The 50045-nt window shown below is 56.3% G+C and carries 45 protein-coding genes, 2 tRNA genes and 1 riboswitch; of the genes, 16 read left to right on the top strand and 31 right to left on the bottom strand.

Annotated elements, in window-relative coordinates:
• The first annotated feature begins 168 nt into the window (after nucleotides 1-168).
• The 4 genes from ligD to WEB54_RS17590 all read left to right on the top strand — a co-directional run bounded on the left by ligD (nucleotide 169) and on the right by WEB54_RS17590 (nucleotide 5352).
• Nucleotides 169-2712, top strand: a complete 2544-nt coding sequence (ligD, locus tag WEB54_RS17605; RefSeq protein ID WP_368056857.1) for a DNA ligase D — start codon at nucleotides 169-171, stop codon at nucleotides 2710-2712.
• Nucleotides 2713-2926: 214 nt separating this feature from the next.
• A complete protein-coding gene (locus WEB54_RS17600; RefSeq protein WP_368056856.1) occupies nucleotides 2927-3706 on the top strand; it encodes a Ku protein in 780 nt (259 codons plus the stop codon).
• A gap of 9 nt (nucleotides 3707-3715) precedes the next feature.
• Nucleotides 3716-4711, top strand: a complete 996-nt coding sequence (locus tag WEB54_RS17595) for a Ku protein (protein ID WP_368056855.1) — start codon at nucleotides 3716-3718, stop codon at nucleotides 4709-4711.
• 77 nt (nucleotides 4712-4788) lie between these two features.
• Nucleotides 4789-5352 (top strand): ATP-dependent Clp protease proteolytic subunit, encoded by a 564-nt coding sequence (locus WEB54_RS17590; RefSeq protein WP_368056854.1) that lies wholly within the window; start codon nucleotides 4789-4791, stop codon nucleotides 5350-5352.
• Nucleotides 5353-5456: 104 nt separating this feature from the next.
• Here the strand turns inward: WEB54_RS17590 and WEB54_RS17585 are convergent, their stop codons facing one another.
• The 8 genes from WEB54_RS17585 to WEB54_RS17550 form a co-directional block, all read right to left on the bottom strand.
• Nucleotides 5457-6263 carry an electron transfer flavoprotein subunit beta gene (locus WEB54_RS17585; RefSeq protein ID WP_368056853.1) on the bottom strand — a complete coding sequence of 269 codons (807 nt, stop codon included), beginning with the start codon at nucleotides 6261-6263 and terminating at the stop codon, nucleotides 5457-5459.
• Nucleotides 6253-7530, bottom strand: a complete 1278-nt coding sequence (locus tag WEB54_RS17580) for an electron transfer flavoprotein subunit alpha/FixB family protein (RefSeq protein ID WP_368056852.1) — start codon at nucleotides 7528-7530, stop codon at nucleotides 6253-6255. Before WEB54_RS17580 ends, WEB54_RS17585 begins: the two co-directional genes overlap by 11 nt.
• Nucleotides 7527-9428 (bottom strand): (Fe-S)-binding protein, encoded by a 1902-nt coding sequence (locus WEB54_RS17575; protein ID WP_368056851.1) that lies wholly within the window; start codon nucleotides 9426-9428, stop codon nucleotides 7527-7529. Before WEB54_RS17575 ends, WEB54_RS17580 begins: the two co-directional genes overlap by 4 nt.
• Nucleotides 9429-9455: 27 nt before the next feature.
• On the bottom strand, nucleotides 9456-11519 hold the full coding sequence (locus WEB54_RS17570) for an FAD-dependent oxidoreductase (protein ID WP_368056850.1): 2064 nt from the start codon (nucleotides 11517-11519) through the stop codon (nucleotides 9456-9458).
• A 67-nt stretch (nucleotides 11520-11586) separates the two neighbouring features.
• Nucleotides 11587-12120 carry a DUF5943 domain-containing protein gene (locus WEB54_RS17565; RefSeq protein WP_368056858.1) on the bottom strand — a complete coding sequence of 178 codons (534 nt, stop codon included), beginning with the start codon at nucleotides 12118-12120 and terminating at the stop codon, nucleotides 11587-11589.
• The gene (locus WEB54_RS17560) at nucleotides 12120-13097 is read right to left on the bottom strand and encodes a dipeptidase (RefSeq protein ID WP_368056849.1); all 978 of its coding nucleotides are present in this window, start codon (nucleotides 13095-13097) and stop codon (nucleotides 12120-12122) included. Before WEB54_RS17560 ends, WEB54_RS17565 begins: the two co-directional genes overlap by 1 nt.
• Before the next feature lie 179 nt (nucleotides 13098-13276).
• Entirely contained in the window at nucleotides 13277-14422 is a 1146-nt protein-coding gene (locus tag WEB54_RS17555) for a GlxA family transcriptional regulator (protein ID WP_368056848.1), read from the bottom strand.
• A gap of 268 nt (nucleotides 14423-14690) precedes the next feature.
• Entirely contained in the window at nucleotides 14691-15818 is a 1128-nt protein-coding gene (locus WEB54_RS17550) for an FAD-binding oxidoreductase (RefSeq protein ID WP_368056847.1), read from the bottom strand.
• Between the two features lie 289 nt (nucleotides 15819-16107).
• Here WEB54_RS17550 and WEB54_RS17545 point away from each other — a divergent pair, with 289 nt between their 5' ends.
• Nucleotides 16108-17409: an aromatic ring-hydroxylating dioxygenase subunit alpha gene (locus WEB54_RS17545; protein ID WP_368056846.1), complete on the top strand. Its 1302-nt coding sequence runs from the start codon at nucleotides 16108-16110 to the stop codon at nucleotides 17407-17409.
• 58 nt (nucleotides 17410-17467) lie between these two features.
• On the opposite strand, the gene WEB54_RS17540 is transcribed toward WEB54_RS17545, so the two are convergent.
• Nucleotides 17468-19177 (bottom strand): PHB depolymerase family esterase, encoded by a 1710-nt coding sequence (locus WEB54_RS17540; protein ID WP_368056845.1) that lies wholly within the window; start codon nucleotides 19175-19177, stop codon nucleotides 17468-17470.
• Between the two features lie 436 nt (nucleotides 19178-19613).
• Here WEB54_RS17540 and WEB54_RS17535 point away from each other — a divergent pair, with 436 nt between their 5' ends.
• Nucleotides 19614-20588, top strand: a complete 975-nt coding sequence (locus WEB54_RS17535) for a quinone oxidoreductase (RefSeq protein WP_368056844.1) — start codon at nucleotides 19614-19616, stop codon at nucleotides 20586-20588.
• A 9-nt stretch (nucleotides 20589-20597) separates the two neighbouring features.
• Here the strand turns inward: WEB54_RS17535 and WEB54_RS17530 are convergent, their stop codons facing one another.
• The 4 genes from WEB54_RS17530 to hutI form a co-directional block, all read right to left on the bottom strand.
• Nucleotides 20598-20921, bottom strand: coding sequence for a hypothetical protein (locus tag WEB54_RS17530; RefSeq protein ID WP_368056843.1), 324 nt, complete (start codon nucleotides 20919-20921; stop codon nucleotides 20598-20600).
• A gap of 125 nt (nucleotides 20922-21046) precedes the next feature.
• Nucleotides 21047-22570, bottom strand: coding sequence for a histidine ammonia-lyase (gene hutH, locus WEB54_RS17525; protein WP_368056842.1), 1524 nt, complete (start codon nucleotides 22568-22570; stop codon nucleotides 21047-21049).
• A complete protein-coding gene (hutU, locus tag WEB54_RS17520; protein ID WP_368056841.1) occupies nucleotides 22567-24255 on the bottom strand; it encodes a urocanate hydratase in 1689 nt (562 codons plus the stop codon). The genes hutH and hutU overlap by 4 nt, the downstream gene beginning before the upstream one ends.
• A gap of 237 nt (nucleotides 24256-24492) precedes the next feature.
• Nucleotides 24493-25716, bottom strand: a complete 1224-nt coding sequence (hutI, locus tag WEB54_RS17515; RefSeq protein ID WP_368054951.1) for an imidazolonepropionase — start codon at nucleotides 25714-25716, stop codon at nucleotides 24493-24495.
• A gap of 240 nt (nucleotides 25717-25956) precedes the next feature.
• Here hutI and WEB54_RS17510 point away from each other — a divergent pair, with 240 nt between their 5' ends.
• A complete protein-coding gene (locus tag WEB54_RS17510; protein WP_368056840.1) occupies nucleotides 25957-27276 on the top strand; it encodes a YjiH family protein in 1320 nt (439 codons plus the stop codon).
• Nucleotides 27277-27280: 4 nt separating this feature from the next.
• On the opposite strand, the gene hutC is transcribed toward WEB54_RS17510, so the two are convergent.
• Entirely contained in the window at nucleotides 27281-27997 is a 717-nt protein-coding gene (gene hutC, locus WEB54_RS17505) for a histidine utilization repressor (protein ID WP_368054947.1), read from the bottom strand.
• Nucleotides 27998-28134: 137 nt separating this feature from the next.
• On the opposite strand from hutC, the gene hutG reads away from it, so the two are divergent.
• A complete protein-coding gene (gene hutG / locus WEB54_RS17500; protein ID WP_368054945.1) occupies nucleotides 28135-29106 on the top strand; it encodes a formimidoylglutamase in 972 nt (323 codons plus the stop codon).
• A gap of 73 nt (nucleotides 29107-29179) precedes the next feature.
• Here the strand turns inward: hutG and WEB54_RS17495 are convergent, their stop codons facing one another.
• The gene (locus WEB54_RS17495; protein ID WP_368054943.1) at nucleotides 29180-29806 is read right to left on the bottom strand and encodes a GDSL-type esterase/lipase family protein; all 627 of its coding nucleotides are present in this window, start codon (nucleotides 29804-29806) and stop codon (nucleotides 29180-29182) included.
• A gap of 114 nt (nucleotides 29807-29920) precedes the next feature.
• On the opposite strand from WEB54_RS17495, the gene WEB54_RS17490 reads away from it, so the two are divergent.
• A complete protein-coding gene (locus WEB54_RS17490; protein ID WP_368054941.1) occupies nucleotides 29921-30604 on the top strand; it encodes a glutathione S-transferase N-terminal domain-containing protein in 684 nt (227 codons plus the stop codon).
• 92 nt (nucleotides 30605-30696) lie between these two features.
• Here the strand turns inward: WEB54_RS17490 and WEB54_RS17485 are convergent, their stop codons facing one another.
• Both WEB54_RS17485 and WEB54_RS17480 read right to left on the bottom strand, forming a co-directional pair.
• On the bottom strand, nucleotides 30697-30927 hold the full coding sequence (locus tag WEB54_RS17485) for a hypothetical protein (RefSeq protein WP_368054939.1): 231 nt from the start codon (nucleotides 30925-30927) through the stop codon (nucleotides 30697-30699).
• Nucleotides 30924-31511, bottom strand: a complete 588-nt coding sequence (locus tag WEB54_RS17480; RefSeq protein ID WP_368056839.1) for a phosphoribosyltransferase — start codon at nucleotides 31509-31511, stop codon at nucleotides 30924-30926. The genes WEB54_RS17485 and WEB54_RS17480 overlap by 4 nt, the downstream gene beginning before the upstream one ends.
• A 62-nt stretch (nucleotides 31512-31573) precedes the next feature.
• Here WEB54_RS17480 and WEB54_RS17475 point away from each other — a divergent pair, with 62 nt between their 5' ends.
• Nucleotides 31574-32176 (top strand): phosphoribosyltransferase, encoded by a 603-nt coding sequence (locus tag WEB54_RS17475; protein WP_368056838.1) that lies wholly within the window; start codon nucleotides 31574-31576, stop codon nucleotides 32174-32176.
• Here the strand turns inward: WEB54_RS17475 and WEB54_RS17470 are convergent.
• The 4 genes from WEB54_RS17470 to thiB form a co-directional block, all read right to left on the bottom strand.
• On the bottom strand, nucleotides 32173-32703 hold the full coding sequence (locus WEB54_RS17470; protein WP_368056837.1) for a thioesterase family protein: 531 nt from the start codon (nucleotides 32701-32703) through the stop codon (nucleotides 32173-32175). The genes WEB54_RS17475 and WEB54_RS17470 overlap by 4 nt on opposite strands.
• Before the next feature lie 98 nt (nucleotides 32704-32801).
• The gene (locus WEB54_RS17465) at nucleotides 32802-33512 is read right to left on the bottom strand and encodes an ATP-binding cassette domain-containing protein (RefSeq protein WP_368056836.1); all 711 of its coding nucleotides are present in this window, start codon (nucleotides 33510-33512) and stop codon (nucleotides 32802-32804) included.
• Nucleotides 33505-35013 carry an ABC transporter permease subunit gene (locus tag WEB54_RS17460; RefSeq protein ID WP_368056835.1) on the bottom strand — a complete coding sequence of 503 codons (1509 nt, stop codon included), beginning with the start codon at nucleotides 35011-35013 and terminating at the stop codon, nucleotides 33505-33507. Before WEB54_RS17460 ends, WEB54_RS17465 begins: the two co-directional genes overlap by 8 nt.
• Before the next feature lie 13 nt (nucleotides 35014-35026).
• Nucleotides 35027-36013 carry a thiamine ABC transporter substrate binding subunit gene (gene thiB, locus WEB54_RS17455; RefSeq protein WP_368054927.1) on the bottom strand — a complete coding sequence of 329 codons (987 nt, stop codon included), beginning with the start codon at nucleotides 36011-36013 and terminating at the stop codon, nucleotides 35027-35029.
• A 124-nt stretch (nucleotides 36014-36137) separates the two neighbouring features.
• Nucleotides 36138-36258: riboswitch (TPP riboswitch) on the bottom strand.
• A 144-nt stretch (nucleotides 36259-36402) separates the two neighbouring features.
• Here thiB and WEB54_RS17450 point away from each other — a divergent pair.
• Nucleotides 36403-37200, top strand: coding sequence for a phosphotransferase (locus tag WEB54_RS17450; protein WP_368054925.1), 798 nt, complete (start codon nucleotides 36403-36405; stop codon nucleotides 37198-37200).
• A 4-nt stretch (nucleotides 37201-37204) separates the two neighbouring features.
• On the opposite strand, the gene ltaE is transcribed toward WEB54_RS17450, so the two are convergent.
• The gene (gene ltaE, locus WEB54_RS17445) at nucleotides 37205-38233 is read right to left on the bottom strand and encodes a low-specificity L-threonine aldolase (RefSeq protein WP_368056834.1); all 1029 of its coding nucleotides are present in this window, start codon (nucleotides 38231-38233) and stop codon (nucleotides 37205-37207) included.
• A 168-nt stretch (nucleotides 38234-38401) separates the two neighbouring features.
• Between ltaE and tpx the strand changes: the two genes are divergently transcribed.
• Complete coding sequence (gene tpx / locus WEB54_RS17440; RefSeq protein WP_368054921.1) at nucleotides 38402-38899, top strand: thiol peroxidase; 498 nt, start codon at nucleotides 38402-38404, stop codon at nucleotides 38897-38899.
• A 71-nt stretch (nucleotides 38900-38970) separates the two neighbouring features.
• Here the strand turns inward: tpx and WEB54_RS17435 are convergent, their stop codons facing one another.
• The 8 genes from WEB54_RS17435 to WEB54_RS17400 form a co-directional block, all read right to left on the bottom strand.
• Nucleotides 38971-39453: a peptidylprolyl isomerase gene (locus WEB54_RS17435; protein ID WP_368054919.1), complete on the bottom strand. Its 483-nt coding sequence runs from the start codon at nucleotides 39451-39453 to the stop codon at nucleotides 38971-38973.
• 100 nt (nucleotides 39454-39553) lie between these two features.
• On the bottom strand, nucleotides 39554-40432 hold the full coding sequence (locus WEB54_RS17430; protein WP_368054917.1) for a DMT family transporter: 879 nt from the start codon (nucleotides 40430-40432) through the stop codon (nucleotides 39554-39556).
• 194 nt (nucleotides 40433-40626) lie between these two features.
• A complete protein-coding gene (locus tag WEB54_RS17425) occupies nucleotides 40627-42234 on the bottom strand; it encodes an ABC transporter ATP-binding protein (protein ID WP_368056833.1) in 1608 nt (535 codons plus the stop codon).
• A gap of 3 nt (nucleotides 42235-42237) precedes the next feature.
• Nucleotides 42238-43278, bottom strand: coding sequence for an ABC transporter permease (locus WEB54_RS17420; RefSeq protein WP_368054915.1), 1041 nt, complete (start codon nucleotides 43276-43278; stop codon nucleotides 42238-42240).
• A complete protein-coding gene (locus tag WEB54_RS17415; RefSeq protein ID WP_368054913.1) occupies nucleotides 43278-44396 on the bottom strand; it encodes a microcin C ABC transporter permease YejB in 1119 nt (372 codons plus the stop codon). Before WEB54_RS17415 ends, WEB54_RS17420 begins: the two co-directional genes overlap by 1 nt.
• 9 nt (nucleotides 44397-44405) lie before the next feature.
• The gene (locus tag WEB54_RS17410; protein WP_368054911.1) at nucleotides 44406-46217 is read right to left on the bottom strand and encodes an extracellular solute-binding protein; all 1812 of its coding nucleotides are present in this window, start codon (nucleotides 46215-46217) and stop codon (nucleotides 44406-44408) included.
• Nucleotides 46218-46345: 128 nt separating this feature from the next.
• The gene (locus tag WEB54_RS17405; protein ID WP_368056832.1) at nucleotides 46346-46771 is read right to left on the bottom strand and encodes a YbaN family protein; all 426 of its coding nucleotides are present in this window, start codon (nucleotides 46769-46771) and stop codon (nucleotides 46346-46348) included.
• Nucleotides 46771-46920 carry a hypothetical protein gene (locus tag WEB54_RS17400; RefSeq protein ID WP_368056831.1) on the bottom strand — a complete coding sequence of 50 codons (150 nt, stop codon included), beginning with the start codon at nucleotides 46918-46920 and terminating at the stop codon, nucleotides 46771-46773. The genes WEB54_RS17405 and WEB54_RS17400 overlap by 1 nt, the downstream gene beginning before the upstream one ends.
• 247 nt (nucleotides 46921-47167) lie before the next feature.
• Between WEB54_RS17400 and WEB54_RS17395 the strand changes: the two genes are divergently transcribed.
• The 4 genes from WEB54_RS17395 to WEB54_RS17380 all read left to right on the top strand — a co-directional run bounded on the left by WEB54_RS17395 (nucleotide 47168) and on the right by WEB54_RS17380 (nucleotide 48589).
• A tRNA-Glu gene (locus WEB54_RS17395) sits at nucleotides 47168-47243 on the top strand.
• 11 nt (nucleotides 47244-47254) lie between these two features.
• Nucleotides 47255-47329: transfer RNA gene (locus WEB54_RS17390), tRNA-Gly, on the top strand.
• 224 nt (nucleotides 47330-47553) lie between these two features.
• Nucleotides 47554-47913 carry a hypothetical protein gene (locus tag WEB54_RS17385; RefSeq protein WP_368056830.1) on the top strand — a complete coding sequence of 120 codons (360 nt, stop codon included), beginning with the start codon at nucleotides 47554-47556 and terminating at the stop codon, nucleotides 47911-47913.
• An 88-nt stretch (nucleotides 47914-48001) separates the two neighbouring features.
• Entirely contained in the window at nucleotides 48002-48589 is a 588-nt protein-coding gene (locus tag WEB54_RS17380) for a hypothetical protein (protein WP_368056829.1), read from the top strand.
• 861 nt (nucleotides 48590-49450) lie between these two features.
• Here the strand turns inward: WEB54_RS17380 and WEB54_RS17375 are convergent.
• Nucleotides 49451-50045, bottom strand: a 595-nt coding sequence (locus tag WEB54_RS17375) for a hypothetical protein (protein ID WP_368056828.1), incomplete at its 5' end; no start/stop codon positions are given.

Raw genomic sequence — 50045 nt, 5'->3', positions numbered from 1 at the left:
AAAAAATCGGGTAAGTGGGGTATCGAACGGTGTCTGCGGTTCGCAAGACGTAAGCTTCATTCCTGGCATCATTTGTCGTACATATTCACTTACGTAACGTCACTTTTGGCTGGATACTGGCATCGTATCGCTGTTCGGCTGAGATTAACGATAGCGGGATCACCCTATATGACTAACGCCACAAAGCGGTCCCTGTCCACCTACCGTCGCAAGCGAGACTTTGAGCACACGGCGGAACCCCGGGGCGATTCGTCGCCTTCACCGGGCCAGCGTTATGTCATGCACAAGCACAAGGCGAGCCACCTTCATTATGATTTGCGCCTCGAGGAGCAAGGTGTTCTGCGCAGTTGGGCGTTGCCCAAAGGCCCGAGCCTGAAGCGTGGCGAAAAGCGGTTGGCGGTGGAGGTCGAGGATCACCCCATTGACTACGGCGAGTTCGAAGGCACCATCCCAAAGGGCCACTATGGCGGCGGCACCATTATGCTTTGGGATGAAGGCAGTTGGGTGGTAACCGGCAAGCACGATGCCGACCGCATTGACTTTACGCTCGACGGGAGCAAGTTGAAGGGCGCGTGGACACTGGTGCGCAGCGGCACCAATTCCGGCAGGCCAGCAAACAATTGGCTACTGATCAAACGTGGTACCAACGACATCAGCGCTGCAGAAGCGCACGACCGCAGTATCCACAGCGGAAGAAGCATGGCAGAGATCACCAGTGAAGCCGCCTTCGATCAGTCCGCACTGGCGAAGACAGACAGTGCGCCGTTATCGCCTGCCACTATTGCCGGTGCTCGCCGTCAGACGTTGCCGGCAAGCTTCGCGCCTCAACTCGCCACGGTGGCAAAAGCCGCGCCAGATGGCGATGACTGGGTCCATGAAATAAAGTTCGACGGTTATCGAATAATCGTTCACGTCGCCGCAGGGAACGTCCGTTTATTGTCACGCAACGGACTCAATTGGACGAGCCGCTTTAAGGCACAGGCACAGCAGCTTGGGGGCCTCAGCGCGAGGGACGCGATTCTCGACGGCGAGATGATCGCCATGGGTAAAGAAGGCGCATCCAACTTCGCTGAGTTGCAAGATTTAATCAGTGCGAAAAATACCGGCTCGCTGGTCTTGCAGTTGTTCGATCTAATGTATCTCGATGGTTACGATTTAACAAAGGCAACACTGCTTGATCGCAAGGCTGCGTTACGGAGTCTTCTGCAGCAAAGTGGCTTTGCGGTTGCGGGGTCGTTAATACAGTACTCCGATCACGTTACCGGACATGGACGGGAATTCTTCGCACACGCATGCGAACTCGGCCTGGAGGGCACCGTAGCAAAGCGTGCCGATGCCCATTACAACAACCGACGCAGCAAAGCCTGGTTGAAAATAAAAGACGCCAAAGACAGTGAATTTGTCGTCGGCGGATTTACCCCGCCGTCAGGTTCGCGTAAAGGGTTCGGTGCCTTGTTGCTTGGCAGTTGGGATGGTTCTGCTTTGTGTTACCGGGGGCGTGTCGGTACCGGCTTCAGTGCTAAACAACTGGTGCACCTGCACGCTGTTCTGAGTAAAGCCAGCAAACAATCATCTCCTTTCGCAGACGCCGTGCCCGATGCAAGCGGCGTCACCTGGGTCACGCCCCAGGTCGTTGTTGACGTTGCGTTCAGTGACCAGACGCGCGAGGGACGTTTGCGTCACTCAACCTTTCGCGGTGTACGCGAAGACCGTAATCCCAAAGAGGTTGTTATGGCTTCAGCAACTACCCAGCATGCCAATAAAGTGTCGCCCACTGGTAAAGCTTCTGGCAAGCGCCACACCCCAACCTCTGCGCGCGGTGACGATGTGGTTGAGGGAGTCCGCATTACGCATCCGGATCGCGTCGTCTACCCGGATATCGGGCTCACTAAACTCGAGGTAGCCCAATTTTATGCGGACATTCAGGACTGGTTGCTACCGCTGCTCGCCAATCGTCTGCTTTCACTGGTTCGTTGCCCGGATGGCAGCCAGGAAAAATGTTTCTTCCAGAAACATCTGCTCGCCAGTCAGGCCCGCCATGTTCCGCGGCAAGACTTTCGACAAAGCAAGGGTGCTAAACCCTATGCTTATGTTCAGTCAATCGCGCAAGTTATTGCTCTGGTGCAAGCGGGCGTACTCGAATTCCATCCGTTCGGCAGCCTGATTACGGATACGGAGCATCCGGACCTGATGGTGTTCGATCTCGACCCCTCGCCCGGTGTGCAGTGGCCGGACATTCTCAAGGTGACCAGAGAGCTGCGCGAGCGGCTCGAACAGCTCGGCTTCAATGCATTCTTGCGCACCACCGGCGGCAAGGGCCTGCATGTGGTCGTGCCACTGCGTCCGACAACAGACTGGGACGGTGTTAAGGCGTTCGCAAAAGCGGTTTCCGAGCAGCATGCTGCCGACGCGCCGTCGCGGCTGACCACCAAACTTCCCAAAGCTCAGCGCCACAAGAAGATTTTTATCGACTATCTGCGCAATGGGCGCGGGGCTACCGCCGTCGGCTGTTATTCAACACGGGCCAGGCCTGGAGCGCCGGTGGCTGTGCCGGTGCGGTGGGAAGACCTGAAACCTTCGCTGCGCCCGGACCAATACTCGGTCGCAAACCTGCGGCGGCGCCTCGCACACCTCAAAGAAGACCCCTGGGGTGATTTCTATGATGCCCAGGTCGCAATCACACCTCGCATGCGCAAGGCGATAGGGTTATGAAGAAGTATCTCGATTATGACGAGCCGGGCACAACAGCCGGTTGGTGGAAGGCGCCAGGACCAGCGCTCTGTACCTGGTGCAAGCAGCCGCATCATGTAGAAGCAATGCTCTACTGCAGCGGCTGCGATGCCCCGGTTTGCGCGGTATGTGTCGTGGTCGCCGTGGACAGCGAACCCCACTGCCCGCTGTGCCACGAAACTACAGGAGACCTGTGATGGCCGCTCGCGCGATGTGGAAAGCGGTTGTCCAATGTGGCAAGCATCAGGTGCCGGTAAAGCTGTATTCAGCGATCGAGGATCGAAATATTCATTTTCGTATCCTTAGCCGCAAGGACAAACAACCGGTTCACGGGGCCATGGTCAACCCGGAAACGGGCAAGATAGTACCGCATGATGAAACGCGCCGAGCCTACGTAGCGGACAACGGCGACCGTGTCATCCTTGAGACATCCGAGCTCGATGCGCTGGAACCGGAAGCTTCGCGCGACATCGAGATTATCGCCTTTCTGCCCACCGGGCAAATTGACCGCCGCTGGTACGACAGGCCCTACTACCTGGGGCCCGATGGCGACAGTAAAGCCTACTTCGCGTTCACGGAAGCCATCGAGAGCAGCAAGTTGCAGGGCTTCGTGCGTTGGGTAATGCGTGGCAAACAGTATAGGGGCGCGCTGCGTCTGCATCAGGGGTATCCGGTGCTGATGTCGCTGAAGCACGCCGACGAAGTCGTCGCTGTAGAAGAGCTCGATGCACCCGGCGGCCCGGCGCTGAACCCGAAGGAAATAGAAATGGCGCAGCAGTTGGTTGGCATGCTGGCAGCGGAACTGAATTTATCTGACTTTCACGATGCCTATCGCGAGCGAGTACTGAAACTGGTAGAGGCAAAAGCGAAAGGTGGGCCGCGCCTGAAACTGGCCAAAGCCAGGCCAAAGAAACCCGACGACGACGTGAAGCGCGCCTTGCAAGCGAGCCTGAAGTCTGTACGCAAGAGCGCATGAGGAAGCTTTATGGCAGAAGAACCTGGCGAAGACACCGAAAACCTGAAGCCGTTTTGGTCGGGTGTTGTCACCTTTGGGCTGGTGAGCGTCCCTGTCAGTCTGTTTCCGGCGACCCGCGGCACAACGCTGCGCCTGCGCATGGTCGATGCACAGGGTAACTTCCTCCAGCGTCGTTTTTTTGGTTCAGACGACAGCAAACCGCTCGATGCCGAAGACCTCGTGCGTGGCTACGAATATGAAAAAGATCAATTCATTATCGTCGAGGACGATGAACTTGAGGCACTCGACCCTGAGAAGTCCCGCGAAATTGATCTCAAGCAATTTGTTGAGTTGCATGAGCTGAGTCCACTGCATTTCGAGCGGGCATACTTTCTGGTACCCAATGGTAGTACCACAAAAGCCTATCGACTTCTCGCCAAGACATTGGAGCAGGAAGATCGTGCCGGCATTGCAACCTTTGTAATGCGAGGAAAGGAATATTTGTGCGCGATCATTGCCGAGCGTGGGATTCTGCGCGCGGAGACGCTGCGTTTTTCTGAGGAAGTTCGTAGCCCGGACGCCATAGGATTACCAGCCAGGGATTCGCACGATGCCGCCACCGTTAAGCAATTCACCAAAGCCATCAAGGCGTTGAAAGCGAAAACACTGGATCACGGTGAACTGGAGGATAAACGCAGTGCCGGCATCGTCAAACTCGCCGACAAGAAATTGCTTTCCGGTACCAACGTTGTACAGGCCAGTGACGACACCGAAGAGGTCGAAGAAAGTTCATCGAACGTGGTCGATCTGATGGAAGTCTTGAAAGAGCGTCTGCAAGGCAAGCTTCGAGCACGAGCAGCCCCCCAGCGTAAAACCGGAAAGTCAGCAACGGGACGTGGGGGAGAGCTCAAGTCGAAAAGCAAGGCTGAGCTTTATGAAATGGCACAAACCAGAGACGTACCCGGTCGCAGCACAATGTCCAAGGAAAAACTGATCGTCGCGTTAACGAGCGAGCGCCGTCAATGACATATCGCGTGGTAACACGTTAGCCAAATCACATTGGCTCAACATTACTTACTTTTATTATACACTGGAGTCACACGATGCCCGATTCTAACCGTCACGCCCTACTTGCCAATCCACATATACGCCTGTCGGGCACTGTCGATCAGGACATGTACGACAGCTTTCGACAGCAGCTCGAAGCCTGCCCGGCCACCGGCCCAATTATTATCACCATCACCACGCTTGGCGGGGATCCCGAGGTGGCGCGGATGATGGGCGACGATGTCCGTTTGCTGCGCGAGCAGAGCGGACTCGAGATGATGCTCCTTGGCAAGATCGCCGTCTATTCGGCTGGCGCCACCTTCATGTCGTTCTTCCCGGTCGATTGCCGCTTCCTGACCGAGACGACGCGGCTGATGATCCACGAACGCCAGATACAAAAGACGGTGGATGTCAATGGTCCGCTGCGTACCTGTGTCGCGGCGCTCAAGGCCACGCTCCACGAGATCGAACATTCGATCGATATCGAGGAAGAGGGTTTCCGGGCGATTATCAAGGGTTCCAAGGTCGATTTCGAAACGATTCGCAACCGGGCGCCCGAAAACTGGTATATCGATTGTCACGAGGCGCTGAAGCTCGGGCTGATCCACGACGTGATTTGAGCCGCGCCGTGCTGGCAAGTGCTGATCAACCTTGCCAGCACGCCTGTCATTATTCGGTCCCGTTCAAGTGGGCCGATTGCGCCAATGAATTGTAAGAAGGCTCGCTAACGTACCACCCCTTCGGCCACCAGCCGAACCAGAATCGCTTCGGCTTTCTCCCTATCCGTCCCTTCGCTAATAACCTGCCCGCCCTGCCCCTGGGGTTTGGCGGTGGCGGCTTTCATACGTTCTGCGGCAGTACCGCCTTTGGCGACGGCCAGGCGTTTGGGTCGGGGTTTGGCGGGGTGTTGTTGCCAGTGGGCACGGGCCTGGTCCGGTTCGGCAACGCAAGGCCAGGCATCGATGTTACCCCGCTGAGCCGGGCCAAAGGCCGACTGGCGGGCAGGCTCTGCCGCCGGGTCGACGCTGGCCACAAAGGGCAGCGGCACGCGCAGGGCACGCCGTTGCCCCCGGGGTAAAGCTTGCCAGACTTCGGCATAGCCGTCTGCAATGGATACCACCGATACGATGCGAGGCACCATGGGCCACCCCAGCCGATCGGCCAGCGCATAGGGCAGCAAGCCTGAACCCTCGCCGCACTCGGCACGCACACCGGTCAATACAATGTCTAAAGACTGGTCACGCAGATGGTCAATCAGTGCCGGTAAGGCATCGGCATCGGGGCCTGCATTCAGAACTGTCATTTCGGTAAGGCCCATCCCCAGATAGGACCGCAGGGCATCGCTTTGGGCTGAGCCCACGTGGATCAGACCGGGCAATTCCGATGACAACGAGAGCGCCAGCTCCAGAGCGCGGGCGTCCTGTTCGGCCCGGCGTTCACGGCGTGACAACGGATGCTGGCCAACAGAGACCAGGGCGGCGACCTTAAGAGGATGACCCGACCGGGCCCTGGAAAGCGATTCAGGCAACATGGCGAGCCTCTCCTTCGTGAGCGGTGCCGTCTTGATCGGCGGTGCCCGTCTGACGTTCAGCCATCAGGTTCAGCAATTCGGCAAACACCGCTTCGCTGTCGGCGATCACCGTTAAATCGGCCCGGCGTACCATGTCGCAACCGGCATCCAGGTTAATGGCGATCACCGTTTCGCACTGGCCAATGCCCTGCAAATGCTGAATGGCGCCAGAAATACCGACGGCCAGATAAACCCGCGCGGATACCCAGGTACCACTCGCACCAACCTGCCGATGGCGCGGCATATAACCATCGTCAACCGCAACCCGGCTGGCGCCTTCGGTTGCACCCAATACCGTCGCCACCTGGTGGAACTGCTCCCAATTGCGAACGCCGTTACCGGCGGCAAGAATAAACTCGGCTTCACTCAGAGCGATCTGACTGGGGTCAACGCTGACCGGGCCAAGGTCTTCAATGGTCACTGAAACTGGATCGGGTAAGCTGAACTCTAGCGGCAAGGCTTCGTGGCGATGTTCTTCAACCGGGGCTGCGCATTCCGCAGTTAGCAGCAAGACACGCGGCGTCGGCCGGTGCCAGTCGGTTAGCAGACTGCCACCCCGGCACACGCTGTTTTCCTCACTGACTTGCCAGGCTTGCACTGCTGCTCGTTCACCCAATTGCACGGCCCAGCGCGAGCCCAGGTCCGCACCGCCGGCAATGCTGTCCGGAAACAGCCAGAAGGCGGGTTGGTATTGCTGTTCGATGGCGTTAAGTAACGCCAGTTTCAGCTCGGGGCAATAACCGGCTAATGCCTCATTGTGCAGCTGGTTCAACTGAATCACCCGGTCGGCACCGGCACCGCCAAGGTCGGTTTCCCGCACGTCGCCCAGCGCAATGGCCAATACGGCATGAGGTTCGTCTTTTGCCTGTGCCAGTTGCTGCGCCAGCCCGAGCACATCCCGGTCATGACTGCTGAGCCGTCCGCCGGGCAGATCCAGTACGGCCGCTACATAGCCGACTGGATCGGTAACGCTGTGTAACGGTTTTTCTTTGGTTTGCACTCTGCCGGGCTGACTCGATGTCGCGAATCCAACCCCGCCCGGGTTCAGGCGGTTAAGGCGCTTGCGTCCCTGAACCATCACAAAGCCGGTTTGATGCGGGTTGATGCGTCGCAGCCCGGTCGGGCCAATCACCGGCACCGTTACGGCCATTAATGCGTCGTGCTCCGGGTGCAGGCGGTTGCGACGAATGCGCTCCTGGCGCGGGTTGCGTCTGATTCGAAGGCTCATGCTCGCTGCTCCGTCGCCAGTGCTTCGCTAACCAGTTCGGCCAGATCTTTGATTTGCGGCCTCGGTTCCACCACCCCTTCGAGCATGGCCGTACACTGCTGGCAGGCGACCGCTATGGTCTCGGCCTCAACGGCCCGCGCATCGTCCACGCGCATGTCGGCTATGCGATGTTCGCCGGGAATATCGGTAATGGGTGCCCCACCGCCGCCACCGCAGCAACGCGACCGATAACCGGAACGCGTCATTTCCTGAACTTCAATACCGAGCGTATTCAGCACGGCACGCGGTGACTCATATTCGCCATTATATCGGCCCAGGTAGCAGGGGTCGTGATAGGTCACGCGCCCCAAGGCCCTGGGTTGTAAATTCAGTTGGCCCTGCTCCATCAGTTCATTGATGAACATGCTGTGGTGTTGAACCCGATAGTGGCCGCCGAAGTCACCGTACTCATTGGCCAACACATGGAAAGCATGGGGGTCGGTGGTCACAATGCGGTTAAACGAGTAGCGGCTGAGCAGTTCGATATTGTGCCGTGCCAGCCGCTGAAAGGTGGCGTCGTCACCCAGCCGGCGGGCAACATCACCGGAATCACATTCGTCGTTACCGAGCACGGCAAAGTCGACCCCGGCGGCCCGCATGACCGCAACAAAGGCGCGCAGAATGCGCTGGCTACGCTGGTCAAAGGCGCCATCGCTGATCCAGAACAAGACGTCGGCACGACCGACATCAGCGATCAGTGGCAGCTCAAGATCGGCCGCCCAGTCGAACCGCCGGGCCGGGTCCTGCCCGCCCGGGTTATCGGTTGCGATCAGATTATCCAGTACCTGTACACCGGCACCCGGCGTTTCACCGCGTTCCTGCGTTAAAAAGCGCCGCATGTCGACAATGGCGTCGACGTGCTCGATCATCATCGGGCATTCTTCCACGCAGGCACGGCAGGTGGTGCAGGACCAGAGCGTCTCGGCACTGACCAGACCGTCTACGATGACCTGACCGGGCTGCCCCTTCGCCTCACCAACCGGTTTACCGGGGTAGGCGCTGCCGTGGTAACCGGCGTCGGTTCCACCGCTCAACCCGACCACCATATCCTGAATCAGTTTCTTCGGATTCAGCGGCTGGCCGGCGGCAAAGGCCGGGCAAACCGCTTCGCAGCGGCCGCATTGCACACAGGCATCGAAGCCGAGCAACTGGTTCCAGGCAAAATCGCTCGGCTTGGCGACACCGAGCGCATCATCGGTCAGATTCAGCGGTTTCAACCCAGTCGAGCGACCACCGCCAAACCGTTCCGGGCGCCGGTGAAAGGCCAGATGCAGGGCGCCGGCAAAGGCGTGTTTCATCGGGCCGCCCCAGCCCATACCCACCAGCATTTCCGCCAACCCCAGGGTCAGGCCAATCAACAACAGGCCACTGAACACCCAGCCGACCAGCCCAGACGGAAACCAGTCGGCGGTCATCAAGGTGATTAAAAACAGCGAGGTAGAAAACACCAGCAGGCTTTTCGGCAGCCGCATCCAGGGCCCGCGAGACAGACGACTGGGCGGATTCCGCCGACGCCAGGCAACGCAGCAGGCGCCGACAAACATGCCGGCTGCGCTGAGCAGAATCAGCCCATTCAAAATGGTCGAATCAACACCAATACCATGCACCAGCAACGCCAGAGCCAGGGCAGCAACAAAACCACCGGCCGTTGCCACATGGGTGTTGGCCATAAAGCGGTCGCGCTGAACCACATGATGCAGGTCGACCAGATAGCGGCGTGGCATGGCCATTAAACCAGCCAATACCGCCACCGGTTCATCCCGCCCTGCACGCCACGCAAGGACCCGCCGTGTTGCACCAATCAGCATCAGCGCCAGGGCGCCGAACAACAATATGGGCAGTAACCAGTCAGTCAGCATCCAACACCTCTCGCGTCCGTTTACCGGTTACAGATCCTTGCACAAGCGCAAGGCGTCGTAGATGGCGGCGTGGATATTACGTTGCGATACCGCATCACCCAGACGCCAGAGAATCATGCCATTCTGCGCTTCGCTCAATACCGGTTGGGCGGCATTGGCATACAAGCATTCAACATCAATCTGGCCTTTATTAACGGAGTCCGGTTTGAGTTCGTAGTACAGGGATTCGTTCGGCTGGGTGCCGTTTTCGATGACCACCTGGTCGACCACCCGCTCTTCCTGCTGGCCGGTATATTCGTTCTCAAGCACGGCGATTTTCTGGTCACCCTCGGTGTAGACCTGCACCAGATTGAGATCTGAAGTCATCACCACTTCTTTCTCATAGAGGCTGCGGTAATAGGTCGGGAAGGTAGTGCCGCCAATGCCTACACCGGGTTTGGTATCATCGGTCACCAGCTCTACCAGAGCGCCTTTGGCCGACAGATAATCGGCCACCGACATACCACTGAATTCACAGATGCTGTCAAACACCAGTACGTTTTTACCCGGTGCTACGGCACCGCTGAGAATATCCCAGGAGGACACAACCAACCCTTCGGCTGCACCCCATTCCGGTTCCTGCTCAATAAACGGATGACCGCCGGTCGCAAGAATACACACCTCGGGCTGTTCATCACGAATCAGGGCGGCATCGGCGCTGGTGCCGAGGCGCACGTCCACACCCAGGCGAGCCAGCTCCAGCGCATACCAGCGGGTAATACCGGCAATCTGGTCCCGTTGCGGAGCCTGGGCGGCCAGCGTAATTTGCCCGCCCAAGGCATCCGCCCGCTCAACCAGCGTAACCTTATGGCCGCGCTCGGCCGCAACCCGTGCCGCTTCCATACCGCCGGGGCCACCACCGATCACCAGCACTGAACGAATCGACCCTTCCGTTTTTTCAATGATATGCGGCAAGCCCTGGTACTCGCGCGAGGTCGCTGCGTTCTGCACGCAGAGCACATCCAAACCCTGGTATTGCCGGTCGATGCAATAGTTGGCACCAACACACTGGCGAATTTGGTCAATCTGGTTCATCTTGATTTTGGCGATGATGTGCGGGTCGGCAATGTGCGCACGGGTCATGCCCACGAAGTCGACATAGCCCGCATCCAGAATGCGTTCGGCCTGGTTTGGGTCTTTGATGTTCTGGGCGTGAATTACCGGCACATCAACAACGGTTTTGATGCCTGCGGCCAGATGCAAGAACGGCTCGGGCGGGTACGCCATATTGGGAATGACATTGGCCAGGGTGTTATGCGTATCGCAACCGGAGCCGACGACGCCGAAAAAATCGACCAGGCCGGTCTCATTGTAATAGGCGGCTATCTCTTTCATGTCTTCATGGTTCAGGCCATCGGGATGAAATTCATCCCCGCAGATGCGCATGCCGACGGCAAAGTCGGGGCCCACGGCTTCGCGCACGGCTTTCAAAACTTCCATGCCGAAGCGCATGCGGTTTTCGAAGGTACCGCCCCACTCATCGGTCCGTTTGTTCACCCGGGGCGACCAGAACTGATCGATCATGTGCTGGTGAACAGCCGACAGTTCAACGCCGTCGAGACCGCCATCCTGCGCACGTTTTGCAGCGCGGGCAAAGTCACCGATTATCCGCCAGATTTCTTCTTCTTCAATGGTTTTACAGGTCGCCCGATGCACCGGTTCACGAATGCCTGACGGTGACATCAGGTTGGGCCAGTTCTCACCATCCCAACGCGAACGACGCCCCATGTGGGTGATCTGAATCATGATTTTTCCGCCATGACGGTGCACAGCGTCAGCCAGGTTTTGAAAGTGCGGAATGATCTTATCGGTCGCCAGATTCACCGATTTCCACCAGCTTTGCGGGCTGTCGATCGACACCACACTGGAGCCACCACAGATGCACAATCCGCACCCGCCCTTGGCTTTTTCTTCGTAGTAACGAACGTAACGGTCCGTCGTCATGCCACCATCGGTCGCATAGACCTCGGCATGGGCGGTACTAACCACCCGGTTACGGATAGTCAGCTTGTTAATGGCCAGAGGCCGGAACAGGGATTCAAAATTGGCCATGGTCAAACTCCCGGTAACGCAACCGTTCTGATGAACCGTTGCGCGACGATGACGGCGCTGACGTCGATTACGTCAGCGGTGTAACTTCAAACAGTCCGTACTCAATGCCCGCTTCAGCGGCACATTGAACCTGACGGGCTACGGTTTTAAGGTCATTTCCCAGCGCACCATTGATTTGGTCAATGGCGCCGGCGAACCAGCCTGTGAACATGTAGTCGACCTTGCGACCCACCTTGCCGTAGTGATACACAAAGGCCGAATAGTCGAGCCGAACCCGGGCTTCGCCAGCTTCCAGGTTCAGTGATTCAATGCCAAACAGGCCCCAGCCACGCTGCGACAGCCGGTTCATGTAGTGCTCGAACACCGCTGCCCCGCTGATGCCATGCAATTCGGCTTCTTTTTCACACCAGTGCCAGGCTGACTTGTAGCCGGCCTGGTACAACAGTTCGGCGTAGCGTTCCGCACCGATTTCATCTTCGATCGCCTGGTGGTTGTTAATAAAAAAGTGACGCGGCACATACAGCATCGGCAACGCATCGGTCGTCCAGACGCCGGTCTCGTCGTCCACTTCTATTGGCATTTCAGGTGCATGTTTCGACATCATTCGCCCCATACATCCGCCAGAACCCGTACCCAGTTCTCACCCATAATTTTCTTAACCAATTCAGGCGAATACCCGTGGCGCAACAGAGCTTCGGTTAAATTGGGAAACTCACCGACGGTGCGAATGCCCTCGGGGTTTATGATCTTGCCAAAGCGTGTCAGCTCCCGGGCATAGCCCTTGTCATGCGTCAGCATGTCGAAGAAGCCGGGGCCATGGCCCTGGGTAAAATCGGTACCGATACCGACCTGGTCTTCACCGACGATGTCGACGATGTAGCTGATCGCCTCGACGTAATCGTCTATGGTGGAATCGATGCCGTTTTTCAGGAAGGGGGCAAACATGGTGACGCCGACAAAGCCGCCCCGCTCGGCAATAAACCGCAATTCGTCGTCGGATTTGTTACGCGGGTGCTCTTTAAGACCCGATGGCAAACAATGGGAATAGCACACCGGTTTTTCCGAGGCGAGAATGACTTCTTCGGAGGTTTTGGCACCCACATGAGAGAGGTCGCACATAATGCCGACCCGGTTCATCTCGGCCACGACTTCGCGGCCAAAGCCAGACAAACCACCATCCCGTTCATAGCAACCGGTACCGATCAGGTTCTGGGTGTTGTAGCACATCTGCACAACGCCAACACCGAGGTCCTTAAAGACCTGAACGTAACCGAGCTTGTCTTCAAAGGCGTGGGCGTTCTGGAAGCCCATCAGAATGCCGGTGCGGCCCTCAGCTTTAGCGCGATAGATATCAGCTGTGGTATAGACCTTGGTTACCAGATCCGAATTCGCTTCAATCAGTTGGTTCATGGCGACAATGTTGTCGACGGTATCCTGAAAATTCTCCCAGACTGACACCGTGCAGTTCGCCGTTGTGATCCCGCCCTTACGCATGTCTTCGAACAGTTCACGGTTCCATTTGGCGATGATCAGACCATCGATGATGATCGATTCCTGATGCAAGTCGGCTGCGTTCATGTCGTTCTCCCGGGAGTCAGTGAAATAACCACAAACTCAGTGTATCCGGGCGCCCCTTACCCGGTGTCACTGGAAGCGACACGGGCAGTCTTAAAATCGGCATGGGGGTAAGGTAAAAGGGAGGTGGTTGAGCCATCGGGTACACTCAATCTGGATTCATCGCGGAGACTAAATGCCTCTCAGCCGCTCGTAGCCACCGTCTCAGCTACCTCAACCGCAGGGGCAAACTTAACCGCGCCGTAGGTCGGTTCTGACTGGGCTTTGCGCAGGGCCGTGAGTGAGGTGGTGGGCAGGATCGGGGCCAGGGTATGGTCGACAGTCCCGTCGAACTGGGTCAGCGACCAGACAGCGGCACGCTCTTCTTTGGGCGAGACACCGATGTATTTGCGGTAACAGCGGCTAAAATGCGGCGCGGAAACAAAGCCGCACATGGAGGCGACTTCTATGATGGAGCAGGTGGTTTGTTTGAGCAACTGACGAGCCCGGTCGAGACGCAGCTTCAGGTAATAGCGCGACGGGGTGCAGTCGAGGTGTTTCAGAAACAGCCGCTCCAGCTGACGCCGGGAAATACCAACGAAGGCGGCCAGCTCTTCAAGTTCAATCGGTTCTTCCAGATTGGCTTCCATCAGCTCGGTGACTTCGGCGAGCTTGGGTTGAGCCGTGGTCAATTGCCGGCGCAGCGGAGTTCGCTGCTGTTCACTGTCGAGCCGCACCCGGTCGCACAGAAACATGTCGCAAATAGCGCTGAGCAGAGCTTTGCCATGCTGACGCCCGACCAGGCTGATCATCATATCCATGGGCACCCCACCGCCGGTGCAGGTAAAGCGGTCGCGGTCGAGGGTATAGAGGTTGTTGGTGACGTTAACGCGCGGAAAACGCTCCTGCAGCGCAGCAAGACACTCCCAGTGGGCACTGCATTTGTACCCGTCGAGCAAGCCGGCACTGGCCAGCACATAGGCACCGGTGCACACCGCTCCAATCAGCACCTTTTTATGGGCCTGACTGACCAGCCAGCTGACTTCTTTCTGAGTAAAGCTGCGGGTGATGTCGACGCCACCGACAACGATGACGATGTCGAACGAGTGGCCTGCGGTAATCGCCGCGTCGGGTGCGATACAGATACCATCACTGGCCGAGACGGTGTTACCGTCCTGAGAGACCAGTTGCCAGGTATAGAGTTCATGGCCCGATAACTGATTGGCCATGCGCAGTGGTTCAATGGCCGTTGCCAGCGAGACCAGGGTGAAATTGTTGATCAGCAGAAACCCGACACGATAAGGAAGAGGCGCCTCACCATTGCCGTATTTTCCAGTGGTTTCAAACATGGACTGGCCCTCCGCCTATGCCCGCTTGCTGTAAGACAGCCCAACACTCAACCCGCATCATGCGCCAGTTTCTGTGAATCGGTCGCAATGGCACAGTACAGGGGCCGAATGACACCTGAACATCACGCCATCGGGTCTCGAATCAGCATCATACGACTGAACCGGAGGTGCAAACAGTCCAAAAACGTCTTTTTAAGTCTCATTTCGTATCCAAAAACGACACCCTCGCAGACGCTTCGACTTTCTTGCTGCCAAATAGACGACCAGCTTACCCCTCTATGGTCAGGTCAGACCGGGGGGTGCTGCAACAGGAGAGGATGTAGCCATCGGCCAAATCCTCGTCGGTGATACCGCCGTTGTGCTGGATATCAACCTCTCCACTGAGCTTAAGCACCTTGCAGGTGCCGCAGATTCCAACGCCACAGGCTTTGGGTATGCTCAACCCCAAACGGCTTGCGGCGGCGTGAACGGTTTCATCGGGAGACATCTGAACACTCATGCCGGAACCGGTGAACTCGACGGTGTAGGTCGCCTCGTCTTTCTTGTCTTCGGCTTCGCGGACAGCCACCTCGGCCTGTTCCAGCGCATCCTGTGTAACCTGCTCGGGCGTTTCCCCAAACGACTCTTCGTGGTAGTAATCCATATCGAACCCGGCTTCCAAAAGCAGGTGGCGAATGGCTTTCATGTAGGGCGTGGGCCCGCAACAGAAAATACGGCGCTGCATGAAATCGGGCACCACCATGTCCATTTTAGCCTTGTCCAAATAGCCACGGTAGCCGTTCCAGGCTTGGCCCAGCTCAATACGCTCGCAAATGACACTGAGGTTGAAGTTGGTAACACGGGAGCACATGTGCTCCAGTTCACGATGAAAAATAATATCGTTTGGCGTGCGGGCACTGTGCACAAAGGCCATGTCGACATCGGCATTGGTGTCGAAATACCAGCGTGCCATCGACATCAGTGGTGTAATACCGACTCCACCGGACAAAAACAGCATTTTCTCGGCGGTATGGTCGATGCAATTGAAATTACCAACCGGGCCGTGTACCGCCAGCTCGTCGTGTTGTTTCAGGTTATCGTGCAGCCAGTTCGACACCCGTCCACCGGGCACCCGCTTGACGGTAATCGAAAAACTATAGGGCACCGAGGGAGAACTGGAAATGGTGTAAGAACGCAATACCTGCTCACCTTCAATCTCCAGTTCCAGCGTTACAAACTGGCCCGGCTTGAAGAAAAACATGATCGACTGTTCAGCATTGAAGCAGAAGGTTCTTACATCCCAGGTTTCCTGAATCACCCGGACACAGCGCACCTGATGCCGGCCATTGGCCCACACCCGGGTATTGAGCGGGTTAAACGCGGGGGCTGGCTCACTGGCTTGAACATTTCGGGTCATAGGGCGACATCCTCATCCGGGCTACTTTCATTTAACGCCATTGTTACCAAAAGGCCCAACTCCCGGTTAACCAAATGCGACATGCTATTGATCAACTCCTCCACTGGCTTTAAAAAATCACCTGGCAGGCTCTGCGGGAATTATCAGGAACCCGCTGACGTCGAATTAACAGCGAAAAGTGTCGTAATCGGGCAAATGAGTCATGGCTGCGGTGTCGAAAATAGTCATTCCAACGATTGTTCGAAGGTTCGCCCGACGAACCCGCCCCCGCTGCCCCAGGAGCCGCGCCATGACCGAAACCGACCTGCTCAATCTGACCTATGCCTCAATGCCCGAGGCCCGACAGGCGATGCGCACCCTGCTGCAACAGCGCTCTGGAGTTGAGTCGCTGCCACAGGCGTTTTACAACGACCCGATGATGTTCCGGCTCGATATGGAAAACATCTTCATGACACAGTGGTTGTTTGTCGGCATGACATGCGAAGTGCCGGGAAAAGGCGACTACATCACCGTGGATATTGGCCAGAACCCGGTGTTGGTGGTTCGCGACCGGGACGGCGAGGTTCGTGCCTTTCACAACGTCTGCCGCCATCGCGGTTCCCGTTTGTGCACCACCGCCAAAGGCAAGGTCGCCAACCTGACCTGCCCCTACCATCAGTGGACATACGACCTGAAAGGCAACCTGATCTACACCGGTGATGCCATGGGCGTTACCTTCGATAAAAGCCAGTTTGGACTGAAACCCGCGCACTGCAAAACCGCCGGTGGCTTTATCTATATTTGCCTGGCCGAAGGCGAGGCACCCGAGATCGACCCCTACCTGGAAACCCTGTCGACCTACATGGAACCGTACGACATGGAAAACGTTAAAGTTGCCGCCGAATCGCATCTCGATGAAGACGCCAACTGGAAGCTGGTGATTGAAAACAACCGCGAGTGTTACCACTGCGCCGGCTCCCATCCGGAACTGTTGCGCTCCCTGCTCGAATGGGACGACACCAGCGACCCAAGAGCAACACCAGAATTTAAGGCACTGTGTGAACGTCAGGCCAAAGCCTGGGACGCCGAAGGCATTCCTCACGAGCAGGTCAAACATGGCCTGCAAAACCGCCTGGTCCGAATGCCTCTGAAAGAAGGCACCCAGGTGATGACAATGGACGGCAAAGCCTGCAGCCAGAAAACCATGGGTCGGATCCAGAACCGGGAACTGGGATCACTGCGCATTCTGCATTTGCCCAACTCCTGGAACCATATGCAAAGTGATCACGCTGTCGTCTTTCAGGTGCTGCCCATCAGTGCACAAAAAACCCGCGTCATCACCAAATGGCTGGTCCACAAAGACGCCGTCGAGGGCAAAGACTACGACCCCGAACGGCTGCGCCAGGTCTGGGATGCAACCAACCGCCAGGACAGAACCCTGGCCGAAAACAACCAGTATGGTATCAACTCCATCGCTTACCAGCCCGGCCCCTACTCCGAAACCTATGAGTTCGGGGTGATCAACTTTGTAAACTGGTACAGCCAGGCGGTGCTGGCACAGTCGGCTGACAGTGTTGATGACACAGAGGTTTCTGAGCTTCGGGTAGGCTGACAAAGGTTGGTGGTCAACCGGGGCATCGCCCGGTTGACTGGTTCCGTTTAACCAGGGTTTAAGGACAAACGCCCGCCACGAAATAGCCCTCATCCACTTCACTGACCCAGGCATAGGTACCGGACAGGCCACCCAGCGAATCGTTTCCGCCTTCGGTGTAGTACCCCATCTGATAGTAAGCCCGCCCTGCTGAATCATGTGAGAGGTTGGTCTCATACCATTGCTGGCATTCAAACTCGCTCGGGGGTGGGTCTTCCGGGCTTGTTGTGGTGCACACAGCAGGTGGCTGGCTGTACCACTGTCCAGGTTCGCCTTCGGTTAGCGTGACACTGCCCCAACTGTCCCAGGCAAAACCGATGTCGGCCTGGTCGCCATTGCTTAACGCTCGCAAATTGTAATCGCCTCCGGCCAGCGCCCGGCCTGCGGTGATATGTTCGCGCGGTGAATCATTAACAACGGCGCAGGTTTCTGCGGGCTGATTGGGATCAAAGACGTCGACAGTGCGCGTCGCAACAGACGTTTCGCTGGCGCTGTTGGTTGCCGAATAAGTGCAATAGTAAGTGCCAGTCTCACTGGTATCGACATCGCATTCGCTATTAACCGTCAGAGCTCCATCGTCCGCATCGGTTGCCGTTGCACCCGGGTCGGAAAAACTCGTGTTCAGTTCCACTTCCATGGGGTTATCGCCATTCAGGGTGATCACCGGTTTGTTGATCGGGTCACTACCATCACGCGGGTGGCGATTAAAGAAGTCCCAAATGATGTCAGGGTATTCCGGTCCGGCTCGCACCACCCAGCGGCCTTCATTGCCGTCTTGTCCGCCGATCCAGTAATGGCCTTTATCAGTGTCGCTGGTATTGGCTGTCGCCCGGGGGCCGTCGAAGAAAATGGTCTCGACCAGTGAGCGTACACCGGGCTGGCCATCCTGAGTGTAAGTCTTGTGCTCACAGCTGTGGTTGCTTTGATAATACGGCGAACACGCCTGTGTATCGGTCAGCGCTTGCTGGGGTGACTGTGCTGAGCTGTCGGCAAAGGCCAGCAAATGAGCGTCGCGAATAATCTGTCCTGCGGGCTGTACTACGGTGCAGTCGCGGTTGTTTTGCAACACCATCATCGGGATGGGGTAATCGTCATTCAGTTCGCGCGACATATCATCGGCAACACGTCCCGATGAATGAAAGGTCGCACTGCCCGGGCAACCACTGAACGAGACCGAGGCAGCGTCTTCGCCGTAGGCCAGACCCGAGGCTGAGGCGGCCGCTGCCCAATATTCGTTGTGGGTAACCGCTGCAACAACCGTCATGGCGCCACCCGACGACAACCCGGTTATATAACGACGGTTGGCGTCGATGCTGAAATCCTGCTCGACCTGCAACCCGATCTGATGCAGATCCTCCGCCTCACCTGAGCCCTGATGGCGATGTTCATCGAACCAGAAGCCCCAGCAATTTTCATTGCGCAAGCCGGTATAGGTGGTAATAAAGGGTGTTACCAGCACGAAACCATAGCGGTCGGCTGCGGCCTTCATGCCCCAGTCGTTCAGTACATCCTGTTCGGTTTGCTGGCAGCCGTGCAGCGTCATCACCATGGGCAGATCACCACTGTAACCGGACGGCACGTAAACCCGGTAATTGCGGGTCTGGGAAGCATTGTAGTTTTGTTTGGCAAGCTGAAAGCTGTATTCCGTTCCTGCCAGCGCCATGCCCGGCAATAGCGCGAAACACAGCCACGCCAGCACGGTTGTATAGCCTTGTTGTGTGAATGTCATCGAGTTGTCCTCGCCTTGTTGTTGTTTTCGTTATTTATTGGGTGAACATCCCTATTCGGTGCAGACAGCTGATACTGAATACACCACAATCATCTGTCTGAAACCTGAATTGGTATTCAGGTTGACGATACAGTACGCTGTACAAAATTCGATCAACATCCTTCGTTAGTAGGAACTGGGTTTGAAACAACCACAGCTACTGCGATTCCAGCTGGCAGAGTCAGCTGAGACGGGTATTTTTCATTCAACCTGAAGGAGAGAGTCCATAGATTCGACTGTTAAACGGCCAACTGACTTCTCAGCAGTATTTTCAGCGCTCAAGGGTGGTTTCGGCAGGCAACGCAGTGTACCGGGAACGCAACCGATGTCCGTTCGTGATAAATTGCCATACTGCTCAATCGAATAGCACTGCCCTCAAAAAAATCAGGAGACACCAATGACACACGCCATCCGCATTCACACCCCAGGCGGGCCCGAAGCCCTGCAGTGGGATCAGATTACCCTGCCAGAACCGGCCAAAGGCCAGGTTCGCCTGAAACAAACAGCCGTCGGCCTGAACTACATTGATGTTTACATGCGCACCGGCCTGTACCCGCAGCCCAGTTACCCGGCGGTATTGGGCATGGAAGCGGCTGGCGTAGTCGAGGCTGTGGGAGAAGGGGTGTCGGATCTGGCCGTGGGAGACCGCGTTGCTTATCCAATGAACGTCGGTGCCTATGCCGAAGCACGGTTAATCGATGCCGCTAAGCTGATCAAACTGCCAGATGACATTGAAGACACTACCGCCGCAGCGATGATGCTCAAGGGCCTGACGGCGCACTATTTGCTTTTCCGCACCTATCCGGTCAAAGCCGGGGACACCATTCTGGTCTATGCGGCTGTCGGCGGTGTGGGTTTAATCCTGACGCAGTGGGCAAAACATCTGGGTGCCACCGTTATCGGTTGTGTCGGTGGTGACGCCAAAGCCAAGATGGCCCTGGATAACGGCTGTGATCACGTGATTGATTACAACCGGGAAGACATTGCCCAGCGTGTTCGCGATATCACCAATGGCGAAGGCGTTGCAGTGGCCTATGACTCCATCGGTAAAGAGACCTTTATGGCCTCTCTGGATTCACTGCGCCCCTTTGGTGTGCTGGCGTCTTACGGCAATGCGACCGGCCCGGTAGACCCATTCAGCCCCGGTATTCTGGCACCCAAGGGTTCCCTGTACGTCACCCGGCCCACTCTGGCCACACACATTGCTACCCGCGAACTGTTCGTTGAAGGTGCCGAGCGCCTGCTGGACGTAGTCAGCAAGGGCATCGTTAAGATTCAGGTTAACCAGACCTACGCCCTTAAAGACACCGCCCAGGCGCACCGGGATCTGGAAGCCCGCAAGACGACTGGTTCTACCGTGTTGCTTCCCTAAAATGAATGATTAATTCTTCGGATGCGCAGCACGGTGCCGCGCATCCAGATAATCGGGCATTTTACCGTCATCTTCGTAACAGGGTTCGCCGTCTTCGACGCGAATCACCTTGGTTCCCGGCACATAGGGAATGCTGGATTCCACTTCCGCCAGGGCGGCGTGAAGCAAATCGGTCATAATCGACTCTACGGGCTGGTCATACACCTCGGCCAATGCCTGCAGCCGCGCCAGATCTCTCTTTGCCACGGCAACGGGCGTCGTCACGTGCTCGCGCTTTTGCTGACGCTGCTCTTCCCACTGATCAAGGATCTGACCGAAACGCCGGTTCGACATAATTAACCTCCTCTGGTGACAGATGTTCTGCCCTAATCAGTCTAGCAGTGAACAAGCGCCGGGATTCGACGGCACCCCTCCGGTTATCAGTCTTTACGGTTAGCCTTCATTGCTTACGTTCACTCTTAGCCTTCAAAGACGGGAACCAGATCAGCCAGCGCCCGTTCGCGAATCAGCGTGGCGGCGTTGTGGATGTCTGGTGCGAAGTAGCGATCTTTGTCGTAGAACGGCACCCGGCTACGCAGCGCAGCCTTTGCTTGTTCCAAGGTGTCGCTGGTGTGTCGCGGCGCCCGAAAATCAAGACCCTGTGCCGAAGCCAGCCATTCGATAGCCAGAATACCTTCGACGTTTTCGTAGATATCCGCCAGACGACGACCGGCGAACGTCGCCATTGAGACATGATCCTCCTGGTTAGCCGAAGTCGGCAATGAATCTACCGAGGCCGGGTGCGCCAGGGATTTGTTTTCGCTGGCGAGCGCTGCAGCTGTCACCTGTGCGATCATAAAGCCGGAGTTCACGCCGCCGTTATCAACCAGAAACGGAGGTAAACCACTCAGCCCGGAGTCGATCAACAGGGCCATGCGCCGTTCGGACAGCGCACCGATTTCCGATAACACAATGGCGAGCATATCGGCTGTCATGGCCACCGGTTCAGCGTGGAAATTACCACCAGAGATGATGTCGCCTTCGTCGGCGAACACCAGCGGATTATCCGAAACTCCGTTCGCTTCGGTCAGCAACACCTGGGCGGCAAACTGCCATTGCTGCAGGCAGGCACCCATGACCTGGGGCTGGCAGCGCAGTGAATAGGGGTCCTGCACTTTTTCGCACTCAGCGTGGCTGTGCTCGATGTCCGATTCGCCCAGAATCTCGCGATACCGACGCGCCATTTCTATTTGCGGCGCGTGGCCCCGCGCCTGGTGAATGCGATCATCAAACGGCTTGCGCGACCCCATCGCGGCTTCCAGCGACATCGAGCCAATCAGGGTGGCCGAGGCCAGCGCGACTTCGGTATTAAACAGGCCTTCCAGCGCAAAGGCGGTAGATGCCTGGGTGCCGTTTAGCAGCGCCAGCCCCTCTTTCGGGGCCAGGGTAACCGGTGACAGGCCCAGTTCTTTCAACAAGTCGCCTGCAGCCCAGCGCTCGCCCTGCCAGAAAGCTTCGCCTTCGCCGAGCAGTACGGCGCTCATGTGCGCCAGCGGTGCCAAATCGCCCGAGGCGCCGACCGAGCCTTTTTGCGGGATGGCCGGGCTGACGCCCCGGTTGGCCAGTTCAATCAGGAACTCGACCACTTCAGGTCGAATGCCGGAAAAACCGCGCGCCAGTGAGTTGATTTTCAGCACCATCATCATTCGCACTGTGCGTTCGGTCATGAACTGGCCGATACCCGCTGCATGCGACAGCACAATGCTGTGTTGCAGAGTTTCCAGTTCTTCCGGCTCAATACGGGTGTTGGCAAGCAAGCCAAAGCCGGTATTAATGCCATAAACGGTCCGGCCTTCAGCGACCACAGCCGCAACCGTTGCCGCCGAGGCTTCCATGGCGGCGTAACAGGCCGGATCCAGCTTGAGTGTGACGGGTGTCTGGAAAACCTGGCGCAGGTCGTCCAGCGTCAGGGTTCCCGGAGTTAGGTTCAGGGTGTGACTCATGATTGGGGCTCCTTGGAAATCATGGGCAAGTCCAGATGGTTTTCCCGGGTACAGTCTATCGCACTCTGGTAGCCGGCATCAGCATGGCGCATCACGCCAGTGGCCGGGTCGTTGTGCAGTACCCGACCAATGCGTTTGGCGGCGGCATCGGTGCCATCGCACACAATAACCACGCCCGCATGCTGGCTGAAACCCATGCCAACCCCGCCGCCATGGTGCAGGCTTACCCAGGTGGCACCACCCGCGGTATTAAGCAGAGCGTTCAACAGCGGCCAGTCGGATACGGCATCGGACCCATCCTGCATGGCTTCGGTTTCGCGATTGGGGGAGGCGACGGAGCCGGAATCCAGATGGTCCCGACCGATCACCACCGGGGCTTTCAATTCGCCGTTTTTGACCATCTCGTTAAAGGCCAGTCCAAGGCGCGCCCGGTCTTTGAGGCCCACCCAGCAGATACGCGCGGGCAGCCCCTGGAAGCTGATGCGTTCGCGCGCCATGTCGAGCCAGTTGTGCAGGTGTTTGTGGTCCGGCAGCAGTTCCTTGACCTTGGCGTCAGTCTTGTAGATGTCTTCCGGGTCGCCGCTGAGTGCGACCCAGCGGAAGGGGCCTATGCCCTCGCAGAACAACGGACGAATGTAGGCCGGTACAAAACCGGGGAAGTCGAAGGCATTGTCGACGCCCATGTCCTGCGCCATCTGGCGGATGTTGTTGCCGTAATCGAAGGTCGGAATGCCCCGCGCTTTGAACGCGAGCATGGCGCGAACGTGATCGGCCATTGACTGTTTGGCGGCCTGCACCACGGCCTCCGGCTCGCTTTCGGCTTTTGCCTGGTACTCCTCCCAGGTCCAGCCTTTGGGCAGGTAGCCGTGCAGCGGGTCGTGGGCGCTGGTCTGGTCGGTGACCATGTCCGGGCGGACGCCGCGCTTGATCATTTCGGGCAAAATATCGGCCGCGTTGGCGCATAGGCCAATGGAAACGGCTTTGCCTTCGCCGGTGTAGCGGTCGATTCGTGCCAGGGCGTCGTCGAGGTCTGTAGCTTGTTCATCCAGGTAACGAGTGCGCAGCCGGAAGTCAATGCTGCTTTGCTGGCATTCGATATTCAGTGAGCAGGCGCCGGCCATGCTGGCGGCCAGGGGCTGTGCACCGCCCATGCCACCGAGACCAGCGGTCAGAATCCAGCGGCCTTTGAGTTCGCCGTTGTAATGCTGGCGGCCGGCTTCGACGAAGGTCTCGTAGGTGCCTTGAACGATGCCCTGAGAGCCAATGTAGATCCAGGAGCCGGCGGTCATTTGGCCGTACATCATCAGGTCTTTTTTATCGAGCTCGTTAAAGTGCTCCCAGTTGGCCCAGTGCGGTACCAGATTGGAATTGGCGATTAGCACCCGGGGCGCGTCGGCATGGGTTTTGAACACGCCGACCGGTTTGCCGCTTTGCACCAGCAGGGTTTCGTCGTCTTCCAGGCGCTGCAGGGTCTCGACGATTTTGTCGTAACAGGCCCAGTTGCGGGCGGCACGACCAATACCACCGTACACAACCAATGATTCGGGGTTTTCGGCGACTTCCGGGTCGAGGTTGTTCATCAACATGCGCAACGGGGCTTCGGTTAGCCAGCTTTTGGCGGTCAGTTGAGTGCCCGTGGCGGCGCGAATAACGCGGCTGGCATCAGTTCTGCTGTGGTCTGTCATAACAATGCTCCTCAGTGGTTCTTGTTTGTCTGATCCGGGAAACCCGTGCCGAGAGCCGGGTCTGCCCATGGAGGTCGCTGCAAGTACATCCATGTAAGCTCGACTGTCCACATCCAGGTGGACAGACGCCCTCCAAGAGCAGACCCGCCTCCCGGCACTAGCCAAATGTGGCAACCGTCCCGGGAAATTAGTTAGATCTACTGCTTGTCGTTTATTTGTTCACAATTGTTTGCTTCATCAGGAAGTTGTCTCCCCGTTATAAACCCGATGCAGCAACCGGTTTGGCTGAACGCTGTAGGCCAATTCAGCCGGATGGTCGATCTGCCAATGGCAAAACGCGGCAGCACGACCTTCAGCCAAGGTTCCGTGGGTGTCGCTTAAACCAAGTGCCTGGGCAGCGTGTTTGGTAACGCCTTGCAAGGCTTCAGTCGGGGTTAGCCAGAACAGGGTGCAGGCCATGTTCAGCATTAAAGAGAGCTGAAAAATGGGCGATGAACCTGGGTTGGCATCGGTCGCGATGGCCATGGGAATGCCCGCCTTGCGCAGCTTTTCAATGGGTGGCATGTGCGTATCGCGCAGGGTGTAAAATGCACCGGGTAACAACGTGGCGACGGTGCCTGAACGCTTTATGGCTTGAATGCCAGCTTCATCAAGCCATTCAATATGGTCAACAGATAAGGCCTTATAGCGGGCACACAGTTCACTGCCGTGTTGATTCGACAGTTGCTCTACGTGACCTTTTACCGGCAGATCATATTGGTGCGCCGTTTGAAATACCCGCTCGCATTGTTCGATGGTGAAGGCGATGTTTTCGCAGAAAACGTCGACGGCATCGATCAGGTGCTCTTCGGCCAGCGCCGGGATCATTTGGTCACACACGAGCGCTATGTAATCATCCGCTCTGCCCTTGTATTCGGGCGGCAAGGCGTGTGCACCTAAAAAGGTGGTGACGATATCGACGGGTAATTCCTGGCCCAACCTGCGTGCAACGCGCAGCATTTTGCGTTCGTGTTCAAGGCTGAGGCCGTAGCCGGATTTGATTTCGACGGTGGTGACGCCATCGGCCATCAGGGCTTCAAGCCGGGGTTTGGCGCTGGCGAACAAGTCATCTTCGCTGGCAGCGCGGGTGGCGTTGACGGTGCTGAGAATACCGCCGCCCTGAGCAGCGATGTCGGCGTAGCTGACGCCTTCGAGCCGTTGTTCGAATTCACTGGCACGGTTGCCGCCAAAGACGAGGTGGGTGTGGCAGTCGATCAGTCCGGGGGTGACAACACCGCCCCTTCCGGCGACGTTCCAGTCCTTTTCCCACTGCACAGGTTGTTCGCTGCTGGGCACAATTTGCGTTACGCGACCGTCTGCGACGACCAGAGTCATCGGTTCGTCGTGAGTGCGAGTGCCGTCGAATAGACTGACGCCAACCCAGAGTTGGGGTTGTTGGTGTGTGGTTGATGTACCGGTCATGGGGTTAATCCCCTTGTTTTATCATTTGTATATACATTTAACTGGAATGGAGTGAAAGTCAACCGGTGAAATGTAAAAAACCGTGTACCGGGCGTCTGCCCGACTTAGTATGAATGATAACAATAGGTTACGAAATAAAGGACATCGAAGGGATTGACAGTCTCAGCATTAATTGTATATACATTAAAAAGGCGAGCCCCCTAACGACTCAGACAATAATCACAAGATGCGAGGTTTCTCATGACTCAGTCCACCCTCAACCATGAGCGCGCCTCCTGGTTACTGGCCCTTAAGCTCATCGTTCCAAGCCTGCTCGGGCTCTTTATATTTTTCACCCCCATTACGCTTGGTGGCACTCGCACCATTCCTCTGGATCACATTGTCAACGCCTTGCGTTCCCTGCTCGGCTCCGGAGCCGCCTGGTATGCCCTGGCGATGATCGTCGCTGGCGCGGTTTACCCGCTGGTAACCGGCCAGTGGCGTCGCAATAAAACGGAAAGTGTGTTCACCGTGCTTAAAATTCTGGGTGTCGCGGCGGCACTGATGGCCGTTACGGGCTGGGGTCCTGCCCTGCTGCATGAACCGGATATGCTGCCGTTTCTGTTTAATAAACTGGTGATTTCAGTTGGCCTGATTGTACCGGTAGGGGCTGTGTTTTTGTCGTTGCTGATTGGCTACGGGCTGATGCAATTGGTGGGCGTGCTGTTTCAACCGCTGATGCGGCCTTTGTGGAAAACACCGGGTCGCTCAGCGATTGATGCGGTAGCGTCTTTTGTGGGCAGTTACTCCATCGGCTTGCTGATCACCAATCGGGTGTATACAGCTGGCCAATATTCGGCAAAGGAAGCCGCCATTATCGCGACCGGTTTTTCGACGGTCTCGGCTACCTTTATGATCATTGTCGCCCGTACGCTGGATCTGATGAGTCTGTGGAATCTGTATTTCTGGATGAGCCTGCTGATCACCTTCGCCGTTACCGCCATTACCGTGCGCTTGCCGCCGCTGCGGGCTATGGACAACCACAGTGACTACCCGGAACCCGAGGTAGCCAAAGGCAAGCGGTTGAGCACGGCCTGGCATGCAGGTTTGGCCGGTGCGGGCGAAGCACCGCCGGTGTGGAAAGGTGTGGCGACCAATGTTCGCGAAGGCCTGGTAATGGCGATCAGCATTCTGCCTTCCATCATGTCGGTTGGGTTGATCGGTTTGCTACTGGCCAACCACACGCCGTTGTTCGACTGGATCGGTTTGCTGTTCTACCCCTTTGCCGCGATCTGGGGTTTGCCGGAAGCCATGGATCTGGCCAAAGCGGCCGCGGCCGGGTTGGCGGAGATGTTTCTGCCAGCGCTGTTGATGGTTGACGCCGCTTTGCCCGCACGGTTTGCCGCCGGTGTGGTGTCGGTGTCTGCGGTGTTGTTTTTCTCGGCGTCTATTCCCTGCATTCTGTCGACCAAAATACCATTGACCGTGGGCCGCATCGTTGTGGTTTGGTTTATTCGGGTCGCATTGAGTTTGTTGCTGGCCGTACCTGCCGGGTACCTGGCAGCTTGGGTTGCCGGCTAACGGTTCAGTTGGGATTTCGATTCTGGGCGCTGCGTAATTTGTAGCGGTCGCCCGGAAAAATCAGTCGGGCGTAGCTGATGAGATGCTCGCCCGACCAGGTGCGCCGGGTCATGCACAGACAGGGTTGCCCTGTGTGGGTTTCCAGCCAGTCGGCGGTCTGGGCATCCGGTAGCATGGCCTCGACGACGTGTTCGAGATCCGTGATCGGGCAGCGGGCGACAAGAATTTCGTTGGGTGTGTGCTGGCTGAAGTCGGTTTCAAGGTAATCCGGCACCCAGCGAGGATTGACGAAACGGTCTTCGAGCTGAATTGGGCGGTCGTTATCGAGGTGGATCAGCACGCTGTGGAAGACCTCGGCGCCCATACGCACGCCCAGTTTGAGTGCGGTTTCGTCATCGGCTGCAACGGCTTCGCAGTGCAGCACCCGATTGCTGTACTGGTGGCCGCGCTGGCGCACTTCGTCGGCGATGTTGTTAACGTCGTTCAATGGCGATTCGGCTTTTTGGTCGGTTACAAAGGTCCCCAGGCCCGCCTGGCGCACCAGGTAGCCTTCCTGAACCAGGTCGCGAATGGCTTTGTTGGCCGTCATGCGGCTAACACCGAAACTTTGAGCTAACTTTTCTTCGGGGGGAATTTGATGGTCCGGTGCAAATTCACCACTGCGAATCCGGGTCATCAGGTAGTCTTTGATTTGCAGATAGCGGGGCTGGCGTGAACTCACAGTCGGGGTACTCGGGCGGTGAAGGCCAGCAACCGGGTGTCGCTGGCAGTGAACGCATGGTGAAACAGCGCTTCAGGCAGGTCAAGCTTGAACCCCAATGGAACGACAGCACATCCGTTAACCAACAGGAGAGGCCCATGTGGCAACCCTTTGACAAAACACTCTGGCAAGGCCGCATCGATCCCAACTCGGGGTCACGCAGCCAGCGCTGGCACCAACGTATTGCGGAACCGGTTGCCGAGGTACCTGGCACTTGTCTGATTGGCTTTGCCAGTGACCGGGGCGTGCAGTTAAACAAGGGCCGCACCGGGGCTGTTGAGGGCCCCAACGCCCTGCGCTCTGCTCTGGCCAGCCTTGCGGCCCATTTTGACCGCGCCTTGTATGACGATGGCACTGTGCACTGTGCCGATGAGGATTTGCCTGCTAGCCAGACCGCTTTTGGTGACCGGGTAGCGGCCCGGTTGGAAGAGGGCCACTTTGTCATCGGCCTGGGTGGGGGTCATGAGATTGGCTACGCAAGCTACACTGGGCTGCGCCAATGGCTAGACCAGAACGACCCCGGTGCCCGATTGGGCATTCTCAATTTCGACGCCCATTTTGATTTGCGCGAACCCTCGCCCGACGCCACCTCAGGTACGCCGTTTTACCAGATAGCGCAGGATTGCAAGCAGCGCGGTCTGCCTTTCCACTATGCCTGCATCGGCATTAGTGAAGCGGCCAACACCCCAGTGTTGTTCGACACCGCCGATGAGCTGGGCGTTCACTACCTGCGCGACCTGAACTGCACCGATGTGCACGCCACGCCTTTTATTCAGCGGTTTATTGGCGAACTGGACTATTTGTACGTGACGGTTTGTCTGGATGTGCTATCTGCGGGGCATGCACCTGGCGTCAGCGCCCCGGCTGCCGTTGGCATTCCTCCGACTTTTCTGTTGAATTGTCTGACGGAAATTCAACGTTGTTGCCAGTTTGCCAGTTGCCAGTGGCTGATGGCCGATATCGCAGAGCTTAACCCGAGTTACGATCAGGACAACCGCACCGCCAAACTCGCGGCGAGGCTGGTATGGGAAATGGATGCCCTGCAAACACCGGGGCGGGTCAGCGTTTAAGTAAAGTTTCGGAGGTTGTTAAGTGGCCATAGCCCGCCTCGGCCACACTGTGGGACTTTCGAAACTTGGATACTTAACTAAGAACGCTATCTAGCCAGCGCTGCGACAACCATTGGTGACCCAATACACCAGGGTGAACACCATCGTAGGCCCAAAGTGTCGGATAACCCGCACTGCCCGCTCCAAAGTCGGCCTGCACGGGCATCCACAGAGCGTTGTGTTTCTGCACCAATGCGCGTTGCCCCGCTTGCAGCTCGGCCAGTAACGGCCACCAGGCTTCCGTAACGGCACTGCCCGGTATGGCGAAGGGTTCGACCAGAATCAATTGGCTGGTGAGCGGTTTCAGGCGTTCCAATAACGCCTGAAAATCGGCCAGGTTGGTTGCTATCTGGTGCGGTTGTTTGTCTTCAAACGGGTGCCATATGTCATTGATGCCAATAAGTACGGTAATAATGTCGTATCCGCCTTGCTTGACAGGCTGCCAGCCTTCCTGATCCAGCAACTCCCTTATTTCACAGCCGGAATACCCCCGGTTCCAAATCTGGGCCTCCGGGTTCTGTGCCAGCCACTCGGTTGCCACCCGGTGCACCCAGCCGGTTCCCAGCGCCTCGGGACGATTTGGCTGGCGAATGCTTCTGTCCCGATCGCAATCGGTGACTGAATCACCCAGAAACAGCAGTCGGGAGCGCTTGTTCACCATCTTTGAAGTCCTCGGTCAAAGTGTTTGTGGAAGCTTTGCAGATTAACCGCTTGCCTAATCCAGGTGAAGCCCCATTCATGACGTGTTGTACTTATTCATTTCATGGAGACTTAGATGATCGAATTCCCCAAACGCTGGCCCGCTAACAACCCTGACATTCTGCAGCTTTATTCCATGGCTACCCCAAATGGTCAGAAAATTGGCATCATGCTGGAAGAGACGGGTCTGCCCTACGAAGCTCATCTGGTCAATATCACCAAGAACGACCAGTTCGATGAAGATTTTCTCAAGCTCAACCCCAATAACAAAATCCCCGCCATCATCGACCCCGATGGTCCCGATGGCCAGCCTATGGCTATGATGGAATCTGGGGCCATTCTGATGTATCTGGCTGAAAAGACCGGTCAGTTTTTACCAAAGGACCCCGCCAAACGCTGGGAGACCTTACAGTGGATGCTCTTCCAGGTAGCACACGTCGGCCCAATGTTCGGCCAGTTTGGTCACTTCTATAAATTCGCAGCAGACAAAACGTCCGACAACTATGGCGTCGATCGCTACACAGGCGAATCAAAGCGAATTTTGGAGGTGCTCAACCAACGCTTGCAAGATCGCAATTGGATCATGGGTGACGAACTGACCATTGCCGATATGGCCATTGCACCCTGGATTAAAGCCCTCGATTTTTACGACGGCCACGAGGCACTTGATACAGTCTCCTACAAACACGTCCTCAATTATCGCGACCGTTTTTACGCCAGACCTGCCGTGCAAACAGGCGCGCAGGTTTGTAGACCCTAAGTGCAGGGATGATAAGCTCTAAGACACTATTCATCAGTTTCAGATTGCTCGTTAAGCGGAGCCATTACCCGAGTAATCGCACAGGTTAATACTCAGTTTGAACTGAGAAATGGCATCGCAAACAGAATAAGCACCAGTGGCAGAATCAGCAGCGCCGTCGCCACTGGTTGCTGTCTGACTCGCCACGCTGCATAGACGATGGCCAGGGGTGGTATCAAAGTCGCCAGACCCCAGGCCGCCGAATAGCGCATCGCTTCGACGACGGTAAGGGTGTAACCAATGATCATCAGACTGATTGCCAACAGAAATACAGTGATCATCATTGGTTTGTACCCGCTGTATTTTCCTTCAGATACGGACTCAGGATTTTATATAATTCAGGGCGATGCGCCGCGATTTCAGCAACGCTGAGGCCTTCCAGTGAGTGCGGGTATTTGAGCCAGGCTTCGGTTGCGTGCAAGTAATACTCCGGTTCGCGACCGACCTCATTGCGACTGGGTTTGTAATACGGCACGGCAACCCGAATGTCGTGCGGCGTGTTCAGACGGGCACGCTGTTGCAATTGGTTAATAATGGCTTCAATGGAACGGCCGGTATCGAATACATCGTCCACGATCAGCAAGGTGTCTTCCCGGGTTACATGCTTGACCAGATAATCCAGACCGTGCACCCGCACCGACCGGCTTTGCTGATCGATACCACTGTATGAAGAAGTACGAATGGCGATGTTATCGGTCGACACACTGTGGTACTCCAGAAACTCCTGCACGGCGATCCCCATGGGCACCCCACCCCGCCAGACCGCAATCATGAAAGTCGGCCTGAAACCGGAATTCAGGATTTGCGCGCCTAACCGAAACGCATCTTCGAGCAAATCCTGGGCGCTGAGGTATTGTTTTTTAGCCATAAGATCGTTAGCTTCACAGGGTGAACCCCTATAATCCCATCGACCCGAGCCCCCGGCAAGCCATGACCCATACGGATACCCATCGCAACAAACGTTTTCTGGATGAAGCCGAACTGATCGAGGATGCTTTTCGTCTGGGTGTTCAGGTGTTTGAAAGTGGCTTCCGACCCAACTTCATCGTCGGTCTGTGGCGCGGTGGCAGTACCGTCGGCATCTATGTGCAGGAGTGCCTGCAAACGCTTGGCAACAAAACTGACCATATTGCATTGAGAACGTCATATCGGGGCATGGACCACTATCCGGACATGATTGCCTCTCCGGAAACCCATATTCGGGTTCATGGCACCCAGTATCTACTCGATAACCTGAATGCTGACGACCGTCTGCTGATCGTTGATGACGTTTTCGGCACTGGCCACAGTGTTCAGGCGGTGCTGAACCGACTGAACAAGCACCTGAAACGGAATATGCCCGTCGATACCCGTATTGCCACGCTGTATCAGCGCCCCGCCACGCACCAGACCGAACGCAGGCCCGATTACTGTCTGCACGATACCGACGACTGGCTGGTATTTCCCTATGAGCTGACGGGTCTGACGCGCGCCGAAATAGACCAGCACAAAGGCTACCTGTCGGCCATTCTGGATTCGGTAAAACCGGTCTAACCAAACTGAGCGCGTTTTGCCGCCAGGGTTTCCTTCCAGTCGCGAATGGCTTCGGTCTCGGGCAGCGATTCCACACTGAGGCCTTCGCGCTCCAGTACCTTACCCATACTCATTACCTTGCCTTTATGCAACATGGCCATTCTGGCGTGGCCGACCGAATGCAGTGTTTCTCCGTGGTAAAACCGTTGTTCGAAGTAGGCGTATTTGTCATCCCAACAGCGCAGCTGCACCTCCAGTGAAACCTGACTGAAGGGTGCAAATTCCCGAATATAGGTGAGCTCCTGAGCATTGAGCACGGCCCGATAGCGGCCTTTCAAAAAAGCACGACCAAGCCCGGAGTCGATCAGCCACTGAATGCGGCACAGGTCGCCGAAGGAGAAATAGCGCGCCGCCGTCAGGTGAAAGTTCAGATCCATATCGTGCAGCCAGACCCGGTAGCGATGCCGGACCGGTGCCAGGGGGTCTCCGGTCGGACGGCGAATAAGTGCGTGTACCAGGAGCAGTAAAAAACGTCCCACCAGATTCATCGGTGTTCCTTATCAGGCCAGCTGTTATTCAAACGATCGTTTGAAACCAGGGGCTATGCTGCCTGTCTGGAACGAAAAGATCAATCAGGAGTCGCCGGTCAGCGGCTGCCACTGCTTCCCAATAACGATTCAAACCGCCCTTCCGCCTGTTTTTGCCGGAACTCCGGCACCGAGAGATTCAACCACTGCTGAGCCGTCAGCCCGAGCAGAATACGATCGGTCACGCCCAGCATTTCTTCGAGATGGTGGGTAACCAGAAGAACGGTACAACCGAGCTCCGATTGCATATCGCTGACCCAGTCGAGCCCCTCCTGGCGCAACGCCGGATCAAGTGATGAGAACGGCTCATCGAGCAATAACACAGATTTTCGCTGTAAAAACACCCGCGCCAGCGCCGCTCGTTGTTGCTGGCCGCCACTGAGTTGATCGGGCGTTCGGTCGAGCATTGAGTGCAACTCGAATCGCCGCGCAGCAGCCTCCAGGCGATGTTGCTGCTGCTCATTCAACCGACCGGTTCGGGACAGGCCCAGCGCCAGGTTCAGCCGCAGACTCAGGTGATCAAACAGGTTGTGGCTTTGAAACAGAATACCGAACGGCCGATCATGCACGGCCAAATCCAATACCGACCTGCCCTGCCAGCGAATGACGCCCTGGGTCGGCGGTGTCAGCCCCATCAGTACATTCAGCAAGGTGGATTTGCCCAGCCCGCTGGCACCGACCACAGCCATCAGTTCGCCTTCCGCCAACTGGCACTGCCAGTGAAAGTCCTGGTCGCCCAACCGAGCAGACAGGTTGTTCAGTTCAAGCATGACCGCGCCCCCGAGCCCATTCCGCCAGCCCCAAAAGGGTGGCACACACTACCAGCAAAGCCACCATCAACTGGGCTGCAAGCCCCATCTGATAGCTGCCCATCGCCCTGAAAATCAGCAGTGGCAAGGTTACAAAATCAAGCTGCCCAATCAGGGCTGCCACGCCCATATCGCCCAGACTGAGCACCGCACTCAGTGCCAGCGCCCAGACCAGAACCGGCCACAGCACCGGCCAGTAAATAACACGCAGCGCTACCCAGCGCGACAGGCCCAGCACCCGCGTCAGCCGTTGATACTGGTTTCGGGCGGCTGCGATTCGAGCCTTTATTGGCTGCAAGATCAGTGGCATGGCCATCAGCGCATTAATCCAAATAATCAGCGGCCAGGTTGCCTGCCGTGCCCAGCCTAGACGCAGACACAGCAAAAACAGGCCTGTGGTGAGCACCATGGCTGGCAACACCAGCACCCCAAAATCGAGCCAGACACTGCGCCGCCGCGCCGAATCGGCCGAGACGCAACGACTGAGCGCCAGCAACACCGCAACCAGCGCACTGAACCCGGCAATGCCAAGACTGGTGATCACCGCCTCATTCAGCATCTCCGGCCATTGCCAGCGGCTGCGCAAAGCGCGCTGGGTCAGCGCCAAATAAGGCGCCAGCAGAGACAACAACAGCACAATAATGGCCCCACATTGCACCCCGGTTGCCCGCTGCAGAACGGACCGCGTCGGCTGGGCCACCATCTCCATCGAACCAACCCGGTGACGCCCGAGCAGCGCCATCAGACCCAGCGCCATTACACCATGAAGCGTTGCATAGAGCGCCGCACCACGGCTGTCAAAATCGTATTTGAGCGCCTGGTACACCGCGACTTCCAGGTTGGTGTTGGCCGGACCACCGCCCAGGGTCAGCACCACGGTAAAGCTGCTGAAGCACAGCAGCGCAATCAGCACGAAGACCGGCCCCATAGCGGCTTTCAGAATGGGCCATTCGATCCGGTGCAACCGCTGGAAAGCGGTAAGCCCCAGAATGTTGGCCAGGCGACGATGATGGGGCGGAACCTGGTTCAGCCGCTCCCACAACAGGCGCACCGCAAACGGCCAGTTAAGCGCCACATGGGCCAGCAAGATACCGGGTAACCCGTAGATCGTGCCGGCCAGAGGCCACCAGCCCTGGCGACCAAATAACACTACGATGCCGAGCACTACAGCCAGCACCGGCAATACAAAGGCCAGGTTAAGAAACCCGGCCAACAGCCACTGCCCCCGAAAAGGCTGTTGCGACAGCACCCAGGCAAAAGGCAGGGCCAGCACCACCGAGAACCCGGCCGACAAGCCCGCCTGCAACACCGAAAACCGGACGATCTGCCACAGCCAGGCGTCGAAATAGCTGGCCCAGCCATACCCTTGCCCGGGGTGCAGAGCCATACCCGCCAGCGCCAGCACTACCGTCAACAGCAGTGCGCCGGTGCCGAGCCAGGCCAGGGTGCGGGTCAGCGTCATAGAACAGCCTTGGTTACTGGCTGGCCGCAGTGCGCCATTCGCGTATCCAGTCACGACGGTTCTCTGCCACGGTTTCGCTGTTGAAATACAGGGTGTCAGGACGGGCCATCTGGTCATAGGCTTCCGGGGTCTCGGCACCTTCCAACACAGGCCACATCCAGTTGGTACCGGCCATGACATCCTGCGCCGGTTTACTGATCAGATAGGCCAGAAACTCGCGCGCACGCTCAGGTTGGTCTGAAGACGCCAGCGCCGCCGCTACTTCGATTTGGGCATAATGGCCTTCGCTGAATTCCGCTGCCTGATATTGATCGGTGTCTTCCCAGGTCATGTGGTAGGCCGGGGAGGTGGTGTAGCTGAGCACCAGGTCGCTCTCGCCTTCCTGGAACAGCGCATAGGCTTCGCTCCAACCCGGCGTTACGGTCACGACCCGCTGTTGCAAGGTTTCCCAGGCTTGATCGGCATCGTCGCCAAAAACCGATTTCATCCATAACATCAGGCCCTGTCCCGGCGTACTGACGCGGGGGTCCTGGTAAATAACACTGAGGTCAGACTCGTAAACCAGTTCCTGAAGCGACGACGGCACCGCATCGACACGGGTCTGATCGTAAACAAAGGCAAAATGACCGTAGTCATAGGGTACAAAATCGGCATCCTGCCAGGCGTACGGCAGGCTCAGATCACTGGTGTCGAGGCCGTGTGGCAACGTCAAATTCAGCTCGCTCGCCTCGGCTATCAGGGCATCGTCGATGCCCAGTAAGACATCAGCCTGGCTGGAAGCACCTTCCAGACGCAGCCGGTTCAGCAGCGCAACGCCGTCTTCCAGACCAATAAATTCAACCTCGCAACCGCACTCGGCTTCAAAGCCTGCTTCAATCTGAGGGCCTGGGCCCCATTCGGAAACAAAGGATTCGTAGGTGTAGATCGTCAGAGGTTCGGCATGGGCTGCAAACGACAGCGTCATTAGGGACGCAGTTGCCAATATAGATTTCATGGTCATTTTTAGATTTCCGGTTCAAAGTTAAACTTCACAATGACCGGCGCATGAGCCGTTGGCCGAATAGCCAGCATGACTCATAGGGGAAAGGTTGATTGGCGCTGGCTGTGCCTGAAAGCACCTGAGCCACACCTGTCGTCTCAACTCCCTACGCCAGCATTAACTGGTTCAGGTTCGGCGGGTGAGTCTCAGCCCTGTGCGGTTTGCGTTGTTCGGCAAACACACAGTAGGCACCCCGGCGAGAACGCTGCGAGCCCTCTACGGCGTTTAAACGCGTCGTTGAGGCACTCTGACCGGGCAATAACGCTGCCCGGCTGGCGTGCATTCTACTGAAATCGCCAAAGAAACCCAACTTCTGACACAATGGCCGCAGATATTTTCGGTACCTGCTTATGACCATTGCGCTGTTTGAGGCCCTGAACGAGATCAAGGACACCCTGCCCGGCCCGCTAAGCATCACGGCCTGGCCAGGTGGTGAGTGCAACCGGCTGTTTCATATTCAGAGCCCATTGCAACAAACTGCGTTGCGCCTGAACCACCCGGACCTGCCGTCGCTCGGCGTCGACCGGCGTCGCGAAATTAATATTCTGCTGAATTTGAGCAACGAAGCCTGGTCACCCAAGCTGATTGCCGCTTGCCCGCGCTGGCTACTGTGCCAATGGGCACCGGGTGAGGCTGCACCCAGCGGTGACGCCGCCGATCTGGATGTGCTGGCTCTGGCCTTGCAGCAGGTGCATCACCACCGCCCTCAGGGTGAGCCGCTGAACGTGGCGGATCAGATTCAGACCCTGCTGAAGTACGCCAAGCCATTACCCGCGCACATTCACGCTTTTCTGCGCGACCAGTGCCATGGCTATGATTTCGTCAGACAGCCCGTGCTGTGCCACCACGACTGGCACCCGGGAAATTTGATGCTGAATGGCTCCGAGTGGACCCTGCTGGACTGGGAGTTCGCCGCCGCCGGCGACCCGGCGATGGATGTAGCCGGTGTGTGTTTGGGGTTCAACCTGTCGGAGGCTCAGGCGTTACGGCTGGCGGACCAGATGAGCATAGGTCCGGATCGGCTGCGCCAGGCTCAATGTCTTATGAGTGCGCTGGCCATGGTTTGGTACCGCGCCAACCCCGGGCTTGCGACAAGCGCAACACCCGGCGCTGACGCCTGGTACGAGCAATGGTGCAAACCGAACTAACCGCTCAGCTGAGGACGTCGGCCACGGTGGTAACGACCCGGTCAATCATGTCGGTGGTAATGTCCAGATGCGTAACCAGCCGGATTTTCTGGCCGCCTGCAGTGAGTATGCCGCGTTCTCGCAGAGCCGCCTGCAGCGCCAGCCCTTTTTCCCGCGACTCCAACTCGATGTACACCATATTGGTGTTGACCGTGGCCTCGACGATGCCCGGCAGCACACTCAATTCGGCGTGCAGGCGCTCGGCATTGGCATGATCATCGGCCAAACGGTCGACATGGTGATCCAGCGCATGGTCAATGGCTGCCGCGATGATGCCCGCCTGACGCATACCGCCGCCGACCATTTTACGCCAGCGCCGTGCTTGCTTTATTAACTCAGCAGAGCCCACCAAAACCGAGCCCATGGGCGCCCCCAGCCCTTTAGAGCAGCAGATACTGACTGAATCAGCCGCTTGCGCCAGGTCAGCAACCGTTTGCCCACTGGCAATGGCCGCGTTGAACAGCCGTGCCCCGTCCAGATGCACACTGAGCCCGTGCTGATCGGCCAGTTGCCGTACCCGCCCGATGAACTCGCGTGGCATCACCCGGCCGCCGTGGGTGTTTTCCAGCGCGATCAACCGACTGCGGGCAAAATGACAGTCATCCGGCTTGATCATCTGTGCCAGGGTATCCAGCGCCAGCGTGCCATCGGCTTGCACCGGCATTGGTTGAGGCTGAATGCTGCCCAGCACCGCAGCGCCACCGGCTTCGTAGAAGTAAGTATGGTAGTTCTGTCCGACCAGATATTCATCGCCGCGCTGGCAATGGCTGAGCAGCGCCACCAGGTTGCTCTGGGTACCCGTCGGCAGCAACACGGCCGCTGCTTTCCCGGTCAGGTCCGCCATGCGGGCTTCGAGCCGGTTAATGCTCGGGTCATCACCAAACACATCGTCGCCAACTTCTGCGCGGGCCATGGCGGCACGCATGGCCTCAGTTGGCCGGGTGACGGTATCGCTGCGTAAATCCACAAGCGGGCCATGCTCTGTCATCGTCATAAAATGTCCTGTTTACAGCGTTTTCAAAAACGGGATCGGGCGTTCGCTGCCATTGCATTCATCCAAAAACACCCCATTTCCGTACAGTGATATTACCGGGTGAGCCCGACATTCCGCTAACGGTTATTCTGCAAGGCTCATTATTTTCGTATTAGGAGAAGTTTCTCAATGGCTAAAATCACCCTCCAGGGCAACCCAGTCAACACCGTGGGTGACCTGCCCGCCGTCGGTTCCAGCGCGCCCGACTTCACGCTGACCAAGACTGACCTTTCGGATCTCAAACTCAGTGATCTGGCCGGCAAAACCGTGGTACTTAACATCTTCCCCAGTGTCGATACCCCGACCTGTGCCACCTCGGTTCGCAAGTTCAACGAAGCACTGAGCAAACTGGATGGCGTTGAAGTCGTCTGTATTTCGGCCGACCTGCCGTTTGCCATGCAGCGCTTCTGCGGTGCTGAAGGCCTGGAACGAGTGACCAACGCCTCAGTCTTTCGCAGCGAATCCTTCGGTAAAGATTACGGTGTTACCATCGCCGACAGCCCACTCAAAGGCCTGATGGCACGGTCGGTTGTTGTGATCAAAGACGGTAAAGTAGCGCACACCGAGCTGGTCTCCGAGACCGCTAATGAACCAGACTACGATTCGGCACTAAAAGCAATTGCCTGAAGCACTGATGACCACTGAAAATTGAATATCATCACAAAAGGGCCTTAACGGCCCTTTTTATTTTGGATACCTCAATGGTGATGGCCACCGGCGCCATGCACGTGACCATGGGCAATTTCTTCCGGTTCGGCCTCTCGCAGACTAACCACTTCAACATCAAAGGTCAGCGTTTTACCCGCCAGCGGGTGGTTGGTATCGACATCAATAAACTTATGCCCCACTTTCACCACCAGCACATGACGCGGGCCCTGTTCAGTATTAACCTGAGCGACCATCCCCGGCTTCCACTTTTTTGCACCCATCAGGTGCTTGGCCGGTACACGTTGAATGGCATCCGGCTTACGCTGACCATAAGCCTGGTCGGGCGTCAGAGTGACGCTTAGCGAATCCCCCGCCTCTTTACCTTCCAGTGCCTCAGACAGGCCCGGCAAAATGCCACCGTGACCATGCAGATACACATTGGGCTCGCCATTGCGGCTCGACTCAACTGTTTCACCGGTTTCATCACTCAGAATATAGTGGAACGTTACTACGGTATTTTTTTCGATTGGCATAATAGAAGTCACCTGGCCAGTAGGCCTGAACAGACAATAAAAAAAAGCAATAGACGCGAACTGTCGACAGTATACCCGCCCCATTCAACCGCGTCAGCGCTCAGATGGCACCTGGAGTCTCACGACGCAGCGAGAGCCAGGAATGCACCGCCACCGCGCCCAATATGGCACTGCCCCCCACCAGGGTCAGCGGCGGTACTGCTTCATTCAGCACCCACAACACCCAGACCGGCCCGAGCACGGTTTCAATCAGCAAGAACAGGCTGACTTCGGGCGACGGCAAGTACCGCGTTGCCATCATCAGCAACACCGAGGCGACAGGCATCTGCACCAGCCCCATCACCGCCAGCCAACCGTACTGATTCGGCTCCAGGCCCAGCGGTGATGCCAAAGGCCAGGTCAGTATGGCCAGCACGATACCGCTGCCAGCGACGACCGGCATCTTCGGCAAATCCGGCATGCGCCGCAGTAAGGTCAGCGTCAGCCCCATCGAAAGAGCTAAAATAATCGCCAGCAAATCACCCAGACTACCAGGCTTGCCCAGCGACCCGGCAAACACCACCAGCACGCCCGCAACGGACACGGCTATGGCAATCCAGGTACGCAGCGCCACGCGCTCTCGCAACAGTAACCAGGAAAAAAACGCCGCAAAAAATGCCGAACTGCTGAGAATAACCACTGTATTGGCCGCCGACGTGTGGCTAACACTGAACACAAACAGTCCGGAATTAATACCGTAGATCACCGTCACCAGCACAGCAGCGCCGCCATGGGCGCGATACTGCCGCCATTGTTTACGATTACCGCTAAATTGAATAAACAACGTCACCGACACAAAAATAAGCGCACCACGCCAGAAGGCAATGTTCATTGGATCGGTTGCGGCAAGGCGTACCAGCAAGGCATCGAAACTGAGTACCAGCACCCCCAGTGCGGCGATCCATATTCCCTGGCGGTGGTCCAGTTTGGGCAGAGACATCAGGTTTCCTTTTATAAATATTAATCGCTTAACCTCCGAAATTCGCACATTGCGAGCGACGGATGCCGGTGGTGTCTCTGCGGGGGAGTCCGCAACATGGATGTTGCGGTCCAGGCCCCGGACGGGTTTACGCCGACCCCGCTGAGACATCACCGGTAGCCGACGCGGACCCAACCACAGGTTACAGAGAGGCATCAAACCGCAAAGGCAGTTTCGAGCAAGGCTTGAGTGTAGGGGTTTTGCGGTGAATTAAACACCTGCTCCGCGGGGCCCTGTTCAACCACTTTGCCATCCTTCATCACCATCACCGAGTGGCACAGCGCCTGAACGACTTTCAGATCGTGACTGATAAACAGGTAAGACAAGCCATAGTCTGCCTGCAATCGCTTGAGCAACTCAATCACCTGGAACTGAACGGTCCGGTCCAGCGCCGAGGTTGGCTCATCGAGAATGATAAAGCGCGGCCGCATGATCAGCGCTCGGGCAATGGCAATGCGCTGACGTTGGCCACCAGAGAACTCGTTCGGATAGCGAAACCGCATCTCCGGGTCGAGTTCCACCGCTTGCAGCGCTTCAATAACCGCCGCATCACGCTCTTCCGGCTTACCGATCCGGTGAATATCCAGCCCCTCGCGAACAATCTGCTCCACCGACAAACGCGGGCTCAGGCTGCCGTATGGGTCCTGAAACACAATCTGCATGCGCTTGCGCACCGGGCGCAACGCCTTGCGATCCAGCCCCTGCAACGACTGGCCTTCAAAATCCAATACCCCCTCGCTCGCTTCCAGCCGCAAGATCGCGCGCGCCAGCGTTGACTTGCCGGAACCACTCTCCCCGACAACGCCCAGCGACTCACCCTCATGCAAGGTAAAATCAATGCCATCCACCGCTTTCACATGCCCGACAGTCCGCCGCAAAATACCGCGCTGAATCGGGAACCAGACCCGTACATCGCGTCCGGTCAGCAAAGGGCGGAGCTCGCCTTGCAACGCCTGCGGCGGATTACCCGGTTCAGCAGCCAACAGTGCCTGAGTGTAAGGGTCCTGTGGCGCGTCAAATACCTGGCCCGTCGGGCCTGCCTCAACAACCCGCCCGCGCTCCATCACCGCCACCTGCTGGCAGAAACGACGCACCAGTGTCAGATCGTGGGTGATAAACAAAACAGCCATGCCGAATTCACGTTGCAGATCGGCGATCAATTCTAAAATCTGCGCCTGAATAGTGACATCGAGCGCGGTGGTAGGTTCATCGGCGATCAGCATTTCCGGTTCGTTGACCAGCGCCAGCGCGATCATCACCCGCTGACGCTCTCCGCCGGATAACTGATGCGGATAAGACTTTAACTTAGTGGCCGGATCTTTCAATCCGACCCGCTCCAGCATGCTCAACGCCTTGGCAGACGCCTGGCGAGCAGACACCGGATGGTGCAGCTGCACCATCTCAACAATCTGTTTCTCGATGGTGTGCAGCGGGTTCAGCGAAGTCATCGGCTCCTGGAAAATCACCCCGACCTTGCGCCCGCGCCAGGCCTGTAAATCCCGATCCGACTTGTTATCGATCCGTTCGCCCTGCCAACGAACCTCACCGCCCAGCCAAACCAGCGGCGGGCTTGGCACCAACCGCAGAATCGACATGGCGGTCACGCTTTTGCCGGACCCGCTTTCACCGACCAGTGCAACAACATCGCCCGCATGAATATCGAGCGAGACATTCTGTACGACCGGCGTCACTTCGTCACCGAAGCCAAACCCCAGCGACACATCGACCAGGCTTACCAATGGTTCAGGTGAAGAATTACTCATGCATCAATACGCCTTGCGCGGGTCGAAGGCATCACGCACGCCCTCCCCTACAAAAATCAACGTCGTCAGCATGAAGCCGACAATGAAAAACGCGGTAAAGCCCAACCAGGGCGCCTGAATATTTGCCTTGCCCTGCGCCAGTAGTAAACCGAGCGACGGTGAACCGGGTGGCATGCCGAAACCCAGAAAATCCAGCGAGGTTAAAATCGTGATCGACCCTGACAGGGTGAACGGCATGAACGTCAAGGTGGCGACCATCGCATTGGGCAGAATATGCCGGAACATTAGCCGACGATCACTCATGCCCATGGCCCGGGCGGAGAGCACGTATTCAAAGTTACGGGTTCGCAAAAACTCGGCGCGCACCACCCCAACAAAGCCCATCCAGCCAAACAACAGCACCACCAGCAACAGCCACCAAAAGCTCGGGGTTACAATGCTCATCAGAATGATCAGAATAAACAGCGTCGGCATACTGCCCCAGATTTCCATGAACCGTTGCATGAACAAATCCAGCTTGCCACCGTAATACCCCTGCACGGCGCCAGCGGCCACGCCAATAACAGCAGAAATAATCGTCGTCAGAAAGCCAAACAGCACCGAAATGCGGAAACCATAAAGCACATTCGCCAGCACATCCCGGCCCTTGTCGTCCGTACCCAGCCAATTCTCGGTAGTTGGTGGGCTCGGTGCGGGACTCGGCAGGTCATAATTGATGGTGTTGTAGGCGTAGGGAATCGGCGGCCAGAGAATCCAGCCGTTGGGTTCGATCAACTCTTGAATAAAGGGGTCTCGATAGTCGGCCATCAGATCGAAATCGCCACCAAAATCGAGTTCGGTGTAATCCTGAATCAGAGGCGCGTAGGGTTTGCCATCGAACCAGATCAGCAATGGCTTTTCATTGGCGACCAGTTCCGACACCAGCGACAACGCGAACACCACGGTAAAAATCCACAGGCTCCACCAGGCCCTGCGATTCGTCTTGAACCGCAGCCACCGAGCGCGGGTTACCGGCGACAAAAACCCTGTCTGTTGACTCGCCATCAGCGCGCCTCGAAATCAATGCGCGGGTCGATCAGGGTGTACATCAGATCGCTGATAATGCCCATGACTAATCCCATTAAGGTAAACACATAAAGCGTGGAAAACATGACCGGATAATCGCGCTGCAGTGTGGATTCAAAGCCCAGCAACCCCAGCCCATCGAGTGAGAAAATGGTTTCAATCAGCAACGAGCTGCTGAACAGAATACCCAGAAAAGCCGCCGGGAAACCGGCAATAATAATCAACATGCCATTACGGAAAACGTGGCCATAGAGAATGCGACGTTCGGTGCAGCCTTTGGCCCGAGCCGTCATCACATACTGTTTGTGAATTTCATCAAGGAAGGAGTTCTTGGTCAACATAGTCAGGCTGGCAAAGCCGCCAATAACCATTGCCAGCACCGGCAAGGCCATGTGCCAGAAATAATCCAGAATCTTTCCGCCGACACTCAGATCATCCCAGTTGGTAGACACCAGTCCGCGTAATGGGAACCAGTCGAAATAACTGCCACCGGAAAACAAAATGATCAGCAAAATGGCAAACAAAAACGACGGAATGGCATTGGCGGCGAAAATTACACCCGAGGTCCAGACATCGAAACGGGTGCTGTGCTTGATTGCCTTGCGAATGCCAAGCGGTATAGACACCAGATAGACGATGAGCGTGGTCCATAAACCCAGTGATATCGACACAGGCAACCGGTCGATGATCAGATCCACGACTGAGCCACCGCGAAACAGACTATCGCCAAAATCAAACCGCAAGTAGTCCCACAGCATGGTGAAATATCGTTCATGCAGCGGTCTATCGAACCCGAAGCGGGCTTCAATGGCAGCGATGTCCTCTTCGGTCAGCCCGCGTGCACCGCGATAGCTGGAATCCCCCGAGCGGTTGTCGCTGCCGGACTCTCGATCCGAGGAAGGCGGTGCCTGCAAGATATCGGTCTGATTGTTACCCGTCATCCGGTCCAGCATGGAGGCGGTGTTGCCCTCCATGTTGGCGATCATCTGATCTACCGGGCCGCCCGGGGCGACCTGGATGATGACAAAATTGATAGTAACAATCGCCCAAAGCGTTGGAATGATCAGCAGCAGGCGTCGTACCAGATAGGCGGTCATGCCCTACCCTCAGCGTGCATTGCGATCAGGCAAAGTCGCTGCGGCATCGGTGTCCAGCCACCAGGTCGAGCTGCCCAGTGCGTAGCGAGGCCGCGTATCCGGGCGAGCAAATTTATTCCAGTAGGCAACGCGGTAGGCTCCAATGTGCCAGTGCGGAATAACGTAATAATTCCACAACAACACCCGGTCCAGCGCGCGGCCATAGGCCAGCAACTCCGGCTCGTTCTGCTGGTTATCGCGAATGCCTTCGACCAGCGCATCGATGACCGGATCCTGCACACCGATGGAGTTATAGGTTGAATCCAGGAAGCTGCTGTGGAACTGGATCATCAGGTCGCTATCCGGATAAGCGCCGCCACCGAGGGTACCGACCAGCATGTCATAATCCCGTTCACGCATCCGGTTCGTGTACTGAGTGACATCAACCGTACGTATGTTCATGGTAATCCCGGCCCGCGCCAGATTTTCCCGGAAGGGGATGGCAATACGCTCGAACGAAGGCGAATACAGCAGCATTTCAAATTCCAGCGGCTCACCGGTTTCGCTGTAGATGAGCAATCCGTCCCGGGTTTCATACCCCGCCTCTCTCAACAAGCCCACTGCCTGGCGCAACTGGGGGCGAATGTTGCCGCTGCTATCAGTTGAAAAATTCTCATACACTTCGGAGAAGACTTCCGGCGGCAGTTGGTCGCGGTAATCGTCAAGAATCTCCAGCTCGCGTCCTTCAGGCAAGCTATCGGCCATGTAGTCGGTGTTCTGGAAATAGCTGCCGGTGCGTGTGTAGGCGTCGTAGAATAGATTTTTATTGGTCCACTCGAAGTCGAACAGCAGGTTTATAGCCATGCGCACCCGTCGATCCTGAAACTGGGGATTTTCGATATTGAACACAAAAGACTGCATCGCCTGGGGCAGTTCGTGCGGTATTTCTTCCTTAATAATGTACCCGTCGTCGAAGTTACTGCCGGTATAAGCTGTTGCCCAGTCTTTGGCGACATTCTCCTGGCGGAAGTCGTACTCGCCTTTTTTGAAAGCTTCAAGCAGCACGGTATCGTCCAGGTAATAATCGTAGCGTTCGAAATCAAAATTCAACTGTCCAACCCGCGCCGGGTGATCCTTGGCCCAGTAATCGTCGAGTCGCTGGTATACAACATACTGGCCCATGCTGTAATCCGAAATGGTGTAGGGACCACTGCCCAGCGGCACTTCGTCGAAGGGTTCGGTAAAGTCCAGTTCGGCAAAGGTATGTTCCGGAAACACCGTCAGTGTCGCCAAACTGACCAGCAGACTCTTGCTTGGAATGTCCAGGTTAAAGCGCACCCGACGGTTATCCAGCGCTTCAGCGGTCACACCCTCATAGTAGGTTTTGAACTGGGGAACGCCGTCTTCCATAAACAGATTAAAGGTAAACACCACATCCGAGGCCTCGATGGGTTCGCCATCCTGAAAGGTGGCGTTGGGGTTCAGATGAAAGGTGATCCAGCTGTAGTCGCTATCGTATTCGACCTGCTCGGCAATCAGCCCGTAGTAAACGCCCACTTCATCGCCATTACCGGTCATGAGCGTATCGAACAGGTATTCCCGTATGCCTGCGGGTGTAGTGCCGCGCTGTGCAAAGCGGTTGAAGTTATCGAAGGTACCGCGCACGCCGTAGGTGACATACCCCTGGCGAGGTGCATCCGGGTTCACGTAGTCCCAGTGTGGGTAATTGGCCGGGTATTGCGGCTCACCCCGCTCGGCAATGGCATGGGAAACGATGACGTCTTCGGCCAGGGCGGCAACCGACACACTCAAGCCCAACACCAGACTCAACAAGACTCTCATAACGATGCTCTCCAGGTTCAAACTCCACCGGCCAGGTTTTGGCCTCACCGGGCAGTGCTCTTATGCGAACCGGCCAATGCCGGTACTACTGATACGCTACCGGCATTGGCCGGTTTCGTTTGCATACTTCAAGATCCCTGTTCAGTTACAACAGCGTTTTGCTGCGGCCCCCCTCGCTGCGAGCGAGGAATCGTCGACAGTCTCCCTATAAAAAAAGTGCAGGTCGCCCAAAAGCCGACCAGCATCCACTTCAAGGCTATCGGCTCTACGATCAGGATCGAACTGGTAAACGTTAACGCCACCACGACCAGCGCCACCCGTTTGGAGCGTTTTTCGATATACCGCTCCCGCTGCCAGTTTTCGATCAGAGGTCCAAATAGCTTAGTGGATAACAGCCAACGGTGGAAGCGGGGCGACGACCGGGCAAAACAGGCGGCGGCCAGCAACAAAAACGGCGTGGTCGGCAATACCGGCATCACCACGCCGACCGTACCCAGTGCCACACAGACCCAACCGGCCATAAACAACACCCAGCGCAAAACGGCACGATGCATCAGGTTATGCCCCACCCAAACCGGCATCGATTGGCATCACCAGCCTGCTCGCCCAGTTGATTCTGACGCGGAAAGGCCGGGTGAGCCTTGGCCGCCAGCAGCTTCAGGCGACTAAAACCTGTCAATTCCATCACTTTCAGGCCCTTCATGACGCCTTCCTCACACTGATTCAGTCAGAAACCAAGATAGCAGAGAGCGCCCGAAGTCGGTATGCCCGATGCTGGTCTTTCACCGGCTACATTGCCCAACAACACAGCGCTAACACACTGATTTTGATAATTTTTTCAGGAAAAGTGTTGCATTGGTAAATTCCAATGGTAATATGCGCCCCGCTTTCGACGGAAACGGCCAGACGAGGCTGCCTCAAAACAGCACCGTCCTATCGAAAGTTTGTGTGTCCCGTTCGTCTAGTGGCCTAGGACACCGCCCTTTCACGGCGGTAACAGGGGTTCGAGTCCCCTACGGGATACCATTTATTTCTGCGCGGGAATAGCTCAGTGGTAGAGCACAACCTTGCCAAGGTTGGGGTCGCGAGTTCGAATCTCGTTTCCCGCTCCAAATTTGAAGAAGCAGCCCAAGGGCTGCTTTTTTTGTGCCTGACCGTTTCACTGCAAAAATTTCCACGGATACTACATTCCTGCCCTGCCCGCACCCACCTCCTTATCTCCTTTGATTTGGGACAGCATTGATAGACCTATAGCCCGGATACCCGCCACAGCGACACAAAATGTCGCTCCAACCCCGATAATACACATTCAACTCACTATCCACAGGTAAAAATTATGAGAAAAGCTGGCGGAATAATCGCACTGATTGCTGGTATCTTCGCTGTATTCGCGGCGGTAACAACCCTACTCGTTGGTGGCCTGGGTGCGGGTTTCGAAGCCGAAGGGTCAGATACCGTCATTGCCCTGGGCTTTGGTGGAGTTCTCTTCTCCTTCCTTACCATCGTCTTTGGTGCCGTGGCGATTGGCGCTCAATCACGTGGTCCAGGTATTGTTTTAATGGTCTGTGCCGTACTGGGTGCAGTGCTTGGCGGAACATTAGTCGCAGTCTTCATGCTACTCGCGTTCATCGGCGGGTTGCTGGCCACGCTGAGCAAACGCAATCCGAAAGAGATCCCCCAGACCATGAAAAGCTAAGGAGTATGTGACAATGCCAATCTCAAGACGGAATATTACTATAGCAACCTCACTCCTCGTGTTATTGGCCTCAGGGTGCAAGACTGAAGTGTCAACACAGGTCAAATTATCTCAATTACTCGATGATGAAACACATTCGCAAAAAGCTGACTTGTTACTAGAAATACCAGCCTGCAGTAGCTACGAGGACTCCAGGGAACCTTCGAGCTCGCTGATTGAAGCCGAGGAAATGGTACCGGATGTTTTTGCCGATGCTGTTCTAATTGATTGTTTTTCAAAAGAATTTGATAGCTATGCCCACTTCGAGATTCCCATTCACATAGTAGTGGCCGGCAAACAGACTGAGGCGCAATCGCGTAACCTGCAGATCATAAAGGATGAACGTCGGCTATTAGGTATCAACCTCCCTGATGGCACTCAGGACCGGATGAATCGTGTTAGGGATCGCACCATGGGTGCCACAAGCATGGATTTGACTGTCATCATCAAGGTTGAAAACGACATGGAGTCTGATTGGACATTCACGGCTCTATCAACCTATATAGATGACACCCCAGCCATGCTAGGCCAGTATACCGTAAAGATTGATAGCACCATGTCTGTGCGGCCTTCTGATGTAACCATTGATCTGGCGCTAAGCGGTGAAGCAGTTGGTGTACTGTATAATGAGGAATGATCATTGACACTACACGAGCCTCATACCTGACCAACACACACAAGCTGCTCTGGTGTCATATCGAAACGCGCTCGCAAACGAAGAATCAGTAGTGATAAATCAGTACCCTGTGCACCGTCGAAAGCGTGCAGCTCATCCACGACGAGCTACCGCAAGGTATCTGGTCCACTATGGGCCCATAACTTCTGGTCTTGTGGGCGCACTAACAAGTAGTCGAACATATTGTAGTTAGTGAGCAATATGTCCGGTGGGTTATTGCGTAAAGTCTCTTGTCGGTAATCACCTGGTCCGGTGTCGTGGCCTTCGTGCCCTGGCCGTCGCCTACAAGGTATAAACCGCGCTCAGATTTGATACTAACCGATTCCGCGGACCTACTCTTTGTGCGCAAAAGGCAAAAGCCCAGTTTCAAAACCAGAAAAGAAATCTCGCTCGACATTGCCCACAAAGGAAGACAGACCCACTTACACATAAGGTTCTTTAATGAGCGCTTCGCCGTCTTTTTGCTCTTCGACTAACCGCCGAAACTTTCATTTTAAGGAGAGGTTTCGGTCCCGAAGCCAGTGACGATAAATTCAAAAAAAGCATAGAGACTTCGTTGACTAACAGGCCTGGGATCATAAATTTTTTTCTCGCTCCAGGTTAATACAACACAATCGGGACGAAAATAATTAATAGTAATGTTCCATCCCTATAAACCCCAGAACCACCCAATATAAATCGAAGTATATAGATATTACTTCCCCCCACCACTAAATATTAAAATGGCACCCACGACAATCAGCAAAGCTCCCCACAAAGGAGGTAAAAAAAACAATATCCCCACACCTAAAACAGCAAGAATAACTCCACAAAAAGACATACTTAGCTCCTTCCAATCATACTGGCAAATGAAAATTCTTTGATTTCGGTTCTGTAGCCCTCTGAATCAACTGGGGCCCTTAAAATTAAATAAACTAGTATTAAGATCGGCATCCAAAATACGTACAGATAAATGCCATCAACGTATACCAATCTCAACATTATGAGAATAATAATTGCAATTACTGCCAACTGACTTGTTACACGATTACCAAAAAAATAAATACCAGCCATAAATGCTCCTCCATAATATATAACCTCAAATCCAGAACCACTAAAAAGGAAAATATTAATTAATACCGAGATCACTAAATAATCAAGCGCTAGTAGACCTAAGAGATGAAAATTTATATGGTTTGGATACCTTGCCAATCCTTTAAGTAACATAAATCCAACTAGAGTTGCAGAAATCAAACCAACCACACCAGCAGGAATATAGTAAACTTCTGTTCTTGTGCTACCTAGCCCTGTGAGGCCATGCAGTAGGTCGGAGTAGTCTCTCTTCCAAATTGGCATAAATATATCATTCGTGCTGTACTTCTGGCCCGCCATGTCACCGTAGTTGTCCAGTTGGCGTTTTCGCCTAAATTCATCACCT

Source organism: Saccharospirillum sp., from assembly GCF_040881935.1.
Lineage (GTDB): Bacteria > Pseudomonadota > Gammaproteobacteria > Pseudomonadales > Natronospirillaceae > Saccharospirillum.
Note: the sequence above shows the minus strand (reverse complement) of the source record. Positions and strands in the feature narration are given on the sequence as shown.

Excerpts from the sequence above, each read along its gene's own strand:
- ligD (WP_368056857.1), top strand. The coding sequence starts at position 169 with ATGACTAACGCCACAAAGCGGTCCCTGTCCACCTACCGTCGCAAGCGA.
- WEB54_RS17600 (WP_368056856.1), top strand. The coding sequence starts at position 2,927 with ATGGCCGCTCGCGCGATGTGGAAAGCGGTTGTCCAATGTGGCAAGCAT.
- WEB54_RS17595 (WP_368056855.1), top strand. The coding sequence starts at position 3,716 with ATGGCAGAAGAACCTGGCGAAGACACCGAAAACCTGAAGCCGTTTTGG.
- WEB54_RS17590 (WP_368056854.1), top strand. The coding sequence starts at position 4,789 with ATGCCCGATTCTAACCGTCACGCCCTACTTGCCAATCCACATATACGC.
- WEB54_RS17585 (WP_368056853.1), bottom strand. The coding sequence starts at position 6,263 with ATGTTGCCTGAATCGCTTTCCAGGGCCCGGTCGGGTCATCCTCTTAAG.
- WEB54_RS17580 (WP_368056852.1), bottom strand. The coding sequence starts at position 7,530 with ATGAGCCTTCGAATCAGACGCAACCCGCGCCAGGAGCGCATTCGTCGC.
- WEB54_RS17575 (WP_368056851.1), bottom strand. The coding sequence starts at position 9,428 with ATGCTGACTGACTGGTTACTGCCCATATTGTTGTTCGGCGCCCTGGCG.
- WEB54_RS17570 (WP_368056850.1), bottom strand. The coding sequence starts at position 11,519 with ATGGCCAATTTTGAATCCCTGTTCCGGCCTCTGGCCATTAACAAGCTG.
- WEB54_RS17565 (WP_368056858.1), bottom strand. The coding sequence starts at position 12,120 with ATGTCGAAACATGCACCTGAAATGCCAATAGAAGTGGACGACGAGACC.
- WEB54_RS17560 (WP_368056849.1), bottom strand. The coding sequence starts at position 13,097 with ATGAACGCAGCCGACTTGCATCAGGAATCGATCATCATCGATGGTCTG.
- WEB54_RS17555 (WP_368056848.1), bottom strand. The coding sequence starts at position 14,422 with ATGTTTGAAACCACTGGAAAATACGGCAATGGTGAGGCGCCTCTTCCT.
- WEB54_RS17550 (WP_368056847.1), bottom strand. The coding sequence starts at position 15,818 with ATGACCCGAAATGTTCAAGCCAGTGAGCCAGCCCCCGCGTTTAACCCG.
- WEB54_RS17545 (WP_368056846.1), top strand. The coding sequence starts at position 16,108 with ATGACCGAAACCGACCTGCTCAATCTGACCTATGCCTCAATGCCCGAG.
- WEB54_RS17540 (WP_368056845.1), bottom strand. The coding sequence starts at position 19,177 with ATGACATTCACACAACAAGGCTATACAACCGTGCTGGCGTGGCTGTGT.
- WEB54_RS17535 (WP_368056844.1), top strand. The coding sequence starts at position 19,614 with ATGACACACGCCATCCGCATTCACACCCCAGGCGGGCCCGAAGCCCTG.
- WEB54_RS17530 (WP_368056843.1), bottom strand. The coding sequence starts at position 20,921 with ATGTCGAACCGGCGTTTCGGTCAGATCCTTGATCAGTGGGAAGAGCAG.
- hutH (WP_368056842.1), bottom strand. The coding sequence starts at position 22,570 with ATGAGTCACACCCTGAACCTAACTCCGGGAACCCTGACGCTGGACGAC.
- hutU (WP_368056841.1), bottom strand. The coding sequence starts at position 24,255 with ATGACAGACCACAGCAGAACTGATGCCAGCCGCGTTATTCGCGCCGCC.
- hutI (WP_368054951.1), bottom strand. The coding sequence starts at position 25,716 with ATGACCGGTACATCAACCACACACCAACAACCCCAACTCTGGGTTGGC.
- WEB54_RS17510 (WP_368056840.1), top strand. The coding sequence starts at position 25,957 with ATGACTCAGTCCACCCTCAACCATGAGCGCGCCTCCTGGTTACTGGCC.
- hutG (WP_368054945.1), top strand. The coding sequence starts at position 28,135 with ATGTGGCAACCCTTTGACAAAACACTCTGGCAAGGCCGCATCGATCCC.
- WEB54_RS17495 (WP_368054943.1), bottom strand. The coding sequence starts at position 29,806 with ATGGTGAACAAGCGCTCCCGACTGCTGTTTCTGGGTGATTCAGTCACC.
- WEB54_RS17490 (WP_368054941.1), top strand. The coding sequence starts at position 29,921 with ATGATCGAATTCCCCAAACGCTGGCCCGCTAACAACCCTGACATTCTG.
- WEB54_RS17485 (WP_368054939.1), bottom strand. The coding sequence starts at position 30,927 with ATGATGATCACTGTATTTCTGTTGGCAATCAGTCTGATGATCATTGGT.
- WEB54_RS17480 (WP_368056839.1), bottom strand. The coding sequence starts at position 31,511 with ATGGCTAAAAAACAATACCTCAGCGCCCAGGATTTGCTCGAAGATGCG.
- WEB54_RS17475 (WP_368056838.1), top strand. The coding sequence starts at position 31,574 with ATGACCCATACGGATACCCATCGCAACAAACGTTTTCTGGATGAAGCC.
- WEB54_RS17470 (WP_368056837.1), bottom strand. The coding sequence starts at position 32,703 with ATGAATCTGGTGGGACGTTTTTTACTGCTCCTGGTACACGCACTTATT.
- WEB54_RS17465 (WP_368056836.1), bottom strand. The coding sequence starts at position 33,512 with ATGCTTGAACTGAACAACCTGTCTGCTCGGTTGGGCGACCAGGACTTT.
- WEB54_RS17460 (WP_368056835.1), bottom strand. The coding sequence starts at position 35,013 with ATGACGCTGACCCGCACCCTGGCCTGGCTCGGCACCGGCGCACTGCTG.
- thiB (WP_368054927.1), bottom strand. The coding sequence starts at position 36,013 with ATGACCATGAAATCTATATTGGCAACTGCGTCCCTAATGACGCTGTCG.
- WEB54_RS17450 (WP_368054925.1), top strand. The coding sequence starts at position 36,403 with ATGACCATTGCGCTGTTTGAGGCCCTGAACGAGATCAAGGACACCCTG.
- ltaE (WP_368056834.1), bottom strand. The coding sequence starts at position 38,233 with ATGACGATGACAGAGCATGGCCCGCTTGTGGATTTACGCAGCGATACC.
- tpx (WP_368054921.1), top strand. The coding sequence starts at position 38,402 with ATGGCTAAAATCACCCTCCAGGGCAACCCAGTCAACACCGTGGGTGAC.
- WEB54_RS17435 (WP_368054919.1), bottom strand. The coding sequence starts at position 39,453 with ATGCCAATCGAAAAAAATACCGTAGTAACGTTCCACTATATTCTGAGT.
- WEB54_RS17430 (WP_368054917.1), bottom strand. The coding sequence starts at position 40,432 with ATGTCTCTGCCCAAACTGGACCACCGCCAGGGAATATGGATCGCCGCA.
- WEB54_RS17425 (WP_368056833.1), bottom strand. The coding sequence starts at position 42,234 with ATGAGTAATTCTTCACCTGAACCATTGGTAAGCCTGGTCGATGTGTCG.
- WEB54_RS17420 (WP_368054915.1), bottom strand. The coding sequence starts at position 43,278 with ATGGCGAGTCAACAGACAGGGTTTTTGTCGCCGGTAACCCGCGCTCGG.
- WEB54_RS17415 (WP_368054913.1), bottom strand. The coding sequence starts at position 44,396 with ATGACCGCCTATCTGGTACGACGCCTGCTGCTGATCATTCCAACGCTT.
- WEB54_RS17410 (WP_368054911.1), bottom strand. The coding sequence starts at position 46,217 with ATGAGAGTCTTGTTGAGTCTGGTGTTGGGCTTGAGTGTGTCGGTTGCC.
- WEB54_RS17405 (WP_368056832.1), bottom strand. The coding sequence starts at position 46,771 with ATGCATCGTGCCGTTTTGCGCTGGGTGTTGTTTATGGCCGGTTGGGTC.
- WEB54_RS17400 (WP_368056831.1), bottom strand. The coding sequence starts at position 46,920 with ATGAAGGGCCTGAAAGTGATGGAATTGACAGGTTTTAGTCGCCTGAAG.
- WEB54_RS17385 (WP_368056830.1), top strand. The coding sequence starts at position 47,554 with ATGAGAAAAGCTGGCGGAATAATCGCACTGATTGCTGGTATCTTCGCT.